The 57,671-nt window shown below is 52.9% G+C and carries 58 protein-coding genes (1 of these 58 running past the window's edge); 24 read left to right on the top strand and 34 right to left on the bottom strand.

Annotation, left to right across the window (positions count from 1 at the left end; all coding sequences use genetic code 11):
• The 5 genes from JW984_08955 to JW984_08935 all read left to right on the top strand — a co-directional run.
• Positions 1 to 41 carry the final stretch of a PAS domain S-box protein gene (locus JW984_08955; protein ID MBN1573308.1) on the top strand. It extends 2,614 nt beyond the left edge of the window, so only the last 41 of its 2,655 coding nucleotides appear in the window; its start codon lies off the left edge, out of view; the stop codon is at positions 39 to 41.
• A gap of 34 nt (positions 42 to 75) precedes the next feature.
• Complete coding sequence (locus tag JW984_08950) at positions 76 to 963, top strand: methyltransferase domain-containing protein (GenBank protein MBN1573307.1); 888 nt, start codon at positions 76 to 78, stop codon at positions 961 to 963.
• 5 nt (positions 964 to 968) lie between these two features.
• Positions 969 to 2,123, top strand: a complete 1,155-nt coding sequence (locus JW984_08945) for a class I SAM-dependent methyltransferase (GenBank protein MBN1573306.1) — start codon at positions 969 to 971, stop codon at positions 2,121 to 2,123.
• Between the two features lie 173 nt (positions 2,124 to 2,296).
• Positions 2,297 to 2,644 (top strand): hypothetical protein, encoded by a 348-nt coding sequence (locus tag JW984_08940; GenBank protein ID MBN1573305.1) that lies wholly within the window; start codon positions 2,297 to 2,299, stop codon positions 2,642 to 2,644.
• A gap of 216 nt (positions 2,645 to 2,860) precedes the next feature.
• Entirely contained in the window at positions 2,861 to 4,108 is a 1,248-nt protein-coding gene (locus tag JW984_08935) for a transglutaminase domain-containing protein (protein ID MBN1573304.1), read from the top strand.
• Positions 4,109 to 4,239: 131 nt separating this feature from the next.
• Here the strand turns inward: JW984_08935 and JW984_08930 are convergent, their stop codons facing one another.
• From JW984_08930 to JW984_08920, 3 genes are all read right to left on the bottom strand, one after another.
• Entirely contained in the window at positions 4,240 to 5,229 is a 990-nt protein-coding gene (locus JW984_08930; GenBank protein ID MBN1573303.1) for a WG repeat-containing protein, read from the bottom strand.
• Positions 5,230 to 5,255: 26 nt separating this feature from the next.
• Positions 5,256 to 5,906: an acyltransferase gene (locus JW984_08925; GenBank protein MBN1573302.1), complete on the bottom strand. Its 651-nt coding sequence runs from the start codon at positions 5,904 to 5,906 to the stop codon at positions 5,256 to 5,258.
• A gap of 102 nt (positions 5,907 to 6,008) precedes the next feature.
• The gene (locus JW984_08920; protein MBN1573301.1) at positions 6,009 to 6,770 is read right to left on the bottom strand and encodes an NAD-dependent deacetylase; all 762 of its coding nucleotides are present in this window, start codon (positions 6,768 to 6,770) and stop codon (positions 6,009 to 6,011) included.
• Between the two features lie 229 nt (positions 6,771 to 6,999).
• Here JW984_08920 and JW984_08915 point away from each other — a divergent pair, with 229 nt between their 5' ends.
• The 10 genes from JW984_08915 to JW984_08870 all read left to right on the top strand — a co-directional run bounded on the left by JW984_08915 (position 7,000) and on the right by JW984_08870 (position 15,737).
• Entirely contained in the window at positions 7,000 to 7,980 is a 981-nt protein-coding gene (locus JW984_08915) for an energy transducer TonB (protein ID MBN1573300.1), read from the top strand.
• A gap of 91 nt (positions 7,981 to 8,071) precedes the next feature.
• Positions 8,072 to 8,932, top strand: coding sequence for a phosphatase PAP2 family protein (locus JW984_08910; protein MBN1573299.1), 861 nt, complete (start codon positions 8,072 to 8,074; stop codon positions 8,930 to 8,932).
• Positions 8,933 to 8,971: 39 nt separating this feature from the next.
• Positions 8,972 to 9,577 (top strand): N-acetyltransferase, encoded by a 606-nt coding sequence (locus tag JW984_08905; protein ID MBN1573298.1) that lies wholly within the window; start codon positions 8,972 to 8,974, stop codon positions 9,575 to 9,577.
• Positions 9,574 to 10,758 carry a DegT/DnrJ/EryC1/StrS family aminotransferase gene (locus JW984_08900; GenBank protein MBN1573297.1) on the top strand — a complete coding sequence of 395 codons (1,185 nt, stop codon included), beginning with the start codon at positions 9,574 to 9,576 and terminating at the stop codon, positions 10,756 to 10,758. The genes JW984_08905 and JW984_08900 overlap by 4 nt, the downstream gene beginning before the upstream one ends.
• 188 nt (positions 10,759 to 10,946) lie before the next feature.
• Positions 10,947 to 11,675, top strand: a complete 729-nt coding sequence (gene hisH / locus JW984_08895) for an imidazole glycerol phosphate synthase subunit HisH (protein MBN1573296.1) — start codon at positions 10,947 to 10,949, stop codon at positions 11,673 to 11,675.
• Positions 11,669 to 12,415, top strand: a complete 747-nt coding sequence (gene hisA / locus JW984_08890) for a 1-(5-phosphoribosyl)-5-[(5-phosphoribosylamino)methylideneamino]imidazole-4-carboxamide isomerase (protein MBN1573295.1) — start codon at positions 11,669 to 11,671, stop codon at positions 12,413 to 12,415. Before hisH ends, hisA begins: the two co-directional genes overlap by 7 nt.
• A gap of 112 nt (positions 12,416 to 12,527) precedes the next feature.
• Positions 12,528 to 13,352 carry an imidazole glycerol phosphate synthase subunit HisF gene (gene hisF / locus JW984_08885; GenBank protein MBN1573294.1) on the top strand — a complete coding sequence of 275 codons (825 nt, stop codon included), beginning with the start codon at positions 12,528 to 12,530 and terminating at the stop codon, positions 13,350 to 13,352.
• 113 nt (positions 13,353 to 13,465) lie between these two features.
• A complete protein-coding gene (gene rsmD, locus JW984_08880; protein MBN1573293.1) occupies positions 13,466 to 14,026 on the top strand; it encodes a 16S rRNA (guanine(966)-N(2))-methyltransferase RsmD in 561 nt (186 codons plus the stop codon).
• A 3-nt stretch (positions 14,027 to 14,029) separates the two neighbouring features.
• Positions 14,030 to 14,536, top strand: a complete 507-nt coding sequence (gene coaD, locus JW984_08875; GenBank protein MBN1573292.1) for a pantetheine-phosphate adenylyltransferase — start codon at positions 14,030 to 14,032, stop codon at positions 14,534 to 14,536.
• Position 14,537: 1 nt separating this feature from the next.
• Complete coding sequence (locus tag JW984_08870; GenBank protein MBN1573291.1) at positions 14,538 to 15,737, top strand: pyridoxal phosphate-dependent aminotransferase; 1,200 nt, start codon at positions 14,538 to 14,540, stop codon at positions 15,735 to 15,737.
• A gap of 525 nt (positions 15,738 to 16,262) precedes the next feature.
• Here JW984_08870 and amrA read toward each other — a convergent pair.
• The 25 genes from amrA to JW984_08745 all read right to left on the bottom strand — a co-directional run bounded on the left by amrA (position 16,263) and on the right by JW984_08745 (position 42,698).
• Positions 16,263 to 16,841 carry an AmmeMemoRadiSam system protein A gene (amrA, locus tag JW984_08865; GenBank protein MBN1573290.1) on the bottom strand — a complete coding sequence of 193 codons (579 nt, stop codon included), beginning with the start codon at positions 16,839 to 16,841 and terminating at the stop codon, positions 16,263 to 16,265.
• Between the two features lie 52 nt (positions 16,842 to 16,893).
• Positions 16,894 to 17,130 (bottom strand): DUF4911 domain-containing protein, encoded by a 237-nt coding sequence (locus JW984_08860; GenBank protein ID MBN1573289.1) that lies wholly within the window; start codon positions 17,128 to 17,130, stop codon positions 16,894 to 16,896.
• Positions 17,131 to 17,171: 41 nt separating this feature from the next.
• Positions 17,172 to 18,332 (bottom strand): undecaprenyl/decaprenyl-phosphate alpha-N-acetylglucosaminyl 1-phosphate transferase, encoded by a 1,161-nt coding sequence (locus JW984_08855; GenBank protein MBN1573288.1) that lies wholly within the window; start codon positions 18,330 to 18,332, stop codon positions 17,172 to 17,174.
• A 22-nt stretch (positions 18,333 to 18,354) separates the two neighbouring features.
• Positions 18,355 to 19,482 (bottom strand): DegT/DnrJ/EryC1/StrS aminotransferase family protein, encoded by a 1,128-nt coding sequence (locus tag JW984_08850; protein ID MBN1573287.1) that lies wholly within the window; start codon positions 19,480 to 19,482, stop codon positions 18,355 to 18,357.
• 13 nt (positions 19,483 to 19,495) lie between these two features.
• Complete coding sequence (locus JW984_08845; GenBank protein ID MBN1573286.1) at positions 19,496 to 20,116, bottom strand: PIG-L family deacetylase; 621 nt, start codon at positions 20,114 to 20,116, stop codon at positions 19,496 to 19,498.
• Positions 20,113 to 20,796 (bottom strand): WbqC family protein, encoded by a 684-nt coding sequence (locus JW984_08840; protein MBN1573285.1) that lies wholly within the window; start codon positions 20,794 to 20,796, stop codon positions 20,113 to 20,115. The genes JW984_08845 and JW984_08840 overlap by 4 nt, the downstream gene beginning before the upstream one ends.
• Before the next feature lie 69 nt (positions 20,797 to 20,865).
• Positions 20,866 to 22,050, bottom strand: coding sequence for a glycosyltransferase family 4 protein (locus tag JW984_08835; GenBank protein ID MBN1573284.1), 1,185 nt, complete (start codon positions 22,048 to 22,050; stop codon positions 20,866 to 20,868).
• 44 nt (positions 22,051 to 22,094) lie between these two features.
• Positions 22,095 to 23,255, bottom strand: coding sequence for a radical SAM protein (locus tag JW984_08830; protein MBN1573283.1), 1,161 nt, complete (start codon positions 23,253 to 23,255; stop codon positions 22,095 to 22,097).
• Positions 23,252 to 23,461 carry a hypothetical protein gene (locus JW984_08825; GenBank protein MBN1573282.1) on the bottom strand — a complete coding sequence of 70 codons (210 nt, stop codon included), beginning with the start codon at positions 23,459 to 23,461 and terminating at the stop codon, positions 23,252 to 23,254. The genes JW984_08830 and JW984_08825 overlap by 4 nt, the downstream gene beginning before the upstream one ends.
• Entirely contained in the window at positions 23,454 to 24,641 is a 1,188-nt protein-coding gene (locus JW984_08820) for a DegT/DnrJ/EryC1/StrS family aminotransferase (GenBank protein MBN1573281.1), read from the bottom strand. Before JW984_08820 ends, JW984_08825 begins: the two co-directional genes overlap by 8 nt.
• Positions 24,638 to 25,318 (bottom strand): class I SAM-dependent methyltransferase, encoded by a 681-nt coding sequence (locus JW984_08815; protein ID MBN1573280.1) that lies wholly within the window; start codon positions 25,316 to 25,318, stop codon positions 24,638 to 24,640. Before JW984_08815 ends, JW984_08820 begins: the two co-directional genes overlap by 4 nt.
• Before the next feature lie 63 nt (positions 25,319 to 25,381).
• Positions 25,382 to 26,272 (bottom strand): glycosyltransferase family 2 protein, encoded by an 891-nt coding sequence (locus tag JW984_08810; protein ID MBN1573279.1) that lies wholly within the window; start codon positions 26,270 to 26,272, stop codon positions 25,382 to 25,384.
• Between the two features lie 97 nt (positions 26,273 to 26,369).
• On the bottom strand, positions 26,370 to 27,533 hold the full coding sequence (locus tag JW984_08805) for a glycosyltransferase family 4 protein (GenBank protein MBN1573278.1): 1,164 nt from the start codon (positions 27,531 to 27,533) through the stop codon (positions 26,370 to 26,372).
• A 34-nt stretch (positions 27,534 to 27,567) separates the two neighbouring features.
• Positions 27,568 to 28,758: a glycosyltransferase family 4 protein gene (locus JW984_08800; protein MBN1573277.1), complete on the bottom strand. Its 1,191-nt coding sequence runs from the start codon at positions 28,756 to 28,758 to the stop codon at positions 27,568 to 27,570.
• Positions 28,755 to 29,927 carry a glycosyltransferase family 4 protein gene (locus tag JW984_08795; protein ID MBN1573276.1) on the bottom strand — a complete coding sequence of 391 codons (1,173 nt, stop codon included), beginning with the start codon at positions 29,925 to 29,927 and terminating at the stop codon, positions 28,755 to 28,757. The genes JW984_08800 and JW984_08795 overlap by 4 nt, the downstream gene beginning before the upstream one ends.
• Positions 29,924 to 31,198 carry a glycosyltransferase family 4 protein gene (locus tag JW984_08790; protein MBN1573275.1) on the bottom strand — a complete coding sequence of 425 codons (1,275 nt, stop codon included), beginning with the start codon at positions 31,196 to 31,198 and terminating at the stop codon, positions 29,924 to 29,926. Before JW984_08790 ends, JW984_08795 begins: the two co-directional genes overlap by 4 nt.
• Positions 31,199 to 31,311: 113 nt before the next feature.
• Positions 31,312 to 32,508, bottom strand: coding sequence for a glycosyltransferase (locus JW984_08785; GenBank protein ID MBN1573274.1), 1,197 nt, complete (start codon positions 32,506 to 32,508; stop codon positions 31,312 to 31,314).
• Positions 32,505 to 33,908, bottom strand: a complete 1,404-nt coding sequence (locus JW984_08780) for an O-antigen ligase family protein (protein ID MBN1573273.1) — start codon at positions 33,906 to 33,908, stop codon at positions 32,505 to 32,507. The genes JW984_08785 and JW984_08780 overlap by 4 nt, the downstream gene beginning before the upstream one ends.
• 36 nt (positions 33,909 to 33,944) lie before the next feature.
• On the bottom strand, positions 33,945 to 36,212 hold the full coding sequence (locus tag JW984_08775; GenBank protein ID MBN1573272.1) for a polysaccharide biosynthesis tyrosine autokinase: 2,268 nt from the start codon (positions 36,210 to 36,212) through the stop codon (positions 33,945 to 33,947).
• A gap of 23 nt (positions 36,213 to 36,235) precedes the next feature.
• The gene (locus tag JW984_08770; protein ID MBN1573271.1) at positions 36,236 to 36,853 is read right to left on the bottom strand and encodes a polysaccharide export protein; all 618 of its coding nucleotides are present in this window, start codon (positions 36,851 to 36,853) and stop codon (positions 36,236 to 36,238) included.
• 117 nt (positions 36,854 to 36,970) lie between these two features.
• Positions 36,971 to 38,032, bottom strand: a complete 1,062-nt coding sequence (locus JW984_08765; protein ID MBN1573270.1) for an HD domain-containing protein — start codon at positions 38,030 to 38,032, stop codon at positions 36,971 to 36,973.
• The gene (locus JW984_08760) at positions 38,026 to 38,829 is read right to left on the bottom strand and encodes an AAA family ATPase (protein ID MBN1573269.1); all 804 of its coding nucleotides are present in this window, start codon (positions 38,827 to 38,829) and stop codon (positions 38,026 to 38,028) included. Before JW984_08760 ends, JW984_08765 begins: the two co-directional genes overlap by 7 nt.
• Positions 38,830 to 39,082: 253 nt before the next feature.
• The gene (locus JW984_08755; GenBank protein ID MBN1573268.1) at positions 39,083 to 39,805 is read right to left on the bottom strand and encodes a hypothetical protein; all 723 of its coding nucleotides are present in this window, start codon (positions 39,803 to 39,805) and stop codon (positions 39,083 to 39,085) included.
• 395 nt (positions 39,806 to 40,200) lie between these two features.
• Positions 40,201 to 41,049 carry a formylglycine-generating enzyme family protein gene (locus JW984_08750; protein MBN1573267.1) on the bottom strand — a complete coding sequence of 283 codons (849 nt, stop codon included), beginning with the start codon at positions 41,047 to 41,049 and terminating at the stop codon, positions 40,201 to 40,203.
• A gap of 362 nt (positions 41,050 to 41,411) precedes the next feature.
• Positions 41,412 to 42,698 (bottom strand): zinc-ribbon domain-containing protein, encoded by a 1,287-nt coding sequence (locus tag JW984_08745; protein MBN1573266.1) that lies wholly within the window; start codon positions 42,696 to 42,698, stop codon positions 41,412 to 41,414.
• 295 nt (positions 42,699 to 42,993) lie between these two features.
• On the opposite strand from JW984_08745, the gene JW984_08740 reads away from it, so the two are divergent.
• The 9 genes from JW984_08740 (at position 42,994) to JW984_08700 (ending at position 53,051) form a co-directional block, all read left to right on the top strand.
• The gene (locus JW984_08740) at positions 42,994 to 44,319 is read left to right on the top strand and encodes a glycerate kinase (GenBank protein ID MBN1573265.1); all 1,326 of its coding nucleotides are present in this window, start codon (positions 42,994 to 42,996) and stop codon (positions 44,317 to 44,319) included.
• A complete protein-coding gene (locus JW984_08735; GenBank protein ID MBN1573264.1) occupies positions 44,316 to 45,164 on the top strand; it encodes an EI24 domain-containing protein in 849 nt (282 codons plus the stop codon). Before JW984_08740 ends, JW984_08735 begins: the two co-directional genes overlap by 4 nt.
• Positions 45,161 to 45,859 carry an SH3 domain-containing protein gene (locus JW984_08730; GenBank protein MBN1573263.1) on the top strand — a complete coding sequence of 233 codons (699 nt, stop codon included), beginning with the start codon at positions 45,161 to 45,163 and terminating at the stop codon, positions 45,857 to 45,859. Before JW984_08735 ends, JW984_08730 begins: the two co-directional genes overlap by 4 nt.
• A gap of 85 nt (positions 45,860 to 45,944) precedes the next feature.
• On the top strand, positions 45,945 to 47,354 hold the full coding sequence (locus JW984_08725; protein MBN1573262.1) for a CoA-binding protein: 1,410 nt from the start codon (positions 45,945 to 45,947) through the stop codon (positions 47,352 to 47,354).
• Between the two features lie 113 nt (positions 47,355 to 47,467).
• Positions 47,468 to 48,313 (top strand): prolipoprotein diacylglyceryl transferase, encoded by an 846-nt coding sequence (locus JW984_08720; GenBank protein ID MBN1573261.1) that lies wholly within the window; start codon positions 47,468 to 47,470, stop codon positions 48,311 to 48,313.
• Positions 48,310 to 49,719, top strand: coding sequence for a pyruvate kinase (gene pyk / locus JW984_08715; GenBank protein MBN1573260.1), 1,410 nt, complete (start codon positions 48,310 to 48,312; stop codon positions 49,717 to 49,719). The genes JW984_08720 and pyk overlap by 4 nt, the downstream gene beginning before the upstream one ends.
• A 94-nt stretch (positions 49,720 to 49,813) precedes the next feature.
• A complete protein-coding gene (locus JW984_08710) occupies positions 49,814 to 50,920 on the top strand; it encodes a hypothetical protein (GenBank protein MBN1573259.1) in 1,107 nt (368 codons plus the stop codon).
• A 147-nt stretch (positions 50,921 to 51,067) separates the two neighbouring features.
• Positions 51,068 to 52,171: a hypothetical protein gene (locus JW984_08705; protein MBN1573258.1), complete on the top strand. Its 1,104-nt coding sequence runs from the start codon at positions 51,068 to 51,070 to the stop codon at positions 52,169 to 52,171.
• Positions 52,172 to 52,385: 214 nt separating this feature from the next.
• Entirely contained in the window at positions 52,386 to 53,051 is a 666-nt protein-coding gene (locus JW984_08700) for an SH3 domain-containing protein (protein MBN1573257.1), read from the top strand.
• Positions 53,052 to 53,622: 571 nt separating this feature from the next.
• Here JW984_08700 and JW984_08695 read toward each other — a convergent pair.
• From JW984_08695 to JW984_08670, 6 genes are all read right to left on the bottom strand, one after another.
• Entirely contained in the window at positions 53,623 to 54,108 is a 486-nt protein-coding gene (locus JW984_08695) for a hypothetical protein (GenBank protein MBN1573256.1), read from the bottom strand.
• Positions 54,105 to 54,377 (bottom strand): acyl carrier protein, encoded by a 273-nt coding sequence (locus JW984_08690; GenBank protein ID MBN1573255.1) that lies wholly within the window; start codon positions 54,375 to 54,377, stop codon positions 54,105 to 54,107. The genes JW984_08695 and JW984_08690 overlap by 4 nt, the downstream gene beginning before the upstream one ends.
• Positions 54,378 to 54,429: 52 nt before the next feature.
• Positions 54,430 to 55,194 (bottom strand): 3-oxoacyl-[acyl-carrier-protein] reductase, encoded by a 765-nt coding sequence (gene fabG, locus JW984_08685; protein MBN1573254.1) that lies wholly within the window; start codon positions 55,192 to 55,194, stop codon positions 54,430 to 54,432.
• 227 nt (positions 55,195 to 55,421) lie between these two features.
• Complete coding sequence (locus tag JW984_08680; GenBank protein ID MBN1573253.1) at positions 55,422 to 56,045, bottom strand: hypothetical protein; 624 nt, start codon at positions 56,043 to 56,045, stop codon at positions 55,422 to 55,424.
• 170 nt (positions 56,046 to 56,215) lie between these two features.
• Complete coding sequence (locus JW984_08675) at positions 56,216 to 56,983, bottom strand: 4Fe-4S binding protein (GenBank protein MBN1573252.1); 768 nt, start codon at positions 56,981 to 56,983, stop codon at positions 56,216 to 56,218.
• 79 nt (positions 56,984 to 57,062) lie between these two features.
• On the bottom strand, positions 57,063 to 57,482 hold the full coding sequence (locus JW984_08670; GenBank protein ID MBN1573251.1) for a MarR family transcriptional regulator: 420 nt from the start codon (positions 57,480 to 57,482) through the stop codon (positions 57,063 to 57,065).
• Between the last annotated feature and the right edge of the window lie 189 nt (positions 57,483 to 57,671).

Below are 57,671 nucleotides of genomic sequence, written 5' to 3'. Positions count from 1 at the left end.
TCATCGTTGAAATCCCCGTAAGGCGGTCGAGCAGAGGCTGAATATCCTGTCAAAATGAAAACTTAAAAAGGACACATGGAAAAAGGGAACAGACACTACACCGATGAGGAGATAACCGGCTCAAACATCGTATTCCACGACGAGTTCGACGCCGAAATCTACGACTGGAAGTGGGGCAAACAGTACGGGATCGAGGAGATGGAGAGGATCGTCTCCGATTACCGCACATACCTAAAGGGGGAGCTGGGGAGGATCGAGAAATACCTCGACGTCGGATGCGGAACGGGGGCCGCGGTGGCAAACCTCTCCCTCTTTAACAAAATAGGGGAGGCCCACGGCTCCGACATATCGATGGGTATGCTCAAGGTATGCGGGAAAAACGCGGCTGGCGCCGGCGGCAGAGTAAGGCTGACCCTTTCAGACGCCCAGAGGCTCCCATACAAGGACGAGAGCTTCGACTTCATCACCTGCCACGCCATCCTCCACCACGTCCCGCACCCGGAGGCGGTCATGAAAGAGGTCTTCCGGCTTCTGAAACCGGGGGGGAGGGCCCTCGTCTTCGAGCCGACAAGACACGGCACCGAGCTGGTCTTCAAGATAATGCGCTACACCTGGGGCATCCCCTACACGATCAGGGAGCGGCTTAAGGGGAAAAAGCCGATCTGGGTTTTGGAGGAGAAGTACGTGGAGACCCTCGATTCGCCCGTGGATATCACCACGTTTCATCCCAAGGAGCTTCGGAAAATCGTCAGGGATATACCCTTCGCCGAGGCCGATGTCACCACCTACGGTTTTCTTGGGAACCTCATGAAATTCTTCGCCCACTCCTTCAGGAAAATCAGGCCGATAAAGCTCGCCCTTGACTGTATCATAAAAATCCTCTCCCGGCTGGACGAGGGAATCCTGAAGAAGATTGTCCCGGAGACCCTCTACTTTCAGGCCGTGATCTACGTAAAAAAGTAACGAAAATGGAAAAGACCTTCTCGATAACGGATATACTTCGTGCATACTTCTCATCGCTTCCGGAGGGGGTGCGGGCGAAGTTTGCCATAGGAGAAAGGAGCGACCCGGAATCTCTGGCAAAGGGGTGGGAGGGCGCCCTCATAACAGACGGGGAGGATGGAATAATCGAGTCGTTTCGTTACTATAGGGTATTGAGGGAGATAAGCGCCGAGGAGGAGCTTCGCCTCTCCTACAACGACACGGAGGCCGGAATATACCCCTTCGTGGTTAGGTCGATACTTGACATGTTCGACGAAAAGAGAAGGGACGGCCTTTTGAAAGAAGCCGGGTGCAAATCGGCGGACGGCCTTGTCGAATCGATGAAAGAATCGAGGTCTTTGAGAAACTCCTTCAGGCTGACCTTTCTCGAAAACATCGGCGGCCCCGTCCTCTCGTTTCTCTACTCGATGGTCTACTTGATGGGATTCTCGTCCGGGGGGGAGGCCTCGTTTCTGACTAGGGTCTTCCCCACAGTCAGGGGATGGAAGGGCCACATCCTGGACGCCGGAGGTGGGTCGGGATTCGCCGGGCTTATGATCGCAACGAGGGGGAAGACGACCTATATCGATTTTTCACCCTTTAGGGCAAGGCGGGCCGCGGCCGTTTCCGATATGTCGATAAGGAACGAACGATTCTTCAAAGACATCCTCGACCTAATTGACCTCGAATCGGACACCTTCGGCCTGAAGCTTGACAGAAGCCTTATTCCCGATCTGACAGGAGAGATCGAGGGAAACCTCCGCCACGAGTCGGGGGATCTGATCTCTCTGTCGAAACAGCTCGGCCCCTTCGATGGGGCGATAGTGACCGATGTGCTGGAGCACACAACGGACCCCGAAGGCGTTCTCACCGAGGTGGCAAACAGTCTAAGGCCCGGCGCGCCCCTCATACTCACCGTCCCCACGGAGGCGAATGGAATAGGCCAAAGGGCGATGGAGTACCAAAGCGGCCTCACCTTCCCGTTTCTACTGCATATAAGGTTCTTCTCGGATGAAAAAATAGAGAAGATGGCCGAAAAGGCCAGGTTAGAACTGGTCGAGCTCAACCACTTTTCCCACATAAACGACCCCCCTTCGGATCCGATCCCCATGGAGGTAATGGCGCTGTTAAGAAAGAGATGAAATTTTCCAGAATTACGAGAAAATTTCCATTGTCTATAATATTTCATATCGCAATTTATTACATTTTTCGACCATTTTTCCCCCTTGCCTAATACTATTTTCTTGACATAGACAGTCCACTGAAGTGATAATATAGAAGTGGAGTAGTTATATTTTTAGTCAGGAGAACAAAAATGAGAAAAGTGAAATACGTAAATATTGCCGTAATTGCGGCCCTCCTCCTGCCGGCTATCTTCCTTTCGGTAACCGATGTCAGCGCGGGTGAAATTGCAAGCGGATACCTTTATCCGGGGCAATCATCACCCAAGTATAGTTTTCTCGCCCCAACAGGTCGTGAAACTATCACATTTTACGGCCCTCCAGGAGCGACGTTTGGAGTAGAATTAAGAGGACGTGCAGATAATGCATTGGGGAATTATCAACTTATTAATTCTACTTCAATAGTCCTGACAGGCGGAGGACAGTTCTATTTTATTGTATACTCAATAAACGGACAGGGAAACTGGAGCGCGTATTGGTAGAATGTTTATGGGGCATTACGGCAAACAGCCTAACGGCCTAAAAAATGGGGGGTATTTCCCCCCTTTTTTTTCTTCTTTTTTACCCTTTTCAATTCAAGATCACCAAGGATTTTCCCCTTCGAATATACTTACTTCTCCCCGACAATCTTTAAAAACCTTGACATAATTTAAAGTAATTGTTAATATATGCCCGATTATTTGAAAAAGGGGGAGCAAATGAGAAAAAGGAACTTCTTACTTCTTATCATTTTAGCATGTTGCCTTTCGCTTATATACACAAACTCATTCGCCGCGGAGAGGGCCTGGGAAGAGCTCAACGATTCCGAGGTTTCAATAGGCAGAGAGGGAAATGTCGTTACGGTTTCCGGCCGTCTCGAGGGAAAGGGCGACTCGGATACGGTTTACCTTTTGTCTGATTCAAAAATATTTTCCATCGATTTTGAATATCCGCCCCCCGGCACCGATTTTTGGGCAGAACTGTTCTGGGGCAACGGAAGCACTACAAACATTAAGTATCAGCTGAACAGCATAAAATATATTACTCCAGGTTATTTGGGCGGCATGTATCTAAAGATCTACTCGAAAAGGGGCTCGGGCGGATGGTCGTTTAGATACGCGGAGAAAGATAAAAGACTCATCGATTTTACATGGACAATAACGATAGGCAATAAAAGCAAAAATGTGACCGCAACAAAAGTAGAGGTTAAGGTCCCCATATTTAAGACTTTTGAAAAATATCAGGAGGTATTAGAAAGTTCTACAAATATTGCGTACAGAGATATTGGTACAGATAATCTTGGCAACAACTATTACGTTTTTGAAATACTTAATCTCAGGCCAAACAGCTCGGTTGAGATTGCAATGAACTACAAAATTATGCTAAAGGCCGATTATCCCGATCCAATGGTATGTGAAGGAGGGAAAATCTCCGGTTTTTTAAACCCGGAGCCGCTGATAGAATCGAACCATCCTTATATAATCAACCTCGCGAGAGAAATAGTAAAAGACGACATCACGGACTGCGAGAAGGCTGAATCTATATATCGTTACGCTTTGCAGAATATCAGCTATGAATTCCAAACTCCCATGGTTGGGGCGTTAAAGGCCTTAAAAAGCGGAAAGGGGGACTGCAACGAGTTCACAGACGCAATAATCGCCCTCTCAAGGGCGTCTGGAATACCCGCGAGGAAGGGAAACGGCTTCGCCTACTTTGAAGAGAACCACCTTGAATCACACGCCTTCCCGGAAGTCTATTTGCCCGGCCTCGGCTGGTCTGTTGCAGATCCTACTCTATGTTGTTTTGTAAAAAGACCTCCCATTTATTTATACAACTATGTTGGTGAAAACCCATCACTATTTAAACACCCCGATTGGGAAGAGTACACATACAACTGGTGGTTTGATGGTGATATTGAGCCGAACATTTGGGACGAATATAAGGTTGAGGGAAGGGAGCTGGAATAGCGATTATCTACTTCTGAAATAACAATGAAAAAAGGGGCGCATTCAATATAGCCCCTTTTTTTATGGAATCGACCGCCCCGCCGAAGTCGAGGTACCGACGAGGGAGACAAAATCCGCCGGCCCTGTAACAATCACCTCTTGATGTTTCCCTTCAGGGGATTTTCAATATACCCCCACTTTCCGTCAACCATAACTGCGGCGACCCCTTCGGAAAAATCGTAGGCCTTTTCGTAGCGAATGTCGATTATCAACCTTCCAGTCTTGTCTATATAACCCCACCTGTCGATCGCCATGTCATCGGTGAAGCTCTTCATGTCCCCGTCGTCGTCCACGCCGACCCTCGAAAGCCCCTCGGAGAAGTTCAGGGCGAAGTCTATCTCGGCAAACCCCGGCTTCAAAATGAAGTCGCCCGATCTTTCGCCCAACCTTTCGATATATCCCCACCTGCCTCCCATAACCACCACGGCAATCCCATCTTTAAACGGAAAGGCCGTATCGAAGCGGGGCTCGATTGCGATCTTCCCGTCCCTGCCGATGTACCCCCATTTACCCCTTGAGAGAACCGGAGAAACCCCATCGGTGAAGCGCCTCTCCTCCTTCAAAACATTCCCCGCCTTGTCGATAAACAGAGTTTTCCCGTCAATCTCGACTATGGCCGCGCCCTCCGAAAAGGGCCACGCAATATCGAACCTCGGTTCGATTACCACACCACCCTCCCTGTCGATGAATCCCCACCTGCCTATCCCGAGTCCGCCGATGTTGACCGCCGCCAGTCCCTCCGTGAACGACAGGGCCCAGCCGAAGACGGGCTCAATCCTGTATTTCCCCTTTTTGTCGATAAAGCCCCAGATGCCGCCGCTGTTTACCGGCGCCAGCTCCTCGGAGAACCTCCAGGCCAGGTCGTAGGCCGGCTTTATTACGATCTTCCCGTTGTGATCGATATACCCCCATTTGCCGTCAACCTTAACCGACGCCAGCCCCTCGGAAAAGGACATGGCGCTCGTAAACCGGGGTTGAACTGCGAACCTGGGCTCAACGGGGAATTTCTGGCCAATCACCGCAGTTCCGAAACCGGTCGAAACAAGGATGAGCAGAAAAAAGGCCGTTATCTTACGTATCATTTATCAATCCCTCCTCACCACTTCTCCTACCACTTTTCATATTTCCAGGTCTTCTGCATCTCCGGCGGAAGCCCGCCGCCGTACTCCGGGCCTATCTTTCTCACCACCTTTGCGGGGGAGCCGACGGCCAAGGAGTAGTCCGGCACGTCCTTGGTAACGAGGGACCCCGCCCCGATGACGCACGCCTTGCCTATGGTCACCCCCGGCATGATCGTGGCCCGGGTCCCGATCCACGTCCCCCTCTTCACTAGGATCGGCTCGAACCTAATCTTCCCGACCCGGTAGTTCTCATCTCCGATATCGTGGGCAAAAGTGATAAAGTGAACGTTGGAGGAGACTCCCACCCAGTCCTCGAGGGTGGTGTGTTTCAGGGCGATGCATCCCTGTCTTAAGCTTGACGCAAATCCCATGCTCACAGGCCCTTCTATTAAGACTCCCGGCCCGATTACGGCAAGCTCCCCCATTGTCAGGGGGCCGTCAATGAGGTCGAGGACAGCGCCCTCCTCAATTATAGAATCCCTGCTTAAAATCATGTCTTTGTAAGAGCTTGTTAAAACGTCCTTGAAGACATACGATACCCCCTTCCTCCCACCCACCCTGTTTATTATCGTCCCCCTCAGGGCGGCGGCCCAATAGGAGCGGCGGGGGAATATCAGGTGGTTTATCAGTATCTTCATGGGCCACCTCGAAAGCTCCCTGGCGTCGTATTTCAGAGAGTGTTTGTTGAGGTAGGCGGACAATACCTTCTTCTCTCCCATAACTTTTGACCTTTAAAGAGTTTAAAAATAGCTCTCGATCGTATCCCAGAGGGGGCGGATCACCAGAGAGAGCCTCTCCTTGATCACCACGTCCGCCACGTCGTCAAAGGGCGTTGGCTGCGCGTTGATGACAACGAGCCTTCCGCCGCCCCCCAAGCATCCCATGACGATCTCCTTTACGTGATCGACGAGGAGCGACGACCCCATCGTAAGGAGGAGATCAGCGCCCTCGGCAAGCTCCAACCCCCGGTCGTAGTCATCGGTCCGCTCGAAGGCGAAGACTATATTCGGTCCCAATATCCCCCCGCATTTCTGGCAGAGGGGCGGGATATTCAAAAACTCTATCTCGCTCAATATCTGCCCCATCCCGCACTCTTCGCCGCAGCCGAAGCAGTGCCCCCCCTCGAGGTTCCCGTGAATCTCGAAGATCCTTTCGCTCCCCGCCTTTCGATGGAGTCCGTCGGTGTTCTGGGTAATCACCCCGGAGAGAAGCCCCCTTTTCTCCATATCTCTCAAGAAGTAGTGATTTACGTTCGGTCTGCTCGATATCATAGGAAAGAGGAGCGGAAACCAGAAGCGGTAGAACATCTCGATGTAATCGAATTTGCCGTCGGTATAGGCCTCCATCGGCATAAACTGGTAGGCGTGAATCCTCTCCCAGAGAAGGCTCTTCGGGCTCCTGAAGTCGGGAATCCCCGACTCGGTGGAGACCCCGGCGCCGGTCAGGGCGACGGCGCTTTTAGAGAAATACAAAAGCTCCGCCGCCCTCCTTATCTTCTCCATCAATGTCTATCCTCCCTCCCCTGTTACGACCAATTCAATCATCAAAGTCAAAGACAGCACATTTTTGGATTGTATGAAATCGATAACTCATTGTCAAGAACCATCGCCCGATTGAGGGATAGAAGACAGAGGTTTTCATTGACAATCAGTACTTTTTGACCTAAAATTGCCATCAGGGATAAATCTTGGGTAAAAGAGATAAAAGTAGCTATTTTTAACATACGAGATAATGAAGCTGATAATCAATAAGGGAAAGGGATTTCGTTTTTTCGGAAAGCCTAAAAATCCGCCGGGCTTATCAGAAATTCCCCCGATCAAGGGGAGAGGTCGAAGACGGCAGGACCGAAGGGTGGAGTACTTCATTATGTCCTCGATCGTCTTTCACCTCATACTCCTTTTCATCTTCTCCCTCATAACCATAGACCTCACACAGGCAAAGAAGGAGCCCCTCGTCATAGAGTTCAACGATAAGGAGAAGTACGAGTTCAACGATTTTCCCCAAGACAAGGAAACGGACGAAGAGGTGGACACCCACAGGCTCTCCGACAAGAACAGGAAGTTCGAAGAGGAATCCGTAAAGAAGGGGAGCCCCCTCGGCGGGGGGACGCCGAAAACTCCTTCAAAGCCGATAACTCCGTCACCCCCGGTAAATCCCACCCCTCCGAAACCCAAGGCCGAGAAAGAGCCGAAAACCGATGTGGTCTCCCCGAAAAAGGAGATTGCCAAGAAGACGGGAAAGCCGAAGAAGACCGAAGAGGACACAGAAAAAAAATATAGTAACGACAGGCTTACTGCGACCGACCTCTTTCCCGACGACAACACCATCGCCCGCTTGAACAAGCCCCCCGGCACAACTTCTCCGGGGATAAAGGAGGAGGAGGACGTCTCCTTAAACACGAGGGAGTTCAAATACTACGGCTATTTTCACCATATAAAAACGCAGATAGAGATGGCGTGGGACTACCCCCTCGAGGCGCAGAAAAATCAGTGGGGCGGGCTCCTCTCCGTCATTTTTACGGTGGAGAAGGACGGGAGGGTTTCCCGGGTTATTCTTATATCTTCCTCCGGCCACGAAGTCCTGGACGACGCCGCAATCGATGCGATAAACTTCGCCTCGCCCTTTAATCCAATTCCGGAGTCGATCGGTGTGGAAAGGCTCAATATAACCGCCAGTTTCGAGTACATCAACTCCATTTTCGGCGTCAGATAATACCCCTGCATGAAAAAATTCGTTGATTATAGTAAAAAAATTTAGTATAAGAGTCTGTCAATTATTTAATTAATCTAAATGAGGTGTAGCGATGGAGTTCCTATCAGGCCCCGAAATCATCAAGTTCATTCAGCAGTTTGCAAACCCGGCATTAGTTATTTTTTTCAAGGCGATAACCTTTTTGGGCAATGAAAATTTTTATCTTTTAGCGATTCCCTTAACGTATTGGTGTATCGATAAGAAATTCGGCGTGAAGCTCGGCATCGTCTTTCTGCTGAGCGCCTATATAAACAACTTCCTTAAATACATATTTCAGACACCACGCCCAGCCATTTCCGACGGCGTGAAAATCCTGATAGAGGAAATGAACTATGCGTTCCCCAGCGGACACGCCCAGGGCGCCGTGGTGTTCTGGGGGGCGGTCGCCTGGGAGCTGAAAAAGACGTGGCTGACCATCGTTGCGATTATCTTGATGATTCTAATAGGGATCTCCCGTCCCTTCCTCGGAGTGCACTGGCCCATCGATGTCCTGGGGGGTTGGCTCATCGGCGCGATAATTATCGGCGTCTACATCCTTTACGACGCCAAGGTCTCCAAGAGGGAATACAACATCAAACTGGTTCCCAAGATCATACTGATTCTCATAAGCGGCGCCTTTTTTTACTTCCTGAGCCCGGAGTCGTCGTTAATGGTCGGAACATACGTGGGACTCGCCATAGGGTATTTTCTTGAGAAGGAATACATCAATTTTACGCCCCGCTCAGTCTGGTGGTATCAAGTCCTGAAGATACTCGTCGGGGTTGCCGGCGTGGTGATTATCAAGATATTCGTCAAAAAGCTTTTCGCCCTTATGCCCGGGGAGTTGGACATCTACACCGCCGTCCGTTACGCCCTCATAGGCTTCTGGATTGCGTTTGTGGTCCCGGCGATGTTTCGCGGAAGGAAGGGATAGGAATATACTTTAACGTTTTTCCATTGAGGGGAATGCGATTTGTCAAAAAAAGATGAGGTCTTCGTCCACGATTCCGCCTTCGTAGACGACGGCGCGGAGATAGGCGAAGGCACCAGCGTCTGGCATTTCACCCACATCCGGGAAGGGGCGAAGATCGGGGAGAGATGCAACATCGGCCAGAATGTCTACGTAGGCCAGGGGGTGAAGATAGGAAACGGGGTGAAGATTCAGAACAACGTCTCGGTATACGAGGGGGTGGAGGTGGGTGACTACGTCTTTCTCGGACCCTCCGCCGTTCTCACGAACGTCTTCAATCCGAGGAGCGAATTTCCGAGGAAGGACGAATACAGGAAGACGATCATAAAGGACGGGGCAACCGTAGGCGCCAACGCCACGATAGTATGCGGGGTGACGCTTGGCAGGTCGTGCTTCATCGGGGCCGGAGCGGTTGTGACCAGGGACGTCGGAGACTTCTCCCTTGTTTACGGAACCCCGGCGAGGCACATGGGGTGGATCTGTGCCTGCGGGGTGAATATCGAATTTGGAGGCGAGGACAAAACATCATGTCCCGCCTGCGGCAGGAACTACATCAAGAGTGAGAGCGGCGTAAGCCCAGCATATAGAGGAGAAAACGAGAAAAAATGAAGGTTCCACTGTTGGATCTAAAGGCCCAGTACGCCGCGATAAGGGGCGAGATAAAAGAGGCGGTTGAAGGGGTGTTGGAGTCCCAGTACTTCATCCTTGGGCCGGAGGTGGAGGCGCTGGAGGGGGAGGTCGCCCGATACGTGGGGGCGGACTTCGCCGTGGGCGTGGCCTCGGGAAGCGACGCCATCCTGGTGGCGCTGATGGCCCTTAAAATAGGCAGCATGAGCGGGGGAGAGGCCACAGACGCCGTCGTCACGACCCCGTACTCCTTTTTCGCCACGGCGGGCTCCATTACGAGAGTAGGCGCCGTCCCGATCTTCATCGACATCGATCCGGCCACCTTCAACATCGACCCGGAAAAGCTTAAATCTTTTCTCTCTGGGCTAAAATCGAGCGGGGACTCCCTGAAGACGAAGGACGGCTTGAAAATTAAGGCGATAATGCCGGTCCATCTCTACGGCCAGACGGCCGACATGGACCCGATTCTGGAGCTGGCCGTAAAATACGGCCTCTCGGTAGTCGAGGACGCGGCCCAGGCCATCGGCTCAAAATACAAGGGGAGGGGCGCCGGCTCGATGGGCGACTTCGGCTGCTTCTCATTCTTCCCATCGAAGAACCTTGGGGGCTACGGGGACGGCGGTATGCTGACCACAAACAACGCAGACCTTGCAGAGCGGGCCAGGATACTGAGAAATCACGGGAGCAAGCCGAAGTATTACCACAAGATCGTGGGATTGAACAGCCGCCTGGACGCCCTCCAGGGAGCCATATTGAGGGTAAAGCTTAAGCATCTGGACAAATGGTCGGAGGGGAGGAGAAAAAACGCCGACATATACAGGGAGCTCATCACATCCTCGGGCATTGCGGCCGGAAAAAATCCGGTCGTTACCCTGCCGGTCGAGGTCGACGGCTACCACCATATCTATAACCAGTTCGTCATCACGGTTGAGGATAGGGACGGGCTGAGGGCGTGCCTCGCAGATAACGGCATAGGCACGGAGATATACTACCCCCTGCCGTTGCACATCCAGGAGTGCTACAAAGACCTCGGCTACAGCAAGGGGGACTTTCCGGAGTCCGAGAGGGGAGCCCTGACGAGCCTCGCCCTCCCGGTATATCCCGAGCTTACCCGTAAGATGATCGATTACGTGGTGGATACGATCGCGGAGTTTTATAAGTAGAATATTTATGAGGGCTGCCTCCCCGATTTCGGGGAGGAGAAGGGGAAAAGGGGGTTTAGGGAGTTGAGAAGTAATGAGGTGGGAGGGGGAGAAGGAGAGGGGGATGGGGGGAGAGGGTCTTTCGGCACAAGGTGAAGACGTTCAATATCGGTCGTCGTCCTTCGTTTTCCAAGACGGGGGGATCAAAGATGACCGTTTTCACACTCAGCCACGGCCCCGAAAGGGCACGGCGCCGCCGCTTTTTAAAAAGAAAGTTTGAGGAACAACCTTTGATTGCGGTAGTCGACTACGGAATGGGAAACCTGAGGAGCGTAAGCAAGGCGTTGGAGCGCCTCGGCCAGGACGTCGTGGTGACGTCCGATCCCGCTCTGATCGACGACGCCGCGGGGATGGTGCTGCCGGGCGTGGGCGCCTTTCCCGACTGCATGAGAAATCTCGTGGACAAGGGCCTCGCCGATCCGGTCGTCGACTTCATCAAAGGAGGCAGGCCCTTCTTCGGGATCTGTCTCGGGCTTCAGCTCCTGTTCACCGAGGGTTACGAATTCGGCCGTCACGACGGTCTGGGGATAATTCCGGGAAGGGTGGTCCGCTTCGAGGGAAAGGAGTTTTCTGGAGATAACAAGCTCAAGGTCCCCCACATGGGTTGGAACCAGGTCAATTGGAAGAAAAGAGAGGGGGCATTCACCCCCTTCGACACATTAGTGAACGGCGATTACTTTTACTTCGTCCACTCCTATTACGTTGTCCCGGAAGACGATAAATATACGGCAGGCACGACCGATTACGGGGTTGAGTTCGTCTCTGCGGTCGGCCGGGAAAATATCTTTGCCACCCAGTTCCACCCGGAGAAGAGCCAGGAGAAGGGGCTCGAAATCTTGAAGGCCTTCGGGGAGTACGTGAACAGATGGGAATCGTAGTAATACCGGCGGTGGACATGATGGGGGGAAGGGCCGTCCGGCTTTCCCAGGGCGACTTCAACAAGGAGACCCGCTACTTTGAAGACTCCTTCGACGCCGCCAGGAACTGGGTGGAGTGCGGGGCAAAAAGGCTCCACCTGGTCGATCTCGACGCCGCGAAAAAAGGCGCCCCGGCCCATATGGATACGGTCGCAAGGATCGTAAGGGAGCTTCGTGTCCCGGTGGAGATCGGCGGCGGGATAAGATCGATGGACATAGTCGAGAAATACCTCGGGATTGGAGTCGGCTGGGTCATCGTAGGAACGGCCGCGGTGGACGACCGCGATTTCGTCCTTACGGCGGCCTCCCGCTTCCCCGATAGGATCATCCTCGGAATAGACGCCAGGGACGGACTCGTCAAAACTAAGGGGTGGACCGAGGGGACCGCGCTCACGGCGGTGGAACTCGCCCGCTCATACATAAACACCGGGATAGCGGCGGTGATCTACACAGACATCGCAAAGGACGGGGTCGGGGGCGGGGTCGATATCGAGGGGACGAGAAGGCTCGCGGTTGACGGGAAAATCCCCACAATCGCCTCGGGGGGGATAAAGTACATAGACGACATCAGGGCGGTCATCCCCCTCGAAAAGGACGGCGTTATCGGGGTCATCGCAGGGAGGTCCCTCTACGAGGGCACCCTCGACCTCGCCGAGGCCATCCGGGAGGCGGATGGGAAGAAAGCAACGGCGGGCGGTTAAAACCGCGGCGTTAAGTGAAAAAGCTTCCCTATTTTTCGCCGCAACTTTACTGTAACGCACGGTTGTAAAAGAGTTCGGAAGATATTATTATTCGGAGCATAAAGCCTTTTAGATGCTGGCAAAGAGAATCATTCCATGCCTTGACGTAAAGGACGGGCGCGTTGTAAAGGGCATAAATTTTATCGACCTCACCGACGCGGGCGACCCGGTGGAGAACGCCTCCATCTACGACGGCGAGGGGGCGGACGAGCTGACGTTTCTGGACATTACGGCCTCCTCGGACAAGAGGGACATCATCATCGACGTGGTGAGGCGGACGGCCGAGCAGGTGTTCATGCCCCTTACCGTCGGCGGGGGGATAAGGACTCTGGAGGACATCCGGGGGCTTCTGAACGCCGGGGCGGACAAGGTATCCATCAACACCGCGGCGGTGAAAAACCCCGAGTTCGTCCGAGACGCCGCAAAGCGCTTCGGCTCCCAGTGCATCGTAGTGGCCGTCGACGCGAAGAGGAGAAAGACGGGCGACTGGGGCGTCAAGATAAAGGAGAGCACGAGGAGGATACCCGGGAAGGAGGGCGATGACGACCTCACATGGGAAGTGGTGACCCACGGGGGAAGGGAGGTCACGGGGATAGACGCGATTAAGTGGGTAATCAGGATGGAGGAGATGGGCGCAGGCGAGATCATGCTAACCAGCATGGACTTCGACGGCACGAAGGAGGGATACGATCTCGCCCTGACGAAGAAAGTCTCTGACTCTGTGACGATCCCGATAATCGCCTCGGGGGGGGTGGGAAACCTGGAGCACATCTACGAGGGCTTCACGAAGACCGGGGCGGATGCCGCCCTGGCGGCCTCCATTTTTCACTTCAGGGAGTACTCCATAAGGGAGGCCAAGGAGTACCTGAGGGACCGCGGTGTGCCGGTAAGGCTCTGACAGAATCTGCACCAAGGCCCTTATCAGCAGGGGGAGGGACAGAGGGGACTTCGACAAAAGGTCAATTGATTGGGAGCGGATATATCGTGAGGATATTGTGACGTGAGTAAATTGTGAATATTACGGCGGGGGAACTCAAGGGGAGAAAGCTCTTCACCCCGAAGGATAGGTCGGTCAGGCCCACCGGGGCCAGAGTAAGGGAGGCCCTCTTTTCGATCATCGGAGATGCGGTCACCGATGCCCTGGTTCTTGACCTCTTCTCCGGTGCGGGTACCATCGGGATCGAGGCGTTGAGCCGGGGGGCGGATCGCTGCACCTTCGTTGATAAAAGCGAAAAGGCCCTCGAAGTCCTTAAAAGGAACATCAGAGAATTGGGAATCAGGGAAAGGACGTCCATTATCCCCCTTGATGCCGCAAAGGCGATAAAAATGGTCAAAAGGAACGGCGAAAAATTCGACATAGTCTTTTTGGACCCCCCCTATCGGCAATTCAACCAGACTCAAGAGCTCATCCTCTCCATCTCCTCCGAAGATATAGTAAATCAGTCGGGGATTCTTATCTGGGAGCACGATTCAAAGAGGTCTCCGGAAGACCTCTACGGATCTTTAAAAAGGGAAAATACGAAGCGTTACGGTGATACAAGTATATCCTTTTTTTCCAAACAAGTGAGGTAAAAAATGCCCAGTCTCGCTGTTCTCGCAGGCACCTTCGACCCAATCACGATGGGTCACGTCGATTTGGCCGAAAGGGCCCTGACGGTCTTTGATAAGGTAATTATGGCCATCGGGATAAATCCCTACAAAGAGACCCTTTTTACGGTAAAAGAAAGGATCGAGATGATAAAGGAAGCGCTCAAGGACTACGACGATTCCGTCGTGGTAGATTCCTTTGAGGGGCTCCTCGTCGATTACGCCGAAAAGGTAAACGCCAGGGCGATCATCCGGGGGCTTCGGGCGGTGTCCGACTTCGAGTTCGAGCTTCAGCTTGCCCTGATGAACCGCAAATTGAACCGCAACATCGAGACATTCTTTTTGATGACCGGGTACAGATACCTGTACGTCAGCTCCAACATCATCAAAGCCGCCGCCATAGCAGGGGGGCCCGTCACCGATCTGGTGCCCAAATGTGTGGAAAGAAAGTTGATGGAGAAATACTCAAAGGCATACGAAAGCAGGAGAAAATAGTATGAAGAAAAAGCTTTCCGACAGGGCCTTGGGGCTCGCCCCCTCCGCGACCTTGGCGATCTCGGCGAAGGCCAAGGAGCTCAAGGCGAAGGGTGAGGACGTAATCGGCTTCGGCGCCGGGGAGCCCGATTTTGACACGCCGGCAAACATAAAGGAGGCGGCGATCCGGGCGATAAACGACGGCAAGACCGGTTATACAGATGTCGGGGGAATCATTGAGCTCAAAAAGGCGATAGTGGAAAAATTCAAGAGAGACGCCGGCCTGACCTACGAGCCGTCGGAGATAGTCGTCTCCTGCGGGGGAAAACACTCTTTGTTCAACCTCTGCCTGGCGTTTTTCGAGCCAGGGGACGAGGTGATCATACCCGCGCCCTACTGGGTTTCCTACCCGCCCATGGTGGAGCTCTCCGGGGCCAAGCCGGTAATCATATATGCAGGGGTGGAAAAGGACTTCAAGATAACGGTCGGCGACCTCAAAAAGGCGGTCACGAAGAAGACTAAGGCGATTATCTTCAACTCCCCCTCAAACCCCACTGGAGCCGGGTACACAAAAGAGGAGATAGAAAAGATAGCCGAGTTCGCCGTTGAAAACGAGATCTATGTGATTTCCGACGAGATATACGAAAAGCTGATCTACGGGGGATTCGAGCACGTGAGCATCGCCTCTTTGGGAAACGAGATAAAGGATCTCACAATAGTCGTAAACGGCATCTCCAAGACCTACGCCACCACCGGGTGGCGCATCGGCTACACCGCCGGCCCCAAGGAGCTGGTCTCCGCAATGACCAGAATCCAAAGCCAGAGCACATCGAATCCGACCACGATCTCCCAGTGGGCGGCGATCGAGGCCCTCTCGGGCCCCCAGGACGAGGTTGAAAAGATGAGGAGCACCTTCGAGGAGCGCCGCTCCATCATGATCGAGGGGCTGAACGAGATCGAGGGGGTGCGCTGCAACTGGCCTCAGGGGGCGTTCTACGCCTTTCCGGATGTCTCCGGTCTGTACGGGAAATCCCATTCCGGCGGAAAAATCGGCGGGTCATTGGATTTCGCCTCCTACCTCCTCTCGGAGGTGAAGGTGGCCCTGGTCCCCGGGGCGCCCTTCGGAGACGACAACTGCATCCGCCTCTCCTACGCCTCTTCCATCGAGGATATAATGGGTGGCATGAAGAGGATCAAGGAGGCGGTGTCGAGGCTTTCCTGATCCCCAAATTTCGACCGATCGACCTTCGTGGAGCCGGGTCAATATCTGTTGGATTGGAATTTTGAAATTGATTGGTTCTAATTGATCGACATTTAGGCTGTTTTATCTGGGGGGGGCGGCGAATTTTCACCTTATGGAGACGGGACGTTAAACACCGCGCGGCCTCACTCGGCTTTAAAAATCGAACGACCGGGAGCGCATAAAGACTTTCACCTCATAGGAGCCGACGGTTAAACGCCCGACATGACACTGCTTTTTTGTAAACCTGAACAGTGCCGGTTGCGGGATGCCGACCACGGATGCGGTTAGTGATGAGTCGGCTATGGATTAGAAAAGCCATCGAAAAATCGTCACGACAAAAAGGGAAGGGTCTCGAAAGATTTTTTAGAATCCAATCACAACCGATACCGTTTATTGAAAAAGCTTCCGTTTAGTCTCAACGACAAACCCACCTTTTTTGTCCCGCTTTGAGAACATCCATCGAGCGTCGATAATTAGATAATTACAAAGGCTCCCCGGTGACCCTCACTCCTCGCCGAAAACCAGCGCCTCGTAGGTGTAGATCTCCGTCTTCTTGTCCTCCCACGCATCCCTGTCAAGCCCGGCCTTGATACAGGTCTGCTCCAAAAACGTGTCCCTGTCCCAACCCCGCTCCGAGGCGACCTGGGGCAGAAGGGTTCCCCGACTCAATCCCCTGATGATATACAAACCGTGCCTCCCCACCTCTATCTCCGATACGTCCCTGATCCTCTTTAGGGGGCTCAAAACGGATATCTCGATATCGAGATCTTCCACCTCATCGGGGGTGACCTTGCTGAAGCGAAAATCGCTTATGGAGGCGGCCCTTGCCATTCTTTCCACCGTTTCGAAGAGCGGCCCCTCCGCCTCGAACCTCCCGATACACCCCCTGAGCTTTCCTTTTTTATGGAGGGAGACGAACGCCCCCGCCTCCATCTTTAGATTCTCTTCGGTTATTTTTGTTCCCGAAGCCTCTTTTGAATCGGCCTTTTCCTTTTTTGACCCGGAGGCGGCATTTTTGACACTCTCTCTCGCAATCCGAAGCAGCTTTACCTTTTCCTCTTCAGTCAAGCTTATCTCAACCATAAAGACCTCCCCGCAAACTACCTTGTTAAATCTCCTTGCTCCGACCTCTCAATTACAGCGGATCGATATTGTCCGGCCTTTCAACCGCCACTATCCCCAGCTCATCCGAAAGCTCTTCGATAACACCGTCCACCACTCCCTCAAAACCGGGGGCTATCATAATCTCCAGAATCATCCCTTCCCTGTCCACGGTCCTAACGGCCGCCGCCCCATCATAAGACTCAATGATATATTTTAATAGGGCGATCCCGTCCCTTCGTATTTTATAATATTTTTCCGTTGTTTCCAATATCTTTTGAAGCCCCCGTATAAATTCGCGCCCCTATCGGTCTATTTCCTGTCCTCCTTTCTCCTGTTCCTCTGTTTGGAGCTCACCTCAAGGATCGTAATGAGCAGAAATATCAGAAGCGTCTGAACGACCAGGACGAACGCAACGATGAAATCGGCGTTTCTCAGGGCGATAGTCCCCAGGCCGAAGACCACATTTATCAGAACTATAAAGACAACGGCGAGCTTCCTGTCCCCTATCTGGGCCGCGATCCTGTGGTGGATATGATCCCTTCCCACAAAGGAGAGGAGCTCCTTGAAGCTCTTCACCTGCTTCTTTAATATCCTGGCGACGTTCGTATAGACTATGTCGTATATGAGAACGCCGAAGATTATAAGGGGAGTGGAAAACGAAACGAGGGGATTGTTTTCGGACCACTCCCCCAGGACAGCCAGCGACGCCAGCACGAATCCGAGAAAGGAGCTTCCGGCATCGCCCAAAAATATCCTCGCACTCTTCTTCGGGATGAAGTTGAAGGGAATAAAGCCGAGCACGCCGCCCAAAAGGGCGACCGAGAGCCATCCCAGGTCGGGCTGATCCGTCTGGAATGCGATCACCCCAAGGAAAAAGGAGATGACTATCGTTATCCCCCCGCATAGGCCGTCGAGGCCGTCAATAAAGTTCATGGCGTTTGTTATCCCGACGATCCAGATAAACGTCAGAATGCAGTTCAGCACATTCCCCAGAGGTGTCGGAGGAAAAAGCTTCAGGACAACCCCAGCCACGGCCACAATGCCGAAGGCGGCCGCCTGCAATAGCAGCCTGATCCACTCCTTGACCCCGAAAATATCTTCCAGGATTCCGACGACAAGGATTATCAGCGAGGCCGCCATAACCGAAATGAGCGCCGGGCTGATGACACCGTTTATTATAAGGGAGACGATAAAGGCGACGGCTATGGGAACTCCCCCCAAAATTGGGGTGGCTGCTTCGTGATCCTTCCTGCCCCCTGGAACATCCATGTAGTTTCTGTGTTTGGATATCTTAATGAAAGCCGGCATAAGCATATAGGAAGTGGCGCATGAAAAGAGGAGTATCCATATCCACCGCTCTCCTATTTCGACAAAAAACCTGAAAACGGGGGGGAGAAGAAGAACTATAAAGTACAAAAGGGATAAGAACCAAAAAAGCTCTATCTCCCTTATTTTTTTCTTCAGAGCCATATTTCTATAAATTCCTTTCTTATCAGACTTTCGATGGTCTTACCTCGGCCATCACGTCGACTACGGCCCAGGCAATCATCTCAATCTCGCCGTCGGTCAATGCGGGATATATGGGGATCGAGACGTCCTCATCGAAGGCCCACTTCGTCCCCGGGAGCTCCTCGTCCCCTGTGTATTCATACAGGGGCTTGAAGACGGGCCTCCTCGCTCCTATCCCCCTTTTATTGAGCCCCTTTATTACCTTATCGACCGCCCCCCTTACCTTTACGATAAAGCGGAAATTTATGTCGTCCCCAACAGGAGCCTTTCGGGGCATCGGAATCGAGGCCCTCTCGAACTCCCCACTGTAGTAGGCTGTTATCTCCCTCCTCCTCGAGATGAAGGCATCGAGCCTCTTAAGCTGGCTCCTTCCGAGCGCCGCCTGAAACTCGGTCATCGCGTAGTTGAACCTCACCCCGTCCTCCTCCCTCTCGTCGTATCTGACGAGGTCTCGAATCCTGTACGCGATCTCCTCGCTTTCCGAGCAGACCATCCCCCCCCGGCCGGTGGTCATCACCTTCGTGGCGTAAAAGGAGAAGACCGACAGGTCGCCGAAGGTTCCCAAGGGATTCCCCTTCAGCGCGCCCCCCGTCGCCTGGGCGCAGTCCTCGATTACGGGTGGGCCGAGAGACTTGATCTCGTCCACCGGGGCCGATCTCCCGAAAGGGTGGACGGCTATAATAATCGTCCTACCCCCCCTCTCATCCTTAATCGACTCAAGGGCCTCGGCAAACTCTCTCTCGCCGGCAATCCCGGTATCGGGATCTACATCGGCGAGGACCGGCGCCGCGCCCACGTATCTCACGGCGTTTAAGGGCGCCGCGCACAAGTAGGCGGGGAGTATCACCCTGTCGTTTACCCCGACCTTAAGCGCCAGAAGCGCCAGGTGGATTGCGGCGGTCCCGGAATCGACCGAGACGGCGCCTTCGGGGGATATCCCGATCCTCTTTTCAAACGCCCTCTCGAAGGCTCCCCTCTCATCGCCCACGGTCAACATCCCCGACCTGATCACCTCGGCCGCCCTTAAGGCGTCTTCCTCGTCTATGGACGGCCGGGAGTGGGGGATAATCCCCTTGCCCTTCCCGCCCTTATTTATCGATCCAATCGACATTTTAATATCAACTTCAGACGTTAATGGCCAAGCGCTGGGGCATGAAGGCCTCGGCGTATTTCATCTTCGCCTGTATCCCGCGAAAATTCGCCAGGGAGCGGGCGATCTCCAAAATCGAGATCCCCTCCACGTTGGTCTTCATTATCTGGGACTTATGGGCCATGAGCGCCTGCATCTTTACGTCCATAAATTTTTCGATGTCCACGAAAACGGTCGGCGAAAAATTCTGGGTCGAGGGAACCTCGTAATATAGGACGTTCCTTATGTGTCTCGCGGAGGAATTCAGCGCCATGGCGAGCTCCCTGTGATCCTGATGGGTGTCCTCGTGGTAGTTCACCAATACCATATCAGGATTAACCTCGATGATTACGTCCTCCACCGCCTTTATCAGGTCCTTTTGCGGTGGAAGGGCGGTGTCCTCGAATTCCCCCCAGAAGATCTTCTTGGCCAATACGGTATACTGGGCATCCTTCTGCTCCTTCGCCCTAACCTTTCCGACGCCGCCCCTCTCTCCCTTCGTCAATATCATATAATATATAACATGGCCCTTCCTCGCGTACTTCGCGAGGGTTCCGGCACAGCCGAACTCTATGTCGTCCGGATGCGCCCCCAACGCCAGTATGTTCATGTTCATGTATTCCCCCGAATGTAATCAAGACTCGATTTGCCCGCATTGAATATAAGGTCCACAACAGAAAGATACGGCACAAACTCTCCGAAGAGCTGGGGATAGGCGGGATGCTTGAAATCCTGAAAGACGACCTCTATCCCGGAGTCGGCGTAAATATCAGTATCCATATACTCCCTCCCCCCCGCGCCGGCGAGGTAGGTGTCCGCGCCGAGCTCCTTGACGATCTGAACGAGACGCCCGTCCCTCTCTTCCGGAAAATCCCCCAGCTCCGAAGCGGTGTAAAATTCCGTTTCGATCTTGAGGATCGAGGCGATAAGCCTCACAGTCTCCATGTTGAGGGATGAGAGCCCCTCCCAGGGCCTCGAGAGGAGCTCTTCAAAGGCCCCGAAATACTCGCCGAAAAAGGGGGCCTTTCCATAGCAGGAGAGCACGGCCATGACATGCTTTTTTTGCCATTTGTCGGTATTGTTGATCGCGACCTCGCTGATCCTCTGCCCGTGCCTTTGAAAGACCGGCACGGTAAGCCACTGGGCGCCGCCCGTTCCCTTTATCCTGTTCCTGTTTTGAAACTCGTTCTTCTTGAACTGTACAGTATCGAGAAATACAAAGGCGTCGGCCCTGTCGATCTTGTCGAAGTACCCGAGCCAGGGCAGATACTGCGGCTGGTGAATGGCGACTATCATTCGACCCCCTCGACGATACCCCTTCCCCTTCCCCCGCCTCTGTCATATCCCGATTTTATCAATCTCAATTTATCCTTCCTCCATCAACTCCCTGTAGAGGGCCTCGGTGTTCTTGACCATGCTCTTGATGTCGAAGAGCGACTCCGCCCTGACCCTCCCGGCTCTTCCCATCCTTTCCGCCCTCTCCTTATCCCGGAGGATACCGACACAGGCCTTGGCCAGATCAACGGGGCTCGATGGGGGGACGAGCATCCCGGTAACGCCGTCTTCGACCACTTCCACTATCCCCCCCACGCGGGAAGCCACCACCGGAAGAGAGAGGGCCATCGCCTCCACTATGCTCATCCCCAGCCCCTCGTTGAGCGATGGCATTACCATAAGGTCGCTGGCGGAGAGGAGCCGGGAAACGTCGTCGCGAAAGCCCGGAAACGTAAAATTTCCCCCGACTTCCAGCGCCCTTGCCTTTTCCGTTAACTCCACCTTCAGCGGCCCCTCCCCCACCATCAGGAAGCGAACCGCCCTCGGGGCCATGCCGGAGATGATCTTTTGGGACGCCTTGACGACGGTGTCGTAACCCTTGATCGGCACCATCCTCCCCACGCAGACAATTACAAGGTCTTTATCCCCAAATCCGAGCTCATTGCGAACCCCCCTTCGGTCCGCCGCGCTCCCAAAGGCCTCCAAGTCGATGCCGTTATATATCGTCCTGTATCTGTCTTCGGTGCCTATGCCTCTCTCGAGAAACTCGCGCCTCCCCGCATCCGAGAGGGTAACGATCCTCTGACACCATCCGGCCGCAATCCTCTCCATCAACGTGTAGAACTCGGCCTCCCACCGGGGGAAGTAGCCGGTAAAGATGTTCCCGTGGGGGGAGTATATCACCCTCCGGTGGCCGGCAAGCCTCCCCGCCAGCCTCCCCAAGAAGCCCGCCTTCGATGTATGCGTATGTATAATATCATACCTGTTTTTCCTCATCAAAGCAACCAGCGAGAGGAGACTCAGGACGTCCTTGACCGGGCTTACCTCCCTCGTAAACGTCCTGATTTCGCAAACGTCGATCCCGAGGGCCCTCCCGCAGCCCAGCAGGTCGCTTCCCATAGGGCCCGCCGCCGCCGCAAGGGACTGATCGAACTCCCGGCCGTCAATCCCGTCAAGGAGCGAGAGTAGCGCCCTCGGCGCGCCCCCCTCCTCCATACGCGTGATTACGTGAAGAACCTTTATCCTTCCCCCGTTCTCATTGACTATTCCCCCCATTGCCGTCCGTTCCTCCAATTCTGCACAGCCCGAATTTGTATCAACTAAAATCGATACAGCTCCGTGCATCGATCGCACACGTCAAACCGCCCCCTCTCCTTTACGCGTCTCCTGAAGCGCCTGTAGAGGTGGTCGTTCCAGATCTCGGCGAAGGGGCGCTCCCTGATGTTTCCGATCTTAACCCCCAGGGAGAGACACGGCCGCACGGTGCCGTCCGGGAAGATGTAGGCCACCATCCACGGGCTCTTGCACCTCCCCGAGTAGCTCCTCGGGGAGAAGGTGAAGTTCGTGTAGTAGACCTCGATCTCGTCGTCGGTCAGGTTCGGGTAGACCGTCGCCCCCATCGACTTAGCCTCATTTAGCTTTTCCCTGAGCAGTTTCGTGTCTATGGCCGGAAGCCTGCCCAGTACGAAGCCCGCCCAGTCGTGACTCTCGCAGCCGTACTGCTCCCTCATCTCCATGTTGTGGCTTTTGAGCCTTCCGCCGTCTATAAATATGAGGTGGTGAAAGGTCACCTCCCTCGCCCCGAGGGAGCGGGCACTCTTAACGGTCTCTGGGATTGCGAGGTAGTTGAAGTCGAAGATCGTGCTGTTTACGTTGACCACGGGACGTGTCGTCTTGAGGCGCCTCTTCTCCTCGTCCAGGATCAAAAATCCCTCCTTCGCGTCATCGAAGACCCCCTTCCTCCCCCTAACCATGTCGTGCACATCGGGGGGGCCGTCAAGGGAAAAAATGATCTCGTCCAGTTTTGCGCGCACGAGGTCTTTTGCGTATTTTTTAAGGAGCGTCGCATTAGTGATGATGTTCAACCGCATCCCGTTTTTCTTTATCCGCTCGATGACCTCGATAATCCCACTGTAGAGAAGCGGCTCCCCGCCGAAAAGAGTGATCGCCGGAGGAAATGCGTATGCCCGCTTGAGATGATCGACGAGCACGCCCACCTCTTTAACGTCAAGCTCCTCCCTCAAGACCTCTGGCGTATAAAACTTCGATGAGCCGGTCTCTCCCCACTGGCCGCACATCTTGCAGCGGAGGTTGCACCTGTAGGTCAAGAGAAGGGAGACAGTCTCCGGCGGGGCGCTCCTTCCCCGAAAGAGGAAGTAGCTGAGGCCGGAGCGGGACCTTTGAATGAGGGCCTTCAGGGCATATCCCGGAAATTCCTTAGCCTTTTTGAGCGCCCTTCCGATGTTTCTTATCGGGATCATTTTACCTCTTGCTTCTTCTCTTTAAGGTAATCCTCCCGGTCGACATCGTGGGGGTAATAGTAGTCCGGCTCTCCCACGCTTGAGAGCTTCTCGCATATAATGGGTATCAAGAGCCCTAAAACCACCGCAACAAGAAGGATTGTGAGATAAAACCTCTTTCTCGTTTTTACTTTCTTACCTTTGGATATCGGCATGGCTTTAAACAAATATCTCCCTGAAGGTTTTTATTACGATTTCCAAATCCCTCCCCGTCACCCCCGGATGAACCGGCAGCACAAGAAGGCGCTCGGATAGCCTCGTCGCTTCGGGGAAGGGATCGTGGGAAGCGGAATACCCGAGGTCGTATATTTTATGAATCGGCCGCCCGTACATCCGGGCGGTATCTATCCCCCTTTTGAAGAGGAGCCGGGCTATGTGGTCAATCTTATCTTTTTCCTCTATCATCACCGGGAGGTGATTGTAGGCTGGGGATGCCCCGTCAACGATCGCGGGAAGCGTTATCCCCTCGATCCCTTTCAAGGCGCTGTAAAGGGCTTTTCCGTTTTCGACCCTCCGCTCTATTTGGCCGCCGATCGCCTCGATCTGGATTTTCCCAAGCCTCGCAACAAAGGATGTCGCAAGAGTCGGCTCGAAGTGCTCGTGCACCACAGTGGACTTGAAGGGCTCTATCAGCCTGAAGAGAGGGCCGTATATCGCGGGATTCGTGGCGTAGTGCATTAGAAAGAGCGTGACAAAGAGCATCGGGTTGAATAAGACGCCCGGTGTCGGCAGGGATTCGATCTCCCTCCCGATTTCCCGTGCGATATCAGGATCGCTCGCCGTTATGACGCCTCCCCTGAAGGTCGAGATGATCTTACCCTTGCACATGGAAAAGAATCCAACGCCGCTCCCCCCGCCAACCCTCTTCCCGAACAGCTCGGCCCCTGGTGCCTGGGCGCAGTCCTCGATCACGCAAAATCCCTCCCTCTCGGCCTGCCTTTTTATTTCCGAGAGATCCATCGGAAATCCGAACATATGTACGGGCACCACGGAAAGGGTGTCGCCAGATGTTACATCACCAAGGCGCTTCGGGTCAAGGTTGAAGGTCTTTATGTCAATATCGGAAAGCCTCGTCTTCAATCCGGCCCTCTCTATCGCCAACGTCAGCGTGGGAACGGTATAGGCGGGGAGGACGACCTCGCTTCCTCGATAGAGGTTTTTCAACGCCTTTAAGATGATATAGAGGGCGGAGGTTCCCGAACCCACCAAAAAGGCCCGCCTCACCCCGATGTAATCGGCGAAGGCCTCCTCGAAGGCGGAAATGTCTTTTTCCCCTCCAAGAGAGAGCGCAGAGCGCAGGAGTCCCCCCTGGCTGTTGTAAAAGGAGTTTGTGGGCGCTCTTCTCATTTCTTGATCCTAACCGCCTCTATCAAAAAACCGCTCGGAATCGGCCAGAACCTGTACCTAATCGGGACCTTCTTTACCACGTCAAATCCGAGCTCCGTAAGCCTCCCCTTGACCCTGGATATGGAATATGCGTTTACGGGGAGCCTTCTTGTCGAGGGATCGATGATCGTGGAAAACCTGTAGGCCGTATAGATCAACGGGTCCCTGCGATTCCTTATATCAAAGATGACGCTACCCCCAAAACGGACAACATTGCAGACCGCCCCCAAAATGACAGAGGCCTCGTCCCAGGACGGCTGGTTGTGGAGGGTGTTTACGGTAATCGCAAGGTTGAAGGCCCCTTCTTTGAATGGCAGCGTCTCCCCCCTCGCCACTACAACCTTGAGCCTCCCGGAAAAAATCCCGCCGTCTTTTGAGGGATTGTCGCCCCTTATCCTCAATCCCGCCTCGATAAGCTGCTGCTTGAGGACATCCACCCCGACCAGCGTCCTTACGGAACCCCCGTCGATTACCGACTTTGCCAGAAGCCCCTCCCCCACCCCGACCTCTAAGGCGACGTCGCACGATTTCCCGCGGGCGAGCCCTGCCGCGCACTCCCTTATCCTATCGGAGAGGGGGCCGCTGGAGATGTCTTTTCCCACGTCCCCCCGAAACCTCAGAAATATCCTTGAAATCAAGCTTGAAATACCCACCCCCTGAAGGCTCCCGTCAAATCCAATCGAATATCAAACAAACAAATCTCAAATTTCCTCGAAAAGGGACTTCGTAAAGCCGGAGATCCCCCACAAAATTATCTTCAAGTTTCCCCTCTTCACCGCCTGGATGGGAAGCCTCAAAACGAAGTGGAGGCATTGAAGGGGAAAGACATACGCCGGAAAGTTCTTCCTGTAGAAGCGGCACAGGTTGTGCCCGTACCAGAAGAACCAATCCCTCGTGTCCTTGGGCCTGCACCCTCCCACAGGCTCCAGCAGGTGGACCAGGGAGGCATGAGGGCAAAACAGCATCCCGTACCCCAGCCTCCGAATCCTCAAGGACATATCCGCGTCCTCCAGGTGGGCCGTCCCCCCGAAGCCCACGTCAAATCCCCCCGCCTCTACAAGGGCTTTCTTAAGAAACGACATGTTGCACCCCCTGGCGTGATGGGCGATCGTTGGGACGTCGGAATCGAAGTTCTCGCGGATCAAAAGGCCGAAGAGTCTGATCTTCGCGATCCTCTCCGGGTTTTTCTCCACTTCGGATGGCGGCTCCCCCGGCGGCAGAATCCTTCCTGCGACCCCCCCCACGTTATCCACGCCCTCGCCTTCGTAGGCCGCCACATGGGCGGAGACAAGCCGGTTGTCCGGGACTACATCGTCGTCCAAAAAGACCACGACATCCCCCCTCGCCCTCTTTATCCCAACGTTTCTGGCGTTTGTAAGCCCCGGCTCGTCGATCTTGACGTAGATGATTTTGTCCCGATTCGCCTCGACAAACTCGATTACGGAGTCGTCCGGATCGGGGGTCTGGTCGACCACTATAATCTCGCAGTCGCCGCAGCCGCTCGATAGGAGACGGCTTACGGTGCCGATCAGAAGCTCTCCCCTACCGATAGTCGGGATCACCACCGAAACTTTTGGAACATCTAAAGTCATTATGACAAGTATTATATCATTTTAAACCGATGATTAAAAATCGATTCGACCGTAGACCTCAAAAGGTGCGCGGAAAAGTATTGAAAATCCAGCGAGATCACTTCCTCGACTCCTCATACTCCCGGTGAAGTTCGGAGATCTCCTCGGCTCTCAGCCTCCAGTCGAACGTGCGCGCCCTCTCAAGACCCCGCCTCCCCATATCCTCGGCCCTCCTTGGATCATCGATAAGCCCGATTACCGCATCAGTTAGCCCCCCGGCGTCTTCCGGGTCGACGAGTATCCCGCTCCCGCCGTCCTCGACGGCGAACACCGCCCCGCCGCTCCTCCCACCCACCACCGGCTTTGCCGACGCCCCCGCCTCGATGAACGATATCCCGAATCCCTCGATCGAGTCGGTGGAATCCTTCACCTCCCTGTTCGGCATCACGTAGATGTCGGAGAGCCTGTAGTGATCCGGCAGCTCTGAATCCACAACCCTCCCCGCAAATATCACGCTGTCATAAACGCCCTTGTCCACGGAGAGCTTTTCAAGGGACCTTCGGTAGGGCCCGTCCCCGACGATTAGATAGACTACGTCGGGGTGCTTCTTTAAAATACCGGGGAGGGCCGAGATCACCGTGTCCTGACCCTTCCTCGGCGTCAGGCGGGCCACGGTCATAAGCACAGTCTTCCCCTTAACCCCGTACCTCTCCATCATCTCCATCGGCGGCTCCCCGGGGGAGAAGGTCTCGGTATCCACCCCAGGGATTATCTCTACGATCTTCTCTGCCGACACACCGTAGTCTAAAAACTCCTCCGTGATCACGGGGCTGACGGAGATGATTCGGTCGGCGCCCCTGATCAGTCGGTCGATTAAATACCTGTGGACGGGGCTTCTCATGTAGATCGGCTTGGTCTCGTCCCCGTAGACCCAAATTACGTAGGGGATGCCGAATATCTTTTTTAAAACATACCCGATGGCTCCGCCGTTAAGTATCTGCCCCGCATGGATCAGCCTTACCCTGTGGCGCAGCGCGAGACGGAGGGCGTAAAAAAACTGGATGGCGAAATTGACGGCCTTTATAAAAAGCGAGTTCACGGGAATCGCGGGATACCTGATCGCGCCCCTGCCGCTCTCTTCGTCAAAGTCCCTTCCCCCTTCCACCCCAGGCGCCAATATCAGGTCTTCACCATCGGGGAGGAAGAGCCAGATCCGATAAAAGAGGGTCGATATCCCGCTTATCGTCGGCGGGTAATCGTTTGTCAAGAGAATCGTCTTCACGTCTAACCCGTCTTCTTTCCAAAAAACTGAAGCATTACTGTCCGTCTATGATCTCAAGGAGCCTCGTTGCCGTCCGCCTCCAGCTGAAGTTCTTTAAGATCAGCCTCCTCGCCCCTCTCCCTATCCTCTCCCTCAATTCATAGTCGTCGATAAGGGCCGCTATCGCACCGGCCAGTTTTTTAGGGCTAACATCCTCTATGAAGAAGAAATCCTCGCCGTGGGTCAGCGGCACGTCGAAGAGGGTCTTGTAGTTTCTTATCACCGCACCCCCCGAAGACATGTATTCAAGTATCTTCATGCTGTTTCCCCACCTCTTCGGATCCGTCGTCACGAAGATCAGTACCGAAGAGGCCCGAACGAAGTCCGGTATCTCACTGTGAGGCCTGACGCCGAGAAAGAAGACCCTCTCCAAAAGCCGATTTTCTTCGGCGATCTTCCGGCAGAGGGGGAGGTCGTGGCCGTCACCTATCATGAGAAAATCGACGTCGCCGCGCTCCCATGCTACGTATTTAGAAGCCTCCACTATTGATCTGGTGGAGGAGTGGGGATAGAACGAGCCGACGAACGTGACGTAGCTCCTCTTCGGATCGAGCTTAATCCCCCCAAGCCGAGAGATATTTTTAATTACGCGGCCCTTTTCTCCAGGCGAAAAGAGGTCCGTATCAACGCCGTTGGGCACCACATACGTTCTCTCTACATCGAGATTGTACATCTCGACGTGTCTCTCTTTGAGCTCGCTGGAGGCGAAAACGAGGGCGTCGGCCAGCCCGAAGTTTATCCTCTGCATGAGGCTGAAGAATCGTATCTTCAGCCTTGAGGTGCCGATGATCCTGAGATCATCCACAAGAAATCCGTTAATCTCGACAATCAGTGGTATTCCGACAAGCTTGCAGGCGACAAACAGGAAAAATATAAGGCTCATCTCGCGGCAGTAGAGCGCCCTCGGCTTGAGTTTTATGCCGTAAAAGAGAATATACACGGGCAACAGGAGGAAGTACAGGTACTCGCCGACGATCCTGACATTTAAGGAGGGAACGTAAACCACCCGGCATTCGGGCGGAATCTTAAATGGAAATCTGGACGGGCAAAAGAGCGTGACCGATCTGCCCATATCGACCCAGTTGTTCACCACCTCCCGAATGTGGACGGTCCACGCCACCTCCTTGGTCAAATCCTCGTAACAGGCGTAGAATATATGACCGCCCTCTTTGACTTTTCTCCTCACGCTCCCCTCACCGAGTGTTTCATAAAAAGATTTTTAAGCCTCCCCGCCACATCCACGATATTGAACTTCTCAACGACCCTTTTTCTCCCCTCAACGGAAAACCTCCTCCTAAGGTCGCCGTCCGTAAGGAGCCTCTCTATAGCTTCCGCCAACGCCTTTGTGTCCTTTTCCCCGACCAGTATCCCGCTTTTCTCGTTATCAACCAGCTCCGGGATCCCGGATATGTTTGTCGATATAACGGGGACGCCAGCCGCCATCGCCTCCATCATGGCAACCGGGATGCCGTCGTGGTGGCCGTCCGGCGCAGTGATGCACGGAAGGACAAATAGATCGGCCCTCCGGTAATATTCCATTATCTCGCTGTTTTTTACCTCCCCGGCAAACTCCACATCGATATTAAGCCTTGAGGCCTCCCTCGTCAGCAGGTCCCTCATCGGGCCGTCGCCGACGATCACGAGCTTCCTATTCAGCCTTTTAACCTTATCGCTGGAGCACGCCTTCAGCAGGAAGGGTATACCCTTCGGGGGAACGAGGGCCGCAACCGTAAGGATGATCCGGTCCCCGTCCGGCGTCGAATCGGCCCCCCCGTCCGGGCGAAAGCGCTCCGTGTCCACACCGCAGGGAACGACGTGGAAGTTCCCGCCGTCAAGGCCGGTCTTTCCCATCAGGTGCCTCCTGTTGAACTCGGATATGCACCTGACGAAGGCCGCCCTTCGACACTTCTCGGCTTGAAACCCCCAGTCTATCGGCTCCCTGTAGAGGTCGTAGCCGTGGCCGGTAAAGGCGAAGGGAATCCCGGTCAGCTCAGACACAACCATCGCCGAGGCCGCGGGCCCCGTGGCGAAGTGGGCGTGGATGATCACAGCATTCCTCTCCTTTATCCCCCTTGCCATGGCGATGGTCGAGATCGCAATCCGCCATCCGGCGTACCTCCTCATTCGACCGAAGTGGGGACGGATCACAAAGGGTCCCCCGAAAAACCGCCCCGTGAGATTCAGAATGTCGCGGCCGAGAGATCTCTTCTTCGGTCCCGCGTAGGGCGAAAAATCATTATACACCGCGGGATTATTCGGGTTGATGTCTATTTCGACTCCGATATTCCTCAGGGCATCCATCTCGTAGGTCAGCCAGCCCGGCTTGATCCCCTCCAATATGTACGCGACCTTCATCTTTTTCCTGTCTCCGCCGTCAATTGGTCAAATATCCCGGCGAGCCTTTCGGCCTGTCTCCGCCTTTCGAAACGCCTGACGGCCTCGATATTCGGCGAAAAAGTGCCCTTACCCTTCATCTCGGCTATCTCCTCAATCGCCCCTCTGAACTTGCGGCGGAGGGCTTCAGGGTTGTCCTCGCTGATTACAATCCCCGTTTCCGTCGACCTCACGAGGTCAGCGGCCTCACCGGGGGGAACGACGGCCAGGATGGGACGCCCCGCCGCCATATATTCGAAGAGCTTCCCTGTGACGTGATACGAGGCTTTCTCATCGGCCGTCACCACCACAAGGTTGCAGTCCGATCGGGTGACGACATCGACAGCCTCGCGGTGGGTCAGGTACCCCAGAAATTGGACATTATCGCCGAGGAAGCTCCTGATCTCCGCTTCTATCTCCTTATCCATCACCCCCACAAACCTGAAGAGCAGCCTCTCCCTGAGAGATGGCTCTTCCCTTAGGATGCGCCTTACCGCCAAAAAGAAATCCTTCGGGTAATTTCCGCCGTAAATGGAGCCGGAGTGCGTGATGATTAATTTGTCTGAATCCACCTCCCGGGCGCCGTCTCCGCCGAAGTCATCCGGGTCATAGCCGTTATATATCGTGACGAGGCGATCTGGATCAACCCAAGGGAGCTCCCCGTAACTCTCCTTTGCCCTCTCGGTGATGCATATCGTACGATCGGCGTCCCTCATCACCGCCCTCTCCATCATTCGATTGATCGACTCGATCCATCCGTTGGAGGGTTTGTAGAGATAATTCTTAGTCCACGGATCCCTGAAGTCGGAGACCCAGGGGAGCCGGGTAATTCTCTTCAACAGGAGGGCCGCAAGATGGGTGCTGTGGGGTGGCGATGTGGAATAGATCAACCGGATGTCATGTTTTTTGACCATCCGAAGAGCGCCGAATAGTATCGATAACGCCCAGAAAATCTTGTCGTCCGGGATGAAGACGTTTTCCATCAATCCCTGGGCAAATCCCCTCGAGGTGATCCTTTCGAGGGCGGAGATGAAAAATCCGGGCCTCAAGGGCGAAGACCGCCTTACAATCGTAGATTCCGGTATATCTTCGTGGAGCGTCTCGTCCCGGGCCCAGTAGTTCTTGTCGTCCGCGGCAATAACCAGCCCTTCCCACCCGAACTCGGGGAGGTACTTGACGAACTTGACCGTCCTCTGGACTCCGCCCCCGCCCATCGGCGGGAAGTTATACGACAGAAAAAGGACATGCCTCAACAAAACACCTCAAAAAAAGGGAATTTGAAATCCCAGCCATCAATTAAATCTTCACACACTGTCCAGGGAAAATCAACCTCGATAAAGAATATATCGACAGGTTTCGCGAAAGACTACCGCGCACTCCCCTCGATAACCTCCGCGATTTTCCGGTACGCGGCGTCATGCGAGCATTTGAGAATCACCGTCTCTCTCGCCGCCCGGCCGAGCCTATCCCTCAAGTCCCGATCCCTGATCGCCGGTTCAAGCTTTTGGGCGAGGTCTTCGGGATTCTTCGCCTCAAAGATGATACCGTTTCCCCTGCCCCCTCCCCTTCCTTGAGGAATTATCACCTCCGTTATACCCGTAATCTCTGGCACCACGACGGTGAGACCCACCGACATCGCCTCGAGCATCGAGACGGGAAGCCCTTCCGACAGGCTCGAAAGCACGAATATATCGGAACCCCTCAGTCGATCCCTAAGCGGTCTCCCGTATAGGCTCCCCGCAAAGGTGACGAATTTCACAAGGTCCAGATCATCTGCCAGTCTTTCCAGGTTCCCCCTCTCTTCCCCTTCACCCACAACGGTCAAATGAAATTTGACCCCCCTCTTTTTGAGGATGCTCAACGCCTCCAACAGATAGGGGTGCCCCTTAACAGGGTGCAGTCTCCCCACAATGACTATATCGACGACCCCTTTTTTGTTCCTTCCTCCTTGGTGGGGAGAAAAGAAGTCCGTGTCCACGCCGTACGGTATCACCTTTACCGACTCCCCCGCTTGATTTCCCGCAATCTCCACGATCTTCTTCCTGTTGTATTCTGTCGGCGTTATTACGCCCTCGGCACCCCTCAATAGCTCGGCGGAGTCTTTGGGGGAAAGTAGAAGGAGGTCGGAGCCGTGGGCCGTAAAGGTGTAGGGGGTGTCTACGAGTATCGAGGCGATCCGGGCCCTCGTTACTGATATGGACAACATATGGGCGTGGATGCGCTTTATACCGATGGTCTTCAGAACAAGAGCCGCCTCCAGCGATTTAAAAACGAACCTTATCCCGTAGAGCTTACGATATTCAGAGAAAAGGCCGAGGACAACCTTCGGCTTGAGGAAAAGAAAAAGGACGGCGGCAAAAATCCAGCCAGGATACAAGAGGGAAAACCGCCTGTAATTGTAATCGCCCAGCTCGGCAATGGAGCTTGGGACGTTCGAGCTGTCCATATCCCATATGGGAAAGATGTAGACATCATCGCCCCTCTTCCTCAAAAACTCTATCTCCGTGCAAATGAATGTGGTTGATTTTTCAGGGAGGCTCTTGAGGAAGTACGCAATCTTCACCGCTTTTCCTTGACAGTAATCTCATCTTTGGACTTCTCGATCTTTGACAGCAGAAAGATCGTCGCCATAAAGAACCAGAACGGCTCCATGATCCTGACGATAATGAAGGTCGCAGCCCCTATGGAATGGGCGAGAAGGGCCAGCGTTGCCAAGAGCATCCCAAATGAAAGGCCCTTGAGAAACTTGTCCTGAGCCTCCTTGAATGTGAAGTAGAGAAAGACTATTATCCTATAGATCAGGTAAAAAAAGGCGGTAATCCCCAAAAGGCCCGTCTCCGCCAGTACCCTGAAATACATGCTGTCGATTATCCCGACCCCCGTAACGCCCCAGCCCAAGAGCGGTTTTTCCGCCCATTTTGAAATTGCATACCTAAAGGAAGTGATCCTGGCGGATGTAGAAGGATCCAGCCCTTTGCCCAGAAGGGTCTCGGTGCCCTCATAACCGGGATAAGGGACGAAGGTCTCGGTCACCCGTCCCTTGACCTTTTCCGGGAGTACAAAGGGCGAAAACACCAAAAAGACCAACAGAAGAGCGGCAAGGATGACCTTCTTCTTTGAAAAGAAAAACAGGGTTACAAACATCGGTATCACCGCGATATACGAGCTTCGTGACAGGGTGAAGATAAAGGGGACCGAGAGGAGGGCGATCACGCCGATGAGATACCTCTTGATCTTCCTGTCCTCAAGTGTCATTAAAAGCCCGGCCGAGACGGAGATAATAAGAATCAGATAGCCTCCAAGGGTGTTCGGCTCTCCCGATGTCCCCTCGAACGGGGCGCTCACCCTCACCCCCTGGGGGATCTGGATCATTGCGTAAAGGGCGGTAAATATCGCGACAATAAACGCCACCACTATGAAACGCTGTATTTGGCTTTTGTCCTCTAAACTGCTGACGAACAGAAAAAAGACGAGGAAGTATTCCATATATTTGAATACATAGAGGAGGCCCGAGAGGAGGCTGACCTCTCCGACCAGCGACCCCCAAAGGGTAGAGAAGAGGGTGGCGAAAATGTAGATCAGTATCGAGTTGTTGAGGGGGGTCTTGACTATAAGTCCGAGCCCCTTATATATTGTGGTTTTGAGTATCCATGAAAGGAATACTATTACTATAACCACGTCCTCAATCCTGATTACGAGGCTTCGCTCCTCTTCGAGTCCCCCTCCCACTGAAAACTCCGGCGAAAAGAGCATCGCGAAGATTATCAAATAGAGAGCCATCTCCGTGTTGAAGAAACATATCGCCGAAGAGATGATCCCGAGGAGCAGAATCATCATCTTGAGCTCAATCTGGCCGGAGAGAAAAAACGCCAGGATAGCGATGAAAAAAATCATTACCCCGAACAACAATATCGTGGGAGTGTTCAATTCCCCCGTTGAATTGTCCATTTTAGGCGCTTTCATGACAGGACCCATTTGGGCGATGGGTTTTTTGGGGAGCTATTTCGTTTTCCTCTTGAAGAGATTTGAGATCCCATTTTTTGCGGAGTTCAAAAGATACATCATGTTCTCCTTTGTAATCATCTCCTTCAAGGCCGCAAGATCTTTCGGCTTGGGGCTCTCTTTCTCTTCGCTGTAATAGTACTGATAGTGATATTCGTAATAATCCGGGCCGTATTCCGGCCTCACGCCGTTTAAGATCACCCCTACCACATTCGCTTTGACCGCCTCCAGATGCAGTTTGGAGCGCTTGAGAACGCCCCTTGCGATCTTGCCCACCTCGTAGAGCAAGATGACTCCTTCGATCTTTTGGCTCAGGAGGACCGCATCCGTCACGGGGAGCACCGGAGTAGAATCGAAAATCACAAAGTCGTAGCTTTCCTTTACCTCTTCTATGAACTTGGACATCTGCTGGGAGTTGATCAGTTCCGATGGATTGATGGGGAAGGTCCCTGAAGTAATTATGTTGAAATTCGACAGCTCGGGAGATTTTATAAGAACGTCCATATCGATGCCGCCCAGCAGTATATCGTTGATGTCCCTTTTCACTTCCTTCCAGTTCCGGCTGGAAAGGATGATGTCCGACAACCCCGGGGACTTCTCTATTCCAAAGATCTTGCCTATGGTGCCCCGGCGCATGTCCGCCTCGACCAAAAGGGTACGATACCCACCCTGGGCAAGGGTGACGGCAATATTGATGCAGTTTATCGTTTTCCCCTCCTGGAGGGAGGAGCTTGTCACCATGAATGTTTTCGTCCCCTTTTCCTGATTAATAAAGAGGATGTTCGTGCGAAGACTCCTGTACGCCTCCACAACCTGGGACTTCGGGTTCATTAAAAAGACGAGCGGGGGCTCCGAATCCCCCTCCTTTTCTTTTGCCTCCTCTTCCCCCGGAACGCCCTTAATCGATGCAACATACGGAATGACCCCGAGAACCGGAATCTCAAGATAGCTCTCAACATCTTCGATGGTCCCTATGGAGGTGTCCATGTTTTCTCTTACGATCGCGAAAAAGATGCCGAGAAACAATCCGATAAAAAGGCCCATAAAAAACGAGGATCCGATCTTCGGTGGATTGACCCTCTTTTCATTGACAAGGGCCGGCGTCACCTCGGATACCTCCACAATCTTGCCGGATTCCTGGATTAGAATCTCCTGGTATTTTGAATTCAGCTCGGAAAAGAGACCGCTCTGAAGCTCCACCTCCCTCTCGAGCCTGACGAGGGTCAGGCTGTCGTTCGGATATTCCGCTGTCTTCTCTTTATACTTTTCGATATCCTTCTTCAGTATCTCCATGTCCTTCTTGTTCGTCTCTATCCTTGCATAAATATCCGAACGGATCGAGCCTCTCAATTTTGAGATTTTATTGTTTACGTCCACGACCTTCGGGTGACGCTCCGTGTACGTCGTGAGATACTTGTCCCGCTCTATCAGAAGCTCCTGAAGCTCCAGATTATACCTGTTGAGGGTGCTGTCCCTGTCAATTTCTCTGAGCTGAAACATGTTCCCCGATGAGCCCTTCGACGAGAGATTACTCCTGTAATAGACCAGGGTCTGGTTTTCACGATTAAGGGCCTCATGTTTCCTTTGGAGGTCATCGAGAGCTTTCAAATCCATCAAGGCCTGACTGTCCAGAGAAACGATTTCCTTTTTGTTTTGAAAATCCTTCAGCTCATCTTCGGCCTTATTTAATCTTCTTGAAAGCTCTTTCAACTGTTTCTCGATGAACTCCTTTGTCTTGATGGTTTGCTCATTTTTTAACTTTATATTGTACTCTTTGTAGCTTTTGGCCAGGGCATTTGCAATATCGGCGGCCATAACCGGATCTTTGTATATTACAGTAATATTTATTATATCCGTGCCCTCTTCCGGCTCGGCCTTCACTGCCGCCTCGATCATGGAGATATTGCTCATATGCTCCTTGGAGTGCAGGATCGTGTCATTTTCCTGTTCCTCGCTCATATCCCCAATACTTATAAGTCCGACCTCTTTTGCGGCCTCCTTTAATACAGGGAAACTGGTAATGATCTTCGTTTGAGACTTGATATTGCTGTAAGGCGAGTAGTAGAAGCTGGGCATCATCCCTACAAGAGACCGACTGCTGTCGTATTTAACCTTCGCCACCGCCTTGTACATGGGAGGGGGCGATTGAATCAAGGCAAATAAAAAGCTCAGGACGGAAAGGGTAACGGTCGAAAAAATAATTATGTTCTTGCGCTTTCTTACTATCCTGATCAGGTCTTTCAGTTGTATCTCATATTGAGCCATAAAAAATTCCCTTTTCGTAGTCTTTAAGGAAATACAACTCTTGTCGGAAACATCAAGAATTCAAGTATGGGCATAATCTGCCTTACAAAATAGTTGACGTTTGCGATCGTTGTGGAAGGCAGAAAGATGATGTCTCCGCCCTTAAGATAGATGTTCTGGGTCAGGTCGCCCTTTTTCAACATCTTTCTGAAATTCGCAACAACCACCTCCGGGTCTTTGTTGTAACCCCTGATCACCAGGACATTCTTAAGCTTTGCGTCCTTTGTCGGCCCACCCGCCGAAGCGAGTATTGCGGCGAGGGTCAAGCCGTCTTCAAAGGTATATGCCCCCGGGTTTTTGGCCTCCCCCAAGAGGTACACAACTTCCCTTATCTTTACAGTAAGCATGGGAGAAACGTAATATTCCAACAGGACCTGTGTCAGGTGCTTGTCCAGCTCCTTATTTGTCATTCCCAACACGTTGATGTCCTCGAAGAACAAAAAGCTTATCGTTCCCCTCTTTGTGACCTGAACCTTGTACTCCTTCAGCTCCCCCTCCTCCCAGAGGTTTATATCGATAAAATCCCCGGGCTGAACCCTGTGTTCGTAACGGCTCGCCTCCGTCGGCAACGAGTGAACGGGGCCGGCAGACGTGCTTCCCATCGGCGTACACGACACGGCGGCCGAAAAAACAAGCAATACGGAAGAACAAATGATTCCGATCTTACAAAATATCTCTGTAAAACTTTTTCTTTTTATATATGATTTCATTTAGCTCTATTAACCCTCCAACTGATTTTCGTCGACGGGCTCTACAATATGTATAAGATGGGCCTCCATAAGATTAACGATCTTCGGGGTTTTAAGTTTTTTACCGTCGCTGTCGTAAAGTATCTGCACAATCTGCCGAAAATGCGTTTCCCCCGTTCCCGCGATTACCCTCCCGACTTCTTTACTGTTGAGTCTTACATAACTGCCTACGGGGAAAAGGGTTACCTCCTCAAGGAGCGCCTTAATTATTTCGCTGTTGTATTTACCCTTCATATTCTCGACGATGTCCTTCATAACGTAAAGGGGCAAGATCCGCTTCCTGTAAGGTCTGTCCTGGGTCATCGCCTCGTAAGTGTCCGCGAGGCCGATTATCTTTGCATGTTGATGAATATCTTTTCCGGTCAATCCCTTGGGATAGCCGGAACCGTCCTCCCTCTCATGCTCCTGAAGGGCGATCAAGGACAGGTGCTGATACCCGTTTCCGAACTTCTTGAGAAACTCGCTCCCCTTATCCGGATGGGACTCTATCTCCCTCACCTCGCTCCTTAAGAGCTCCTTTTCATTACTTAAAATATCTTCGGGTATCAGACCCAGACCCACATCGTGGGTAAGTCCGGCCAGTGCAAGCTCATTGAGCTCCGCCCCGCTCATCCCGATCCTCCTTCCGATCTTTATCGCGATAATCGTCGTCCAGAGGGAGTTATAAGAAAGATTTGTGTAATCATAGCTGTTATACATCTGGGCCATGAAGATATTCTGGTATTTATCAATGGAGTTTACCAATCTCTTGGCGTGCAGGCTTAGCGGAATAATATCAAATTTTTCGCCTTTTCGCATGGAAGAAAACATATTGTCGAGAAGCTCGTTAAGCTCCGACAAGATTAGAAGCGCTTCCTTCTTTTCGACTTCCGTCGGGGCTCTCAAATACTGCGAGATCTTCTCGCCTAGAATATCGTCGGGAGTGAGAATATCGCTGATTGCAACATCTTTACCCTGACTGTTTAACCCGCCCTTCTGCTTTTTATCTTCAAAGATATCCTGACCCCTTATGATATCTGATATTTTTACCAATTTTTATTCTCACTTAATAAATTACTAATAATGGATGAATCCACATATTTACTCTTCATGTTCCATCCCACAAGCAGACCCATATCGCAGATATTGTTTATCTTTCTTGGTGTTCCGCCGGAGTAATTGAAGATCTTTTCCATAGACTCGATAGTGAAGACGTTTCTGTTTAAACCCGCCCTCTTCAGACGAAATTCAATATACTTTACCATCTCCTCATAAGAGAGGTTCTGAAGGTGATACTTTATAGCCACCCGCTGCTCGAACTGAGGTATCGAATTCACAATCTGTTTTAACTCCGGCTGACCGATGAGTATTAGAGTCAGGAGGAAGCGGTCGTTAAGCTGAAAGTTCAGAAGGAGTCTTAACTCCTCAAATGTCTCTTTGGTCTCAATCAGCTGCGCCTCGTCAATGACAATTACGGACTCCTTGTCATCGGAGACGTTCTTGTAAAGGATACGGTTCAAATGGTGAAGCATGTTTGTCTTCTTCTGATCGACATTCTCTCCGGTAAATTGATATATAATCTCCTGTATAAAGAGTAGGGGGGTCAATTTAGGATTCTCAATGAGCGCAACTTCAAAATTTTCCCTCGGAAGACGCTGGATGAGCGTCCTGGAAAGGGTGGTCTTCCCGCTTCCGATCTCTCCCGTAAGCATTACACACCCCTTCCTTCGGGAGATGCCGTAGAGCATCCTCGAAAGGGCCTCCTTGTGCTGCGGGGATTCATAGAGAAAGGACGGATCGGGAACATTCTCGAAAGGAGCGTCTATTAATCCCCAGTATGACTTATACATCTTTCAAATTCAAACTTATCTGTTATATACTTTTCTCTGTTCTGTCCCTGCATCAGAAAAAATATATATTGGCTTTCAGTTATTTGCCTTAATAGAAATAACAAAACAACAAAAGGCACTACGTGCTAAACGCCTTATATCGCCTAATATTTTTGCAGAATCGGACTAAAAACATCAAGTTATTCACAATATATACTAAATTTTATAATATATCAACATAATTTTAAATAATTTCTCTTAATTTATCTATTTTTCATAGCAAATGCAGGTTTTCCCTGATATATCCGTCAAGTATTAGGGTCGCCCTTCGCATATTATACAAGAAAAAAAACAGCGGAACCACCGTCCCCGGATGACTCATAAAAAACCTTATAGCCCTCACTATCTCCGCCTCTCCCTCCCTGTTTAGCAATCCGGAAAGGTTCGGTATTTCCATAACCAGGTCGTCCGATATGACCCTAATTCCGATGCACGGGAGGCCCTTCTCTGCCGCAATCCTTCCGATGTAAAGGCTCTCCATGTCGACTATCGGGGCGCCCAGCCTCTCTCCGATCTCCCTTTTTCCGTCTACCGATCCAATAAATTTGTCAACGGTAAGGACCGTTCCATCATTCCCAAAGCGGGTTGAAAACAGCGGCTCCGGCTTGATGAAGTCGACATGTTCACCCGATTCCGACAAGGCCCGGGAGTACACCACAACATCCCCCACCACGAGATCGGGTGTGAGGGAACCGGCATAACCGGTTATGATTATCAGCTCCGGATTATACGAGTCGATGAGCAGCCTGATCGCCCGTTCGGAGCCTTTTTTCCCCACGCCGGAAATAACGACGATTATTTCCCGCCCGTTGACCGTCCACTCGTATATCGGATTAGAAGAAACAACGCCCTTTCCGACGGACCGAACCTCCTCCATATCCTTTATTAAATATTTGACTTCCCGTTTAAGGGCCGCTATTATTCCTATCCTCTTCAAAACCGATTTTCAAGCTTCCAATGGAAAAAAAAAGATAAGCGACATAGACAATATATTGTGAACTTTCGTTGGATGCTAATCCTATATATTTATCCATATTTTCCGCAAAAAGATTTTCATTCAGGATTTGTTTCTTAAAGCGATTTCTCTGAGGCGGAAAAAGAATTGGTATATATTAACGTGAGCCGCAATCTTCACCTAAAAAAGTGGAGTAAGGTATCTTGAATAGATTTCCCCGAGTATTTTACAGCCTCGTGATAAATGAGACAAGATGTCTGAAAACTGCCCTAATAAGGCCAGTTAAACCTGCCCTATTGCATACCCGTTTTCCCTTAAATGTTTAAAGGTTCTAAAAGTCGCAACGACGCCATCCAACGGTTTTATCGGCCTAAAGCTTATTTCAAGTCCTTGACAAGACGAAAGCCCACATTAGGGAGGGCCACATATGGGGACGGACCCTCGCATCTTTTATAAACGGAGAGCCCCTCTGAATGAGAGAGGTAGTCCCCGCCCCTGATTACGTGATTCTCCCCGACCTCCGGACCCCCGGGATTCATCTCGGGAGAATTCCTGTAGTAATTAGCCGCGTAAAAATCATTTACCATCTCCGCCGCGTTTCCCGCCACGTCGTAAAGGCCGAATCCGTTCGGGGGATAATTGCCCACAGGGGCGGTTCCCATCTTTCTTCGCCCATAGTTGGCGTTGATCGTGTTTATATCGTCCCCCCTGGGATATTTCATCGAAGAGAGACCGCCCCTGGCCGCCTTTTCCCATTCCGCCTCCGTGGGGAGCCTCTTTTTCATCCAATCCGCATAGGCCTTGGCCCCGTAGTAGGTCACCATCACCACGGGGTGGTTTTCGCAACCCAAAACGGGCTTGAAACCACGGCCCACCTTTTCGATCTTGCACCCCTCCCTGCCGATATATATCCAATTCGCGCCACCCTCCATCCTGTTCCCCTTTTCGTTCAGGAACTTTGCGAAATCGGCATTGGTAACCTCGTACCTGTCGATGAAGAAGGCCTTGAGATAAACGGTGTGGGCCGGTTTTGCGTCGGCCCCTCCCATGTCGTCTCCCATGACGAACGGCCCCTCCGGGACGAGGATCATATCCTCATACTCCCCCGCGGTCGAAACCACAGCGGCCGCCGTGAAAAGAGATATAGAAATGATCGCTATGAATATACCAAGCAACAGCTTTAAGCACCTCACCCGCATAATCCCTCTCTTAATATTTCTTTTCATTTTTTAAGTCGAATTTAAATCAAAAGAGCGTCGAGATGCTTAAAAAATAAGGGAATCTACTTTCGCCTCCCGACTCCCAGCAGTTCATTTAGAAAAACCGCTCCCGACCGCTCCTAAAATCTCCGATCAGTCTATCTCCCCCGTCCTGTCACTGTCTTCAATAATCACCAAAGGTACAAGAAATTATATGTATCGACAAAGGCGGAACCAATCAATCGATACTCCAGGGTATGGACATTTGGCCCCCACGTGCCCAAATTTCATCTCACTTTCGCATCCCCGGTCGTCGTCAAATCAACGTAGAAAATCAAAATATCTTCCTTTTGTCAAGACAAAAATAACCGGTACAGCTCCCCGTTAATTTATCTAAGCCTGCCGATGAATAACTCTATCTCTTCGACGGTCTGTTTCATGATGGGAATGCTTTTATTAAATTTCTTCAGCTTTTTCTTGTTTACCTTTTTGAGGTTCTTTGTGTAGAAGCTTCTATATTTCGTCACGTCATTTTTCCCGACAATTCTGAGTCCATGATCGACGATCCTGTCAAAGAAGGAAAAATCCTCGCTTATATCCGTAAGCGTTATGGCATAATTGACGTTGTCGTCCATCAAGTCGAGGCACGCAGCGAGTCCGGCCTTCACCTCATCGATATATTGTTCTCTGGTCTTGATGGGAAGCTCGCCGCCCCACTCCACGTTAAAGTAATCCTCCGGCTTCAGATTTCTCCTGAGAAGCTCCTTGCTTGCAAGAAAGAGCCTCCCCGTGATTGCGAGAGAGCCGTAGAGGGGATCGTTGAAACGCTTGTTTCCCTTAACCTCTGCACCGGCATCTTTGGCGCCTTTTTTGTTATCTTTCTTTATAACGTCGTATTTTTCAACATACATGTTATAGGGATACGCCAGCTCGACGGCCTTGACTATATAAACGGGATCGGAAATGCCCTCCTCCAATATCGTCTTGAGCTCCCGGTACTTCGCGAGGAGGGCCTTTGAATCCTCCAAAAATTCCTTTTCCTCGAGAAACGGCTTATAGTAAGCACTCCAGCTGTAGAATACGACATAAATTGATGCCGCCAAAAAGACTCCCAGCAACAAGAGCCTGAATCCCCCCCATCTGACCGCCTCGGCCCCGCCCCTTTTCCAGGGGACCTTCCCCGCCTTGTCACCGACGGGAATAGATTCAACCACCTTATCTTTCGGCTCCTTTTTCGGCTTCTTCTCCTTTAATCCAATTCCCTTTTTGCCTCTGATCTCTATCTCCTCATCCTCATCCTCATCAAGGGGCTCCACCACCTCCAGCGGCTCATCAATGATGTCTTCCAGGACATCCCCCTCCATGGGACCAAGGATGTCATCCTCGTCGAGGGAGCCAATATCATTCAGTTCGCTCACGAGGGATATGTCGCCGGCACCACCTCCCTCGACGTAACCAAGCTCGTCGTCCTCGAGAAACCTCAAATCGTCTCCGCCGATGTCTCTCTCCAGCTTTATCTCCTCGACAACGACTTCGGCTTCATGTTCCCGGCCGACAACCGTCTCCGGCGAGAAGGTCTTCTTGCAGCGGGGACACCGTATCTTCCCCGCCGAGGCCTTCAGCTTATCTTCCGATATCTTGCCGTTAAGATTGCAGTGCGGGCAGGTTATATTCATCTCTACCCCCCAGTGGAAATTTATCGAATTTGAATATTTAAAATCTGTGACTATCTAAATTATAATCCGGCGCCTTTACACATCAAAAGGGGATGCTTCAAATAATATTTGCCGTTTGACCTTGATTTCATCCGCCTTTTGTGTAAGAATTTTAATTATATATTTTTTCTGCTAAATAATCAAGGATTTTTAGGGGCTCCATTTGACACCGTTTTGGTCTCGATGCCCCAGATCGAAAAAGCGTTTCAAGGACGCATTTTAATGACACGTTTTAAGGACACGTTCTAAAGACAATATGCACGAAGAGATAAAGGAAAAGGGGATCGCCATATTCAGGGCGGCTACGAAAAGCGTGGACCCCTACTCGGTGACGACAGGAGAGCTCGAAGGCCGCCGAGAGGCGCTGAGAAGCTTCAAGAACATCTACGTCATCGGCATAGGCAAGGCCGCCCACCCGATGACTAGGGCCGCAGAAGATTTTTTTGGGGACAGGATTACCGGGGGTGTCGTCGTTACCAAGTACGGCCACGGAGACAGTTTGAAAAAAATAGAAGTAATTCAGGCCGGACACCCTATACCGGACGAGCGGGGAGTGACGGGGGCCGGAAGGATCTACGAGATCGCGTTAAAGGCGGGTGCCGGAGATGGAAAGGAGAGCATCGTGATCGTCCTGATTTCCGGCGGCGGATCGGCCCTCATGACGGCTCCTGCGGACGGCATCACATTAGGCGACCTCAAGTCTGTAAACGAGGGGCTTATCGCCTCCGGCGCCGACATCCACGAGATAAACTGTGTGAGGAAGCACCTGTCCAAGCTCAAGGGGGGATGGCTAGCCAGGATCGCCCATCCGGCGGCAGTCCTCTCCCTCATCATCTCGGACGTCGTCGGAGACGACATATCGACAATAGCGTCGGGCCCCACAACCTTCGACCCCACAACCTTCGAAGACGCAATGGCCGTGATCGAAAGATATGACTTAAGGGGGAAGATCCCGAGATCGGTCATAGAACATCTGTCCGCGGGAGCGAGGGGCGATGTGGAGGAGACGCCGAAGGGGGGAGACCCGATCTTTGCCGACGTCGAAAACGTAATCGTGGGGAGCGCGGCGGCGGCCATGACCGGGGCCGAGAAAAAGGCCAAGGAGGAGGGCTTTAACGCCGTCGTTCTCTCGTCGGCCTTCGCCGGGGACACCGAGGAGCTCGCCCTCTTCCACAAGGGGGTGGCGGCGGAGGTTGCGGCCCAAGGGAGGCCCGTACCACCCCCGGCCTGCATCATCTCCGGGGGAGAGAGCACGGTCAGGGTGACCGGCCCCGGAAAGGGGGGAAGAAACACCCACTTCGCGCTCTGTTTCGCGGCCCTGACGGAGGGAGCAAAGGGGACCTACGGCCTCTTTCTCGGGAGCGACGGCACCGACGGCCCAACGAACGCCGCCGGGGCCTTCTCGGCTCCGGACACGATCTCGAGGGCGAGAAGTATGGACCTCGACGCGGAGCGATACCTGAAGGAATGCGAATCGTACAATTTCTTTGAACTCCTGGGCGACCTCGTCATCACGGGGCCGACCAAGAACAACGTCATGGACATCCGCCTCGTTTTCGTCATAAAGGAGGATGAAAGATGAAAAAGGTAAAGAAACAATACAAAAAGCCGAACTTCATCTTCAGGGCGCTTGGGGGATTTACGGCGCCGATCAGGGGGCTCGGCTTTTTGTTGAAAAATTTCGGGCTCATCAGGTATGCGGTCTTTCCGATGATTATCAACGCCATCCTTGTCGTCATCATATACATTTTCGGCACGAAGCTCCTCCTCGGCTACATGGACAGGCTCATCCCTGATGAAAAGGCATGGTACTGGATGGTTCTTTTCTGGATTGCGGCGGTCTTCACCGTGATCCTCTTCCTTCTCGTCACCGCCATAATTTTCTACATCATCGGGGGGATCATCTGCCTGCCGTTCAACGAGCTCCTCTCCCAGAGGGTGGAGGCTATCGTCCTTGGCAAAGCCCACGAAGAGCCTTTTTCCTTCCGAGTAATAACAAAGGACATCGGCTACGCCCTGACCCACGAGATATTGAAGAGCACTATCTATCTCTTTATCCTGGTATTCATCCTGCCCCTCTTTTTCATCGGGCTCTTTACGGTGGTCGTCTCCATAATATTTACCGTCATTTTCAATATAATTACGTGGATGTTTTTGGCTTACGACTATTTCGACCACCCTCTGGGAAGGAGGAGAATCCCCTTCGCGGACAAGATGAGATTTGTATACAAGAACCTTCCCTCCTCCCTCGGCTTCGGGGCGGCGGCGTTTCTGTTCCTCTACGTCCCGTTTCTGAACCTGATCCTGATTCCGCTGAACGTCATTGGGGGAACAAAGCTCTTTTTCGAGATACAAAAATGGTACGGGGAGATGGAGTACAGGGACATATCACCTCGGGGTAAAAAAAGAAAGGAACTAAAAAAATGAGACTTAGAAGCTTTTTTAGAGCGCTGATTCTCGCGATTGTCGCCTTGACCTTCGCGGCCTATCCCCTCTTCGCGTTCGAGCGGAAGGCGGAGATACTGGGGTCCCGGGTGGCGATCCACGAAGTCCCGAATGCCGACACGAAGGCGATCGCCCACGTCAACCGGGGGGTGATCGTGGACGTGGTCGGAAGGGAGGATGCCCCCACCCGTGTCGTCAAGGTCATGGAGTACTGGTACAAGATAAGCTACAGGGGCAAGACCGGCTGGGTGTTCGGCCAGTTTTTGAACCTCGACTCGAACAAGAGGGGACTTACCCGTGTATTCACGCTGAAGGAGCTAATCGAGTACTGCGAGATCGAGACGGCGAACCTCAAGAGGACGAGGGAGGCGGGCGCCCACGAGGCGTTGATCGAGTTTTCCAGGGCCTTCCTGAAAGACCTCAACGATATCTCGACCGACCCGATCCTGTCGCCCCACTACGGGGAGCTTGACGGCTATAGGGTACTTGACGCATACTACCTCGCCCTCGGGTACCTCGGCGCCGGTGACAAGAAAGCGGCGGCGGAGCTGACGGAAAAGATAACAAAGGTATTTCCCAATATTACGCTTCCGGACGGGAGGAGAACGGGAGACCTCATTTTCGAGCTGAAGAGCCTCATCGACGAGGGAAAGGGCGGGAACGGCGGAGCGGACTGACGGTTTCAGGGGTTCATGCTTTTGCAATAAAATCTGGGCGACGGATTCTGGAAATCTCCCCGACATCATTAAGAGAAGCTAGAAAATGACAGACGTGGACATATTCTTCAATCCAAAGAGCATGGCGGTTATAGGCGCCTCCGAAAATCCGAGGAAGGGCGGAAACATAGTAATAAGAAACCTCCTCGATTTCGGCTACAAGGGTAAAATCTATCCCGTAAACCCGAAGGTGGGATCGGCCGGCGGCGAGATTCTGGGCCTTACGGCCTACGACTCCGTCGCGTCCATCCCCGAGGGCCCGGAGCTCGCCATGATCGTTATCCCGAGGGACCTTGTGCCGAAGGCGGTCTCCGAATGCGGCGAGGCGGGGGTCAAGGGGATCATCATCTCCACCGCCGGGTTTTCCGACTCCGGCGAGGAGGCGGGGGTAAACCTCGAGGCGGAGATAAAGAAATCGATTTCAAAATACAACCTCAGGATCATGGGGCCGAACAGCATCGGCACGATAAACGTAAAGGACTCCTTCGTCACTTCTATAACGACCCTCGACAAGCCGAAGAAAAGGGGATCGGTCTCGTTCTTCGGCCAGACCGGAATGTTCGCCAGCGGCTTCTTCAGATGGATAACCTCCTCCCAAAATTTTTCTATTGCGAAGGTGGCCTGCCTTGGGAACAAGGCCGACATTGACGAGTGCGATATCCTCGAGTATCTGGGAAGGGACACTGAGACCGACGTTGTGGGAATATACTTCGAGGGGGTGAGGGACGGGAGGAGATTTATCGACACGGCAAGGGAGGTGACAAGGAAGAAGCCGGTCGTGGTCTTGAAATCGGGGAGGACCGAGACGGGTGCCAGAGCCATATCCTCCCACACGGGGACCCTTGCCGGAAGCGACAAGATATACGACGGCGTCTTCGGGGCATCGGGGCTTGTCCGGGTGGAGGACTTCGACCACTTCTACGATGCCCTCAAGGCCTTCTCCTACGTGCCCTTGCCTATGGGGAACAGGCTCGGCGTGGTCTCGATTACGGGCGTAGGGTGCGTGCTCACGGCGGACTACGCCGGCGCCCACGGCCTCGTCATCCCATCCCTCTCAGATTCTGCAAAGAAGGAGATGAGAGAGGTCTTCCCGGACTGGGCCTCGGTGGGGAATCCGGTCGACATGTGGTTTGCCATCGAGAACGTGGGGCCGAAGAAGGCCTACGAGGTGCTGATAAAAAAGCTCGCGGCGGACGACAGATTCGATATCATCCTGATTATCTTTACCCTCATCCCGGAGTCCGACTTCGACGCCGTCGAGGTCATCTCTAAGATCAGGGACGAAAATCCGGACAAGGTCTTCCTCGCCTGCTTCATGGCCGGGGAGCTTTCGATGTACAGGAGGTGGTACTCAGAATTCGAGGAGAAGAAGATCCCGGTCTTCCCCGACCCGGGGAGGATGGTCAGGGCCGCGGCCTCCCTATACAGATACAGCGAATTTAAGGAAAAGAGTTGAGCCGGGGGGAGATTGATATGTTTTATATCCAGTGCTTCGGCTTGATGCAAAGCGGGCGTCGAGCCCGGTTTATTTGAAATGTTTGAAAACGACTTTTTTAGGAAATAATCGTGATACCATACCCGAACATCGATCCGGTCGTCATAAAGTTTTGGAAGCTGGAGATACGCTGGTACGGGATAATGTACCTCCTCGCCTTTATCACGGCCTTTTTCGTCATCGGGCACCTTGCAAAGAAAAGGGGCATAAAGCTCACCGGCGACGACCTCTGGGACTATATTTTCTACCTTATGCTTGGGGTGATAATAGGCGGGAGGCTCGGCTACTGCCTCTTCTACTGGCCGGGGGGGTTGGTGGCGCTCTTATCAAATCCCCTGATGATCTTCGCCGTCTGGCTGGGGGGGATGTCCTTTCACGGAGGCTTCATCGGCGTGATCCTCGCCGTGATATATTGCTCCCGGAGAAAAGGGATACCCTTTTACGACATAGCGGACATCACCGCCGTCGCCGGCCCCATAGGTATAGGATTGGGGAGGATCGGAAACTTCATCAACGGCGAGCTCTGGGGGCGGGCCACCGACGTGCCCTGGTGCATGGTGTTCCCGCTGGACGAGTTGTCTCTCTGCCGCCACCCGTCCCAGTTATACGAATCGTTACTTGAGGGGCTTGTCCTCTTTTTAATAATCTTTACCATGAACGTCAGAGGCGTCAGGCGGGGGATTCCCACCTGGTCTTTCATCGCATTTTACGGATTGTTCCGCTTCTCCATGGAGTTTTTCCGCCAGCCCGACCCGCACCTCGGCTTTATCATTGGCCCCTTCAGCATGGGACAGCTCCTTACCCTTCCCATGATGCTTATTGGAGGTGCAATGATAATATATCTCCTCGTCAGGGGGGAAAGTCCCTCCGATAAAAAAAATAAGGGCAAAAAGAAAGAAGGGGGAAAGGCCAAGCCATGAGACCCACGAAGATCATTTGCACGCTGGGCCCCGCCACGGAGTCGATCGACATGATAAGGGCGCTGACTGAGGCCGGGATGGACGCGGTCAGGCTCAACTTCTCCCACGGAACCCACGAAGGACACAAGAAGGCCGTGGAGGCGGTACGAAAGGTGGAGGAAGAGATAGGAAGGCCCATCGGGATAATCGCAGACCTCGCAGGCCCGAAGATAAGGGTGAAAGACATCCCCGGCGGCACGCTCCAGTTAAACGAAGGCGAAACGATCAGGCTCACGGGAAGCGCTACAAAGGATCCAGGTTTTCTCGCGATAAACTACCCCCACCTCGCCCGTGAGGCCAAGCCGGGCGAAAGGGTATTCATATCGGACGGGACGATCGAACTTAAGATAACCAAAATCGACGGGGACGAGATAACGGCAATCGTGAAGAACGGGGGTGAGATAATGCCGGGGAAGGGGGTCAACCTCCCCGACACGAGCCTCTCCATAGACTCGATCACAGAAAAGGACAGGGAGGACATAGCCTTCTGCCTCGGCCTCGGGATCGACTGGGCCGCCCTCTCCTTCGTGAGGAGCGCCGATGACATCGTCAAGATAAAGGAGATCATTGTAAAGGCCGGAAAGGATATCCCGGTTATCGCAAAGATCGAAAAGACGGAGGCATTGACCAACATCGCCTCGATCCTCGAAGTCTCGGACGGGATACTCGTGGCCCGGGGAGACCTGGGCGTGGAAACCCCCCTGGAGCAGGTTCCGTTGGTCCAGAAGATTCTGATTCGCCTGGCAAACGAGGTGGGAAAGCCGGTGATTGTGGCCACGCACATGCTGGAGAGCATGATACACGAGAAGCGCCCCACACGGGCCGAGGCGTCCGACGTGGCAAACGCCGTGATCGACGGGAGCGACGCCCTCCTCCTGTCCGGTGAGACGGCGATGGGGAAATACCCGATCGAGGCGGCAGCAACCATGGCGAAAATCGCTAATACGGCAAAAGACGGGCTTCACTCCGAGGACTGGGAGAGCGCGGTCGAGAAGTATCGGGAGGAGAGCGTTACACACGCCGTATGCCATGCCGCATATCACACGGCGAAGGACTTAAACGCCGCGGTGATAGTCACCCCCACCTCCACCGGAACGACCCCAAGGATGGTGGCACGCTACAAGCCGAAGCAGCCGATCGTCGCCCTCTCCCCGAAGATCGACACGATAAGGAGGCTGACGATCTCCTTCAACATTTTCCCCCGCCTCGTTAAGTTCAACGACAACATGGACGACCTGATCAAAACCGCCAAGGAGGAGGCCGTGAAGTCGGGATTCGTGGAAAGCGGCGATATCGCCGTCATCACGGCGGGATTTCCGCCGGGGGTCGCCGGAACCACAAACCTCATCCGGGTCGAGGTCATCTGAAATCGACCCTGACGGTTTTTCCTTTAAAAGAAGCTGACATGGCAAACGAAAGGTGATAGATGACACAGAGTACATTTTGTAAAGAGACCCGACCATGAACACTCGAGAGAGATTCCACGCCACCTGCAATTTTGAAAAGCCGGACAGGCCGATACGCTGGGAGACGATAGGGTACTGGACCGAGACCCTCGACCGCTGGCACAAGGAGGGCCTCCCCGAGACGGTCATCGACAACGTATTTACAGGCCCGGACTACTTCGGATTCGACAAGATGAACTACCTGACGGTGGCGGCCGGGCCGGACTGCGACCCGAGCTTTTGCCCCGCCTTCGATATCGAGATAATAGAGGAGACGGAGAGGTACGTCTTGAAGAGGGATATGGCCGGGAAGCTGGTCAAGGTACACGTCGAGGGGCAGTCGGGCCTTCCCCAGGATTTCGATCACCCTGTAAAATCTATGGCGGAATTCGAGGGACTGAAGTGGCGCCTCGACCCGGAGACCCCGGAGCGCTTCACGCAAAACCTCGACATCATGATAAACCTCGCAAACGGCTTCGGAGACGACTGCTTCAACTCAGCCGTCTGTTGCGGCCTCTTCGGGACTTACCGCCACCTCATGGGCCTTGTGGGGATGTCGGTCCTGATGAAGAGGGAGCCGAAGCTCCTCCACGCGGTCGCTGAGAACTGGGTCTACATGCACGAGACCCTCATGAAAAAGGTGAGGGAGAAGGCGATAATCGACTACATCTACTTCTGGGAAGATATGTCCTACAAGAACGGGCCGATGATCTCTCCGAAGGCGTTCAGGGAGTTCATATCCCCATACTACAAGAGGCTTATCGACTCCTTGAAGGCGGACACAGACATCCGCGTCTTCGGCGTGGACTCCGACGGCAACCTCTGGATACTGCTCCAGCTCTTTTCCGAGGTAGGAATAAATATGTTCCTACCATTCGAGGTGCAGGCGGGGATGGACATAAGGGAGGTGAGGGAGAAATTCCCGAAGATGGTGATCTGGGGGGGGATCGACAAGATGGCCCTCTTCGACAAGGACGAGCATATCGAGAAGGAGGTCATGGACAAGGTGCCGCCCGTTCTCAAGAGCGGGGGTTTTATTCCCGCCGTAGACCACACCATACCGCCTGAGGTCTCTCTCAAGAACTACGAGAGATTCCTCGAGATTGTGAGGGGGATAAAATAACCCGGAAACGGGATCGATACGGTCGTCTGAAAATTTGAGGGAGCGCCGGGAAAGTTTTAACCGCCCCTCGGTCTTTCTGTTTTTTCAGATTGAGATTTTAAAAGGCCCGAGACTCATATCAAACTGCAAACGTATGCGGGACAGCCGATGAACGTGCGAGAGAGATTTCACGCCCTGTGTAGTTTTGAAAAGGTCGCGAGGCCCGTCCGCTACGAGGCGCTGGGTTTCTGGGAGGAGACCCTGGCCCGCTGGCACACAGAGGGCCTTCCTGAGACTGTGGTCGACTCGGCGTTCACCGCGCCGGATCACTTCGGCTTCGACAAGCTGAGCTGGCTCCCCATCATGGCGAACACCGACTATGAGCCAGGCTTCTGGCCCGCCTTCGAGGAGGAGGTGATCGAAGAGGTGGACAAATACCTCATCAAGCGGGACGTGGGGGGAAACACCGTCAGGGTATTCACAGACGGCCGCTCGACGATCCCCCAGTACCTCGATCACCCCGTAAAAACCCTCGGCGACTTTGAGGAATTGAAATGGCGCCTCGACCCGGAGACGCCGGAGCGCTTCACCGACTTTCTGGACGCCATGGCGGCAATGGCAAACGCATACGGCGACGACACCTACACCTGCTCCCACCAGTGCGGCCTTTTCGGGACGCTCAGGCTCCTCCTTGGACTGAAGGGTCTGTCGGTCGCCACGAGGAGGGACCCGAATCTCCTCCATAAAATTGCAGAACACTGGGTATATCTCAACGAAGTCACGATAAAGAAGATGAGGGAGCGCTCGAAGATAGACTGGGTCTTCTTATTCGAGGACATGTCGTACAAGAACGGCCCAATGATATCGCCGAAGGCATTCAGGGAGTTCATGTCCCCCTATTATACGAGGCTGGTCGACTCGATAAAGGCGGATACGGACATAAGGGTCTTCTGTGTGGACTCGGACGGGGACGTGACGCTCCTCATCCCACTCTTCACCGAGACAGGGATAAACATGATGCTCCCCTTCGAGGTCCAGGCGGGGATGGACGTCATCAAGGTAAGGGAGGAGCACCCGGACCTCGTCATAATGGGTGGGATAGACAAAAAGACGCTTTTGGGCAACGATGACAGGATAAGAGACGAGGTCGTCGGGAAGGTAAGGTTCATGCTTGGAAAGGGGGGCTACATCCCTTCGATAGACCACAACATCCCCCCCGACGTGTCCCTAAAGAGCTTCGAGAGATACCTCGAGATTGTGAGGGGGCTCTAATGACATCCCCGTGATTGAGAGGACTCCTTAAGAAACGGCAAAGAGAGAAATCACAATCCTGTACAGACCTTCTCAAATAACATTACATATTTCCCGCCAATCATATCTCCAACAACCTGACGAGCGGAGTAGACAGACAAAAACTTTTAGCTTGATATTTCCCCGGCTTCTTGATATATTTTCTCGGTTATCAATTTTGAAAGAGGAATACAAGATGAAAAAGACATTATACCTTTTGGCGGCCGCCTGCCTGATTATCGTCTTCGCCCTTCCCGCCACGGCCGTGGAAAACGCCACCATAACCGGCGACGGACTGAGGGTGAGGGAGAAACCGACCCTCGATGGAAGAAAGCTCGGCACCGTCAATAAGGGCTACAGGGTGGAGGCGTTGGCCCACTCAAACCGCACCGACTCCATCGACGGATTTACCGGCTACTGGTACTACATCGTCTACAAAGACCTCTCCGGATGGGTCTTCGGTAAATACATCCAGGTCGATATTGCGGCACCGGTTCCATCTGAGAGCGAGTTCACGCCGCCGAAGCCCACCGGAACCAAGGCCGTCCTCAAGGATATACTCGGGAACTGGCCAATGTATTTCGACACCCCCAACATTATCTATTCTTTCTACAACGACGGGAAGGCAAAGTTCGTTACCTCCTACTTTGAAGAGGGGACAGACAGGGTCATTAAAAGACCCGAGGTCTGGGGGAGCTACGTCTTCGACGGAAAGACGATTCAGGTTAACTGGAACGACGGAACGAGCAGCGTCTTCTACGTTAAAAAGGAGTACGGCGTAACGAGCTTAACCGTAGACGGGAAGCTCCTCCCTCCGGAGCTTCACATGCTCGGCCCGGGGGAGACGCTGGAGTACGATTAGCGGGGTTGGCCCAGTTATATTAGCAAGGCGGGCAAGGCTGGATAGAAACCTTCAGGACGTTAAGCAGTTCTGCTCTTTATTGAAAGCGGGACTGGCCCAATTTTTTTAACAGTGCTGATAAGGTGGGATAAACTCCTTCAGGATTAGAAAGTTAAGCGGGTCAGCTTTTTATCGGAAGCGGGGTCGGCTGATCTGGTTTAAGTGGGTATACCGGGGACTAATCCCCATTCGATAATTGGCGTTAGGGGGATTTGGGGGATTACCTAATATTGCTCCTCCAAGCCGCTAAAGCAGTTGATGAGAAAGTAAAATTAAAAAACTGCAAGGCCGCCGGGACATCGGCGGCCTTTTTATATTTTCCTTGTCATTTATATAGATACCTATTTATCTCGAATCCGCCCGTGTGACCTTATCCGATCCATCGAGCCTTTACACCATTGCCCATATCCACAATATCAATATGCATCGGCATGAAACGAAACATAGGAAATGATTCGCTTTAGAGCCCTCCTCAACTTAAACGCCCGACGAGTATTGCCCGATCTTAAACAAGAACCGCCCCCATCCAAGCTTAACCGCTGCCCCCGGCCCTCTCGACCGAGAAGGTGAGTTCGCCCCGGGCGATCTCGGCCCCACCAGCCTCGGCCACAACGCCGAACCTGTGGAGGGCGCCGAAGGCGTTATCCAGCATTACGTTAAGCCTCAACGTATCCCCCTCCCTTGCATCTCCGCTGAAGGAGAAGTCCCCGATCTTTACAAGGTAGCCTGCGGCCGGCCCCCCTACATCCTCCTCGTTGACACCCCCCTCGTTCAACAGGCCCCCGCCGGCAACAATGAAAGCCCCCGTCTGGGCCGCGGCCTCGATTATCATCGGTCTGGGCATGACCCGCTCCTCCGGTAGGTAGGCATCGAAGAAATCCCCGAAGGAGTCGTCCCGAACAAGCTCTTTTATCCCGACGCCGCTCTTCCCGAACTCGATTATATCGACCGAGTCGATCAACAAGAAAGGGGGACGGTGAGGGATTATTTTAACAATATCTTCTGCGGTAAACCTCATGAGAGGTCTTTTCTCTCCCGCTCTACAAAATCGGCCAGCGCGTTAAGAGAAGCAAAGGCCTCTTTTCCCACCTCTTCATCCGGGATAATGATTCCGAATTCCTTCTCCAGCGCCACCACAAGCTCCAGGGCGTCGATGGAATCGAGGCCGAGTCCGTTTCCGAAAAGAGGATCATCATCCTCAATATCGGAAGGTTCTATATCCTCCAGTTGGAGGCTCTCAATAATAAGCGTCTTAAGTTTCAATTTCAGTTTATCTTTGTCTTCCAAAGGTACTTCCTCGCTTAAGGTGAAAACAAAAAATATATTTCTAAAAACCTTTTTAGGTCAATCCGCCGTCCACGGATATTACCTGTCCCGTTATGTAGTCCGACTTGTCGGAGGCGAGAAAGAGGACCGCCCCCGTTACCTCCTCGGGAGTCCCCAGCCTGCCGAGGGGAACGGCGGACAGAAGCTCCTTCTTTGTCTCTTCGGTCAGATTGTCCATCATCTCCGTCTCTATAAGACCGGGCGAGACGGCGTTTACGCAGATGTTGAAGCGGGCTAACTCCTGGGCCAGTGAGCGCGTAAAACCTATAACCCCCCCCTTGGACGAGGCGTAGTTGGTCTGGCCCGCCCTCCCGAGGATCGCTGAGGGGGAGACCATGTTGATGATCTTGCCGTATTTTTCCCCTATCATAAAACGTATCGCCGTCTTGCAGCAGTTATAGACGCCCTTGAGGTTTATATCGATCACCCTGTTCCAATCGTCCTCGTTCATGAACATCAGAAGCTTGTCCCGAATGATCCCGGCGTTGTTGACGAGGATGTCAAGTCTCCCCGGATCTTTTCTGATTATGCCGAACATATCCTCCACCTTAGCGGTATCCGAGACATCGGCCTTTATCGCCGTCGCCTTTCGCCCCATCGCCTCTATCTCCGAGACCACGCCTTTTGCGGCATCGTCGTCAGCCGAGTAGTTTATGATTACATCGGCCCCCCTCTCCGCGAGGGCGAGACTTACGGCCCTACCAATCCCTTTGGAGCCTCCGGTAATCAAGGCCGTCCTCCCCGAAAAATCGAAATCACCCGGTGTTTTAGGGGACATATCGCATCTCCGCGGCAACAAAGAAGATTTTTCGTTCGAGCTTATCTTGCCTTTCTTGTATTGCATTCAATATTTTCAAAAGGGTACAAACTATCCCACTTTACTTCTTTAGTCAAGGAATAAATAGCCTCCGGCCTTCCCGTTAAAAATTCAACTTCATTATATTCATCAAATCCCCGTGTATCCCGTCCAATTCAGCAATGGAAGCCGCCTTTTCAGGCACTTCCTCACTCTTCCGGCCTCACAACGACGAACCGGCACCTGTCGTCCCCCTTCGCGATACAGAGCGTCTCCTTGACCACGGTTTTCTTTCCCATTATCCACTCCGCGGCCCCGGCCATAAAACCGACCTGAATGTAACAAATAGCGTTTTTGGTTCTCAGTCCCTCACAGAGATAGCAGGGAGATATCTCGTAGATCAATCCCACCTCCTGCTCCAGGATCGTATATACATCCCCGAAGATGTTGGAGGCGGCGTCGGTCATTACCTTATAGATCTTGAGGAATTCCTCGAACCTCCTTCCGGGAGCTATCTTCTCCGGTTCGACGCCTTCGATATTAAAGAGATATGGGGCCACATCCACCATCAAGTCGAACGCCCTTCTTCCCGCCTCAAGCATGATGCTCCCCGCCCCATTTTCCCCCAGAACCTCTATCAGTGCTGTCGTAATGGTGGTGAAATCCTCGTAGTTATGCGTAAGATCAAGGTCTTTTGCGGGGAATTCGTCGATGAATTTCTCCAGCCCGGTGTATTTTAGAATCGAGAACATCCCCTTCTCGCCCAATATGTCCTCACATACGTGCAATGTGATATAGAAGAGAATATTCGGCAGTTTCCCGCGATGTGGCATAGGATTCCCCCGCAAGCTCTTTTTTACGGATATGATCACACAGTAAAATCATTCCCGGATATTGTTAATACCATAATACATCATTTTTTAAAAATTTTCAAGTAAGATAAAAACCCAAATCACGCGCCTCAAACGGCCCCGGTCCCACCCGTGACGGCAATTTAACCATCTCAGATACACGCAGGGCAAGCTTCCATACACTTGAAGCAAAAGTACTGGAAGCCGATGAATTGGGCCTGATAAAGATTCAGGAATTTCGGGTCCCTCAACATCTCCTTTTTCATCTCGTCCGTCGCGTCTATCATCTTGTAGTGGTACCTTATCAGCCCGCCGATGCCGTACGGCTGGGAGATCTTGAGGCACTTCATAAAATCGGTCTTCCCCTCCTCGTTGAGGGCACCCGCCGGGCACGCCTCGACGCAGAGCCCGCAGTCGTTGCAGAGATCCTCCTCCACCTTCGGGTCGGAGCTTAAGGGGAGCTCCGATAGAATCGCCGTGAAGACGATCCTCGTGCCGAACCTCGGGTTGATGACGATGTTGTGGCGGCCGAAGACTCCCAACCCCGCCGCCACCGCGGCGTGACGCAGGGAGACGTCCCCCACGCTTCCCATGTAGGGGAGATCCATGTCCAGCGGATACGACGGCGGGACGGATACAGCCTTTGTTTCCGTTCCCCTCTCGATGTATCTGGTCATAAGGTAGTTGTTCTTGAGCCCCAGCTCCATCATCCCCATCCGGGTCGTCATGCTTATCCTCTTGTTCTCGCTCTCTATCGCGCCGTGAATCTCCCGATAGCCCAGGACCACCATCGACCTTACGCCGGGCAATATGGTCTTCGGATCGGGCGACCTCTCCGACCGATAGTCGGCTATGTCCGCAAAGCCTACAACGTCCGCCCCCAGCTCCATTCCGTAGTCCCTTATCTCATCTTTATCCATCTCGTCCTCCTTTTCAATTCAAACCTTAAAAGTGTAAAACAAGTTTGATTATCCAAATGATCGTTGCCTGTCTCCCCAATCAGTCGTCCCTCGTGCGGATCCTGTCGAGGTAATCCCTCAGGGCGGCCCCCTCCTCGCCGGTAAACTCCGACAGGAACTCCCTGTTCGCCTCCTCCATCAGCCCGTCGAGCCTTTCGCCCACCTCCCTCCCTTTGGCCGTCAGCCTAATGAGGATGGACCGCCTGTCCTTCGGGTTATGCTCCCTCCTTACATGCCCTACCGATTCGAGGCGGTCTATGACGCCGGTGAGCGTAGCGCTGTCGAGCATCGTTCTCTCCCCCAGCTCCCGGGAGGTAATTTGATCCTGTTCGTGGAGAAACCTCAGTATCATCGCCTGGACGACGGTGATATTTAGATTTGCCACCTTTTGGCTCCAGAAGCGTATGGCCGTCTGGCTCGCCTTGGCCAGCTTGAAGCAGATGCAGTCGGTCGGTTTCATGGTTCACCTCCTTCCCCAAAAAATATAAGTTGTATAACAGTTACTCGTATGCGAGTATTATGTATACTAATGTAATATGGACGGCGTGTCAAGGATTTATTAAAAATTAGGGAATTATAAACGATTTTCCACCAAATTAGTTAGATAAGAAACTACAATTTCGAATATATCATCATTATAACGGTTATT

Source organism: Candidatus Zymogenus saltonus, from assembly GCA_016929395.1.
GTDB lineage: Bacteria > Desulfobacterota > Zymogenia > Zymogenales > Zymogenaceae > Zymogenus > Zymogenus saltonus.
Note: the sequence above shows the minus strand (reverse complement) of the source record. Positions and strands in the feature narration are given on the sequence as shown.

What these genes read in the sequence shown, in the direction of transcription:
- JW984_08950 (MBN1573307.1), top strand. Translation starts at nt 76, where the DNA reads ATGGAAAAAGGGAACAGACACTACACCGATGAGGAGATAACCGGCTCA.
- JW984_08945 (MBN1573306.1), top strand. Translation starts at nt 969, where the DNA reads ATGGAAAAGACCTTCTCGATAACGGATATACTTCGTGCATACTTCTCA.
- JW984_08940 (MBN1573305.1), top strand. Translation starts at nt 2,297, where the DNA reads ATGAGAAAAGTGAAATACGTAAATATTGCCGTAATTGCGGCCCTCCTC.
- JW984_08935 (MBN1573304.1), top strand. Translation starts at nt 2,861, where the DNA reads ATGAGAAAAAGGAACTTCTTACTTCTTATCATTTTAGCATGTTGCCTT.
- JW984_08930 (MBN1573303.1), bottom strand. Translation starts at nt 5,229, where the DNA reads ATGATACGTAAGATAACGGCCTTTTTTCTGCTCATCCTTGTTTCGACC.
- JW984_08925 (MBN1573302.1), bottom strand. Translation starts at nt 5,906, where the DNA reads ATGAAGATACTGATAAACCACCTGATATTCCCCCGCCGCTCCTATTGG.
- JW984_08920 (MBN1573301.1), bottom strand. Translation starts at nt 6,770, where the DNA reads ATGGAGAAGATAAGGAGGGCGGCGGAGCTTTTGTATTTCTCTAAAAGC.
- JW984_08915 (MBN1573300.1), top strand. Translation starts at nt 7,000, where the DNA reads ATGAAGCTGATAATCAATAAGGGAAAGGGATTTCGTTTTTTCGGAAAG.
- JW984_08910 (MBN1573299.1), top strand. Translation starts at nt 8,072, where the DNA reads ATGGAGTTCCTATCAGGCCCCGAAATCATCAAGTTCATTCAGCAGTTT.
- JW984_08900 (MBN1573297.1), top strand. Translation starts at nt 9,574, where the DNA reads ATGAAGGTTCCACTGTTGGATCTAAAGGCCCAGTACGCCGCGATAAGG.
- hisH (MBN1573296.1), top strand. Translation starts at nt 10,947, where the DNA reads ATGACCGTTTTCACACTCAGCCACGGCCCCGAAAGGGCACGGCGCCGC.
- hisF (MBN1573294.1), top strand. Translation starts at nt 12,528, where the DNA reads ATGCTGGCAAAGAGAATCATTCCATGCCTTGACGTAAAGGACGGGCGC.
- coaD (MBN1573292.1), top strand. Translation starts at nt 14,030, where the DNA reads ATGCCCAGTCTCGCTGTTCTCGCAGGCACCTTCGACCCAATCACGATG.
- JW984_08870 (MBN1573291.1), top strand. Translation starts at nt 14,538, where the DNA reads ATGAAGAAAAAGCTTTCCGACAGGGCCTTGGGGCTCGCCCCCTCCGCG.
- amrA (MBN1573290.1), bottom strand. Translation starts at nt 16,841, where the DNA reads ATGGTTGAGATAAGCTTGACTGAAGAGGAAAAGGTAAAGCTGCTTCGG.
- JW984_08855 (MBN1573288.1), bottom strand. Translation starts at nt 18,332, where the DNA reads ATGGCTCTGAAGAAAAAAATAAGGGAGATAGAGCTTTTTTGGTTCTTA.
- JW984_08850 (MBN1573287.1), bottom strand. Translation starts at nt 19,482, where the DNA reads ATGTCGATTGGATCGATAAATAAGGGCGGGAAGGGCAAGGGGATTATC.
- JW984_08845 (MBN1573286.1), bottom strand. Translation starts at nt 20,116, where the DNA reads ATGAACATGAACATACTGGCGTTGGGGGCGCATCCGGACGACATAGAG.
- JW984_08840 (MBN1573285.1), bottom strand. Translation starts at nt 20,796, where the DNA reads ATGATAGTCGCCATTCACCAGCCGCAGTATCTGCCCTGGCTCGGGTAC.
- JW984_08835 (MBN1573284.1), bottom strand. Translation starts at nt 22,050, where the DNA reads ATGGGGGGAATAGTCAATGAGAACGGGGGAAGGATAAAGGTTCTTCAC.
- JW984_08830 (MBN1573283.1), bottom strand. Translation starts at nt 23,255, where the DNA reads ATGATCCCGATAAGAAACATCGGAAGGGCGCTCAAAAAGGCTAAGGAA.
- JW984_08820 (MBN1573281.1), bottom strand. Translation starts at nt 24,641, where the DNA reads ATGAGAAGAGCGCCCACAAACTCCTTTTACAACAGCCAGGGGGGACTC.
- JW984_08810 (MBN1573279.1), bottom strand. Translation starts at nt 26,272, where the DNA reads ATGACTTTAGATGTTCCAAAAGTTTCGGTGGTGATCCCGACTATCGGT.
- JW984_08795 (MBN1573276.1), bottom strand. Translation starts at nt 29,927, where the DNA reads ATGAAGGTCGCGTACATATTGGAGGGGATCAAGCCGGGCTGGCTGACC.
- JW984_08780 (MBN1573273.1), bottom strand. Translation starts at nt 33,908, where the DNA reads ATGAAAGCGCCTAAAATGGACAATTCAACGGGGGAATTGAACACTCCC.
- JW984_08775 (MBN1573272.1), bottom strand. Translation starts at nt 36,212, where the DNA reads ATGGCTCAATATGAGATACAACTGAAAGACCTGATCAGGATAGTAAGA.
- JW984_08770 (MBN1573271.1), bottom strand. Translation starts at nt 36,853, where the DNA reads ATGGGAAGCACGTCTGCCGGCCCCGTTCACTCGTTGCCGACGGAGGCG.
- JW984_08760 (MBN1573269.1), bottom strand. Translation starts at nt 38,829, where the DNA reads ATGTATAAGTCATACTGGGGATTAATAGACGCTCCTTTCGAGAATGTT.
- JW984_08750 (MBN1573267.1), bottom strand. Translation starts at nt 41,049, where the DNA reads ATGAAAAGAAATATTAAGAGAGGGATTATGCGGGTGAGGTGCTTAAAG.
- JW984_08745 (MBN1573266.1), bottom strand. Translation starts at nt 42,698, where the DNA reads ATGAATATAACCTGCCCGCACTGCAATCTTAACGGCAAGATATCGGAA.
- JW984_08740 (MBN1573265.1), top strand. Translation starts at nt 42,994, where the DNA reads ATGCACGAAGAGATAAAGGAAAAGGGGATCGCCATATTCAGGGCGGCT.
- JW984_08735 (MBN1573264.1), top strand. Translation starts at nt 44,316, where the DNA reads ATGAAAAAGGTAAAGAAACAATACAAAAAGCCGAACTTCATCTTCAGG.
- JW984_08730 (MBN1573263.1), top strand. Translation starts at nt 45,161, where the DNA reads ATGAGACTTAGAAGCTTTTTTAGAGCGCTGATTCTCGCGATTGTCGCC.
- JW984_08725 (MBN1573262.1), top strand. Translation starts at nt 45,945, where the DNA reads ATGACAGACGTGGACATATTCTTCAATCCAAAGAGCATGGCGGTTATA.
- pyk (MBN1573260.1), top strand. Translation starts at nt 48,310, where the DNA reads ATGAGACCCACGAAGATCATTTGCACGCTGGGCCCCGCCACGGAGTCG.
- JW984_08710 (MBN1573259.1), top strand. Translation starts at nt 49,814, where the DNA reads ATGAACACTCGAGAGAGATTCCACGCCACCTGCAATTTTGAAAAGCCG.
- JW984_08705 (MBN1573258.1), top strand. Translation starts at nt 51,068, where the DNA reads ATGAACGTGCGAGAGAGATTTCACGCCCTGTGTAGTTTTGAAAAGGTC.
- JW984_08700 (MBN1573257.1), top strand. Translation starts at nt 52,386, where the DNA reads ATGAAAAAGACATTATACCTTTTGGCGGCCGCCTGCCTGATTATCGTC.
- JW984_08695 (MBN1573256.1), bottom strand. Translation starts at nt 54,108, where the DNA reads ATGAGGTTTACCGCAGAAGATATTGTTAAAATAATCCCTCACCGTCCC.
- fabG (MBN1573254.1), bottom strand. Translation starts at nt 55,194, where the DNA reads ATGTCCCCTAAAACACCGGGTGATTTCGATTTTTCGGGGAGGACGGCC.
- JW984_08680 (MBN1573253.1), bottom strand. Translation starts at nt 56,045, where the DNA reads ATGCCACATCGCGGGAAACTGCCGAATATTCTCTTCTATATCACATTG.
- JW984_08675 (MBN1573252.1), bottom strand. Translation starts at nt 56,983, where the DNA reads ATGGATAAAGATGAGATAAGGGACTACGGAATGGAGCTGGGGGCGGAC.
- JW984_08670 (MBN1573251.1), bottom strand. Translation starts at nt 57,482, where the DNA reads ATGAAACCGACCGACTGCATCTGCTTCAAGCTGGCCAAGGCGAGCCAG.